We start from the raw sequence: 46131 nt of genomic DNA on the forward strand, positions 1-46131 counted from the left end.
CCTTCAGGATTTGCACACCACTTACAACGTAATGGGCATCCTTTAAAAAACACAATTGTTCTTACACCCGGTCCATCGAACATATTATATTTCTGTATGTTGGAAATAAATGCTTTTCTCTCGATTATTCCTTCTTTTGGATTGCCCATACTGTTCAATCTCCTGTGTGATTCAGCGTAATAATTTTAATAATTCTGCTACTTGTCCTAAAGCACAGCTTACAACAGCTTATTACAAGCAGCAGATAGTTGATTTAAATTGAGACTTATATTTTTGTCAGCATCGTTCTGCTGATAATTTCGTCTTGAACATCTTTACAAAGCTCGACAAAGAATGCACTGTAACCTGCTACCCGAACAATTAAATCACGATGCTGCTCCGGATGTTTCTGTGCTTCGATCAATGTTTTATTATCAAGATAATTGAATTGCATCTCTCCATTGCCTAGTACAGAAGCAGTACGTAAAAGGGTAATAATACCTTCTTCCCCTTCAGGCGTATCGAGCAATCCAGCCATAAGCTTAAAGTTATGAACCATACCAATGTTCATACTATCAACAGCCATCTTTGAAATAGACTTGATAATAGCGGTCGGACCTTTTACATCAGCCCCTTGAGACGGGCTGATACCATCAGACAATGGCAACCAGGCCCGACGACCATTTGCAGATGCTCCTGTTAATTGTCCAAACGGAGTGTTGTTCGAAATGGACAATGTACCATGACTTAAAACAGAGTAAAGTGTCTTGTATTTACGGTGATCCTTCTCTGTAAAATTAATTAAATCTGAAGCAATTAAATCAGCATAATCATCATCGTTACCATACTTAGGAGCATTCAGGCAGTCGGTTCTAATATGTTCATAGCCAACAAAGTCAGCCTTTAATGCTTCATTAAGCTGTTCTAGGGTATACTTCTTCTCGTCAAATACTAATTTCTTGATTGCAGCCATTGAGTCTGTATAGGTAGCTAAACCAGACCAGACAACACCTGGGCCAAAGTTGTACAAAGCCCCGCCTGCAGAAACATCTTTACCTCTTTCCATGCAGCCCTCATACATGATAGACATGAGAGGCTTGGGAGCCTTTTCTCTGTGAATCCGCTGAGAGATAACGGTAGCTACGCTTGACCACTTTGTAATATATTTCATTTGCTCTTTAACGGCGTTTTCAAAATCTTCATAAGTTTTATATTGGCTCAAATCTCCCATGTCCGGGGTGACCTGCTTTCCAAACCAGAGCGGAACACCGTGGTTTAGAACTAATTCAATGCAGATAGGCCATTGGGTATAAGCGGTGGAAGTCCACTGATAGAGACGACCGGACTTTTGAGGTTCAACACAGCCCATTAAGCAATAGTCTCGTGCATCTTCAATCGAAACACCTTTTGCCAGCATCATCTTGATATGTGCATCATCAAAATGACATGCAGGGAATCCCATACCAGAGCGAATAACATCCACAATTTTTTTCAAATATTTCTGAGGTGATTGGTTATGGATCCGAGTGGCCAATGACGGCTGATAAATCTTAACATGACGAACAGTATCCATAAGCAGGTAGGTGAGGTCATTGGTTGCATCGCGGCCGTCCCGTGTCACACCGCCAACACACATATTGACAAATGGCTGATACCCTGCAAAAAACTTAGAACCACCTTCGCTTGTAATCCACATCATTTCAGACATTTTAATCAGCATACAACCAGCCAGTTCAAATGCTTCATAGTCAGTCATTCTGCCTGATTCTCTGTCTGCCTTATAGAATGGATACATATACTGGTCCACACGACCGATTGACATACCTGTCTGATTCTCTTCCACCACTAGCAGTGATTCAATCGTCCAAACGGATTGAATCGCTTCCCAAAAAGTACGGGGCTTATGGGCAGGTACCCAAGCATTCACCTCGGAAATCTTTTCTAATTCTGCCTTACGTTTTGGATTCTTTTCCTTTGCAGCTAATTCTGCAGCGTATTCAGATATACGCTTGGCATAAATCATTACGCCCTCTGTTGTATCAATAATAGATTTGTAGAAATAGATCTTTTCAATGTCTTCTGGATTTTGGTAATCTAGTTTTTCTAAATGATCCCTTGCCTCTTGCTGAATATCCAGCATGCCCTTTTTCATCAGAATGACATCATAGCCCGGATTGGAGTCACCGCCGCCATTTAAAGCATGGTACGAACAATCAGAAACAAAGGATTCGCCAGAAAGTGTCCAGACACCGGCTTCCCGGTATTGATCTTCACAATATTCATCAACGGACTTACCTTCCCAGAATGGGAACAGTTCTTCACGCATAATCCTTTTATCTTCTTCAGAGATGTAAAATGGGTCCTGAGGACGAGTTCCAATTGTATCAATTTCGTCAACCATCCATCGCCAAGCCATATCCGGCGAAAACGCTCCAGCGCGAGGGGCTCCGTTTGGTGCTCCAACAATCAGCTCATCATCCTGAATAACCAATGGTGCTGTCTCACAGCAATAACGGAAACATTTTGCCCGTAACATAATCTTAGGCATGCCGGGATTTTCCTTCGCGATCTTTGTTATCGCTCTAGCACGGTGGGTAGTAATTGAAGGAACATGCTTCATATAGTTTTCTTTTAACCTCTTTAGGCGTTCAGTCATCCCCTCTGGAACCCCGTCATGATGACTAGATTCTTTCGTAAATTCGCTTTCCTCTTCTTTTGCCATATTCGTTGTAACGCCTTCAAATAACTTAATTAACCCTGCTCGTTCTTCAGGAGACATGGTTTTTGTTGCTTCTGCTAATTTTTTTGAAAAATCACGAATATCCAAATTTTTTACCTCTCATTCAGTTTATTTTTAGATACTTATATGAGAATTGATATAACTTACACCGAACCTATATAACTATCAATGTTCTTCGATAGCATTTTTCAAAATAGACTTCAGCAGTTCAATGTCTTCTAACTTATATGCAGTAGACTGGGCAGCGCTGGCAACCGAAAGTGCTTCTTCTGATAACACACCATTTCTAATCTCTTCTGTCTTTCGGACTCCGTATCCAACCTTGCGGATATAGATTAGATTTATTGGTGAAACATTATCGGTAGTAATCCCTACACCTGCAGATCCACTGCCAAGAGTCATTGCAGGGAATAGATTCGTTGTCGCACCCATACTTCCAAAAGTAGCTGGGGTATTAACAAGTACTCTGCCCACAGGTTTTTTTAAGGCAAACTGGCGAATGACTGCTTCATCTGTTGAGTGAATGACAAGAGTATGACCGTTCCGCTCACTAATTAACAATTCAATACACTTTTCACAAGCATCCATCCAATCGTCTTCTATGTAATAGGCCAAAACAGGACAAAGCTTTTCTTTCGAATATGGATTAGTATCGGAAACGTATTTTTGCTCTGATATCAGGACGAGCACACTGTCTGGCACATTAAAACCAGCTTGCTTAGCCAATTGCTGTGCAGATTTACCAACCATTTCTGTATTCGCCCTTCCGTCCGACCGGAAAAAGAGAGACCCTAGTTTTTGTGATTCCTCTTCTGTCATAAAATACGCGCCATTATTCTGAAACTCTCGCTTTACTTCTGAAGCTATACACCGATCTACTACAACAGCTTGTTCCGCTGCAGATACAACTCCGTAATCAAATGTTTTACTAGCAATAATATCCTGTACCGCCTGTTTGATGTCAGCTGTACGTTCAATAAATGCAGGTCCATTGCCATTTCCTCCATAAATAACTGGCTTACCTGACCTTTGTGTTGCTTTTAGCATACTAGGTACACCTGTATTCATAATCAAGGAGGTTGCGGCATGATTCATTAATTGGACTGTTCCACTAGGTGTAACGGTTTGCAAGTAGGAAAGGGCTCCTTCTGGCAACCCATATCCCTCAGCAGCGCGAATCAAAATGTCTAGTGTCTTACCAATTGTATTTTTCGCTCTAGGATGTGGTGAAAAGATGATCGCATTGCCGGACTTTATTGCTATTAATGCCTTATAAATAGTAGTAGAAACTGGGCTGGTCGCAGGACAAAGAGCAATAATGACACCGATCGGGACACCGATATCCATTGTCTTGCTTTGTGCATCATCGTTAATAATCCCTACATAAGTCATTCCTCTTAATCTGTTAATCAGGTATCTATTAATGAACTTGTTTTTTACATATTTATCCTGCCATTTTCCATAATCCGTTTCATCACTGGACATCATGGCAAGTTCACGTGCATGCTTGTCTATCTCTTCTACCATGCGCTCAACAATCTCATCCAGTTTTTTCTGCGGAAAGGCAGCTAGCTTTTTTTGTGCTTCGCGTGCATTTTCCACAAGAATTCGAGCTTCTTGGATGGAGAGCAAATCATTATCAATAATATTCATTTCTAACTCTCCCTTTCGATCCAACCGCACATTAACCAAGCAAGTTTTCGATTGAATAACGCGCAATAATTTTTTCTATATCGGCATGCGGTCTTGCGATTACAACAGAACTGTAAACTTGAGAACCCATATCTTCTACCGCTTTTACGCCAGTGCTTACAGCTACTCTACAAGCCCCAACATCACCGTGAACTAACACAGAAATATATCCGGAAGCTACGTTCTCAAAACCAACTAACTCGACATCTGCTGCTTTGCACATGGCATCTGCTGCCTCTAAGACATAAACTATACCAAATGTTTCTATTAAGCCTAACGCTTCATAATTATTCATAGTAGTTAGTCCTTTAACTTTTTTTAATTATCAATGTCATATAAAGAAACAATGTCACCGACACTTTTAATCGGGCGCGGCATAACATTATGTGCTGTTAATTTACCGATTGCGGCAGCAGCTTCAGCGCCTGCTTCCACTGATGCTCTTACAGCGGCAACATCCCCCTTCACCATAATCGTAACTAAAGTGGATCCCACGTTTTCGTATGATACTAGCTCCACATTTGCTGCCTTTAACATTTTATCTGCTGCCTCTAGCGCCGGGACCATACCTACTGTTTCAATAAGACCTAAAGCCTCATCTCCTCGATACCTCATCTTATTTACCCTCCCTGCTGGTAAAATCAATTATTTTTGAACTCATTGAATTGTTAAAAATACTTAAATTAGTCTTTAATGTATTTATTAATGGTATCTGCGCCTTCTTCGTGTGCATGGTAGTAAATTCTTAATTCACCTGCTTGGTCTAATTCGAATCTTGTTTCTTCAAGAAGTCCGTTCGCTTCTGCTGTCATTAACGCTGAAATGACAGCTTTTTTATTAAGCGCTTTAAATTTGCCATATTCTCCTCTTAAGGAATCTATGACTTCTTCTGCACATGCCTCGTTCACTTTTGTGAAGTGTTTTAGAATTGCGTAGTTAAGCGGTTTCATAAATGACTCTCCTTTATTAGCCTACTTTCTTTTGATCCATTGGGTCTTGATTGCCTTTTTTTCTGAATAAATCCAGTGGATTCATTGCAATAACCAAGATACCAAAAACCATCATTACAGCTGCAATCCAAACGATAGGAGGTAATGCCCAACCCTTCATACCTGCGAAGACTCCAAGTACGATCCAGCAACAGAATGGTCCCCAGAAAGAGTAGGTACCATTACAAGCCATTCCTAGAGCGGCACCGCACATACTGTTACCCCTATACCAGCTCATATATGAAATAAAGGCACAAAAACCAGCTATAGCAATCCAAATCATAGCAGGACCACTGGTAAATGCCTGAACAGCAAGGTCAGTTGAAATTGAAACATCGCCTGAAATCATTCCAAAAATGGGAAGTAGAATAATAAGATTTGAAAGGCCTGAGATGCTTTGACGAATCGTAATCCCGATCTCATAGTCAATCATGGATGTACCATAACCAGCTACACAGCCTTCAAAGCCCCAGCCAAGAGCTGCAATAAAGGCAATACAAATACCTAAAAACATACCTTCTGGTGCATCACCGCTAATACTTGTGCTGCCAATCATAAAACTAGCAAGTACACAAATCGCTATCCCCAGCATCATCCGTTTGGTTAATTGCTGCTTAAATAATATTCTTCCTAAAATTGCACCAATTGCCGGACAAAGGGCTGTAATAGGAATAACAATAGAACCAGCCATCTGGAGACCAACCACATATGCTGTACTTGAAATAGGACCTCCCACAAGCGCTGCTAAAATCATCACACGACCAGGTTTGGTATTAAGCGTTCTAAAGAAATCTCCCAATTTGCTTTTTACACCAATATTCAGTAATGCCCATCCCGCGCTGCATGTATCATTAACAGCGCTTCCAAGCGCACCAAGTAAATAAGTAATAACAAAGGCGGATAAAGCAGCTGTATTGGCACCATACCAGTCAGCCCAGACCCCTTTAGACATACCTAATGTCAGGAATGCTGAGTAGAATCCATACATAAGACCTGAGAATAAAGCGATTATGATACCCTTTTTAAAAAATTGTGATGCTATCTTATTTTTCGCTGAAACTGCAACAGCATTAGCTGCTCCTGTCACTTCTTTCATAGACACAACTCCCTTTCTAGTAAATTTTTTAATATATTTACAATAAATATAAATTTAAAAAGGTAATATCTTGCTGTGCTTTAACCGATCTTAATTACCTTTATAATTTATCTTTACTTGGTAAAACATTATTTTTGATATTTCAATTTTCTAGAACAGCTTAATCATAACTGAACAAGGAATTTTATTATGGCATTACAGGATTAATTTACTGTAGAATATCCTTCAGTTTTTTTCTGTTATTGTACAATCGTTACTTTTTTTCCATTACTACTACCTTACTAATATTTTCAATTGGATTTATAGGGTTTTATAGGAGGATTTAACTGGATATTTTCCATTCCAATACAAAAAAACGCCTTGATTTCTCAAAGCGTTTATCTAGTCATCAAAAAATATTAAATTAGTTATCTAGATTTTTACCATCTCGGCAATTGAACAATCTGATGAAAAAGTGAGTGCCCTGACATTTTTTCGGAAGCGTTCATATCTAAAGACGCAGTAGTCGAGGAAATCGTCACCATTATAGTGTCTGATCAGTGCCCATACCGTCCAAAGCAAATCTTGTGCTAAAATAAAAGATTTTATCTTTAATACTTCTACAGCAGCCGGTACTCGGCCATAGTATTCCAAAAGAAGATAATCAATGGATTCCTCCGTCAGTTTTGATTCAAGAATATACGCAGCCACATCCCAGCTTGGATCGTTCATTCCTGAGTATTCCCAGTCTATCAGAAAGGCTCTGCCATTGTCGTTAACCAAGAAGTTTTCAGGCACTGTATCATTATGACAAGGACAAGAATTTGTAGTAGTAATATTTTTATGAGCAAATTCTAGCAGCTTATTTTTCAAGTCAGCATAGTCAAAGAAAAAATCGCCGTTAAGCTCTCTCACAAGCTCTTCATACTTTTGTAATTCCTTGTGCCAATCAAAGGAATTAGGAAAACGAACTGAGCTTGTGTGAATTTTTTTCATTAAACTTGATACAGCTCTCAAGTTTCCCTGGCTGTACGGGTCAGAAAGAGCCACGTTTTTACTATTTTTAATGTATGCACTAATTTTAATTCCACTAAATTCATCAAAATAAACAATCTCAGAATTCAAGCCAAGGTCTGAGGCCAGCTTGTTGTTAACCTTTTCAATTTTTCGGTCGATGATCTGGTTGGTCATTCCACCTGGTTGCCGAATTACATATTCAGTTCCCTTAATGTTCATAATATAGTTGTAATTGGTGAGCCCGCCTGCAAAACGGGATTTATCGAATATAATGCTGTCATCATTAAATAAGAGACGAAGCTTTTCTTGTACTATTTCTTCCATTTTCATAACTATTCCCACCAATGCACATTAAATTCTATTTATTAACTAAGAGATTACAAGCAACGGTCGACAAAACAGTTTAATTAAACCTTCACAAAGCTGATTTAAACATTCAAATTATAGCAATAATGTTTACCAGAATCAATGCAATGTTTCCATGTCTTTACAGCCCTTGTTACCCGTCAATATAACGATTGTTCAAGAAAAAAGATTATGTGCAATGTCTAATTTCAATCGGATAGATAATGCTATATCCTTATGGCGAATCTTCAAGATAATAATCATTTTGTATGCTATCATATGGGCATTATTAATCATCTTAGTAAAGTTAACCAACAGTTTTAATGCAATAAATCTAAAAAAAAAGTAAGTAGAATGGGAGGGAACTATCATAGAGGATACATTTTTACTTAATACCAAGGTCTATTTTAACAATCATTCCCTAAAGTCTTTAAAGAAGATTAGCGGAAATAGAGCATTTATTGTGTCGGACTCTATTATGGAATCTCTAGGATATCTTCAAGAGGTGGTTGACCATCTAAATGAAGCGGGAATTAGTTCAACTGTTTTTACAGGGGTGCGCCCTGATCCGGATGTAGGTTTAATTGCAGATGGGCTGAAGCTTTACAGAAATAGTGGTGCAGATGTTCTCGTTGCGATTGGCGGAGGCTCTGCCATTGACACGGCTAAAGGCATCCTTTATTTCATGTGGAAGTTTGGAAGCATAGAAGGATTAGAAATAAAAAAACCACTCTTTATTGCAATCCCCTCCACCAGTGGAACAGGTTCAGAGGTAACCGACTTTTCTGTGATTACCTCCAAAGGTGAAAAAGTAGTCATTATTGATGAATTGATTTCACCAGACATTGCGATACTTGACTCTACCTGTATTCAACATGTTCCTCAACGTGTGGCAGCAGATACAGGGATAGATGTTTTGGTTCATGCCATAGAGGCATATGTTTCAACAAAAGCATCCGACTTTACCGATGCTCTAGCAGAAAAAGCAATTAAACTTATATTTGAAAACCTTGAGTTGCTTTACAAGGACACAAAGAATGACCAAGCAAGGGATCGAGTCCTAAATGCTTCCTGCTTAGCAGGAATGGCCTTTACAAATGCGGGTCTTGGCATCAATCATAGCCTTGCACATGCTTTAGGGGGGACATTCCACATTTCACACGGTCGCTCGAATGCGCTTTTGCTTAATACGGTTATTGAATATAATGCTGAGCTAAGTGGAAGTGCCAACGGTTATGCTGCCGAGAGATACGCAAAACTGGCAAAGGTGCTGGAACTTCCAGCTAGGACACGTCGTGAAGGAACCGTTAATTTCATGTCGGCTATTAAGAAACTGATAAAAGCACTAGGAGTCGAAGAGAATATAAAGACCCTTGGTGTGGATCAAATCGAGTTTGAAAAAGCACTAGAGCAAATGAGTGAAACAGCTGTACAAGATCGGTGTACCCCAACCAACCCAAAGCAGCCTTCAAAGGAAGATTTGATACGAATTTATCAAAAGTGTTATTGATTGTGTATTTATAAACAGTAAGTTAACTCATAACCTCCCAATTGTTTTTTCAATAGGGAGGTTTATTTTTGCTCTAAATTAGCAATGGCTAAACTCAAAAATGAGATGGAATCTTCACAATAAGCTTAAAATATGCTATTTTTCTTTTGCTATAATTATGAAAGGATGGTTCTTACTAACCATTATTTACTCTTATTCTCATTATCAACTGTTGGCAGCGAGGTGTACTAGAATGAAGACAACCGATAATTCTCTTAAAAAATTAATAGCCTCTAATATTTATGCCCGCTATAGCGGAATTTTATCCTTATCAGATATTTCCTTGTTTTTGGTAGATACTAATGGGCAGATTTTAATTGAGTTAATCCCATCACCCGATTTTTGCACCCATATATGCCGAGAACGGGGAGACCAGGTATGCCCCGACTACAATTTTCGGTTTAAAACAGGCGATGAGGGCAGCTTTGTCTGCAGATATGGTCTCGAAAACATCCTTTTGCCTATTATGGTACAGGATGAGACTCTAGGATATATAGCCGGTATGCAGGTATATTCACAGGATACCGAATATCAAAAATTTATGATTAATATTCAGTCACTTAAAAATGAGAAAAACACAGAATTAGAGTTTATTGCTAAATCTATCTCCTCACTGAAAACTGTCGAACCTAATAAAATTAAAATACATGAACAATTATGCAGCCACATTGCAAAGAATATTTCGATTGACTTGTCCGAAAGTGTTAGTCATGCTAATTCCGATGTTGCAAGGTTGTCGATTGAAAAGGAAATGCTTGAGAAAAAGATTATCGATTTAGAAGCGAAGAACATGTCGCTGGTCATCAATCCACATTTCTTGTTCAATACCTTGAATTGCATTGCCCGTATTGCATATTTTGAGCATTCCCACTCAACCGAGGAACTGATCTACTGCCTGTCCGATTTGTTGCGATACAATCTTAAGCAGGCAGATAAGCTGCATACCATTGCTTCTGAAATAGACAACATTGAGAAATATCTATACATACAAAAGGCACGATTTAAAAACCGTTTGGAATATAACATTGATGTCCCGGAAAAAATTAAGTCCTATAGAATCCCTAACATGGTGATTCAACCTATTGTTGAAAATGCACTTATTCACGCCATTACTCCAAAGCGTGACGGAGGAAAAATTAATATTTACGCGGAAGAAGCTAATAAGGTAATCATTATTTCGATTGCAGATAATGGGAATGGTTTTCCAAAAGATGTATTAGCTAAGATACAAAAATCTGAAAATAATACGGGTCTAGGGTTTCGGAGTACCAACCAACGTTTAAAAAGATATTATGGGGAATGTTACGGATTGGAAATCGTAAAATCTGACTACAGCGGTAGTACGGTTACCATTAAAATTCCCACTCAACCGATAGGAAGGTGCTAGCGATGAACGTTGTCTTGATTGTCGAAGATGAAATACTTGAACTTGAGTTCCTTACATTACTTGTACGAGATGAGCTTCATCCGGACGATAAGCTGTTAACTTGTGAGAGCGGAGTTCAGGCTATTCAACTTGCAAAACAGTATCGGCCCAATATCATTTTAATGGATTTGATGATTACCGAAATAGATGGACTGACTGCCATTCAGGAAATCAGAAAATTTTTGCCTAACTCATGTATTACGATTTTGTCAGCCTACTCAGAGTTTTCATATGCACAAAAAGCGATTAGTCTTAAAGTTTTCGAATATCTTTTAAAGCCCGTTAAACCTATTGTGTTCAAAGAAATATTAAACAAAATGTTGAAAGCGTCATCAAACGGTACAGTACTGGTTGAGGAAAAGCCTATGGAATTGAGCGTTGAAACAACGGAAGATCGACTTTACTTTATCGAAGAATCCATAAAATATATTAAAGAGCATTTCAGAGAAAAATTGACTTTGGAAATGGTTGCATCCAAGGTGTTTGTGAATCCCAAATACTTTAGCCATGTTTTTAAAAAGGAGAAGGGTGTCGCTTTTACTGATTATATCAATCAACTGAGAATGGAATATGCCTGCAGATTGTTGGAAATAACCAATTATCAAGCTTACCGGATTTCATATGAATGCGGTTTCTCAGACCCTTCATATTTTAACAGGGTATTTTGTGCAAAAATGAACATGACCCCCCAAACGTATAGAAAATATGTTCATGCCTTAAAACAGAGTGATTCAACTGATAAAATTAATGTTGGCTGTTAATATCACTTGTTATAAAAAAACTTGATTCTATAGGTTTTTTGAGCATTTTAATATGACTTTGTTCTTTCTAACTAACTGAAGAAGAAATCATTACTGCCATTCATGTTACTCCTGGAAATGAAGACGATGGAAAACAGCTACAAACTTTGGTTAACAAAACAAAAGAACAACAAATTTAAACAGTGTCCTTTCAAGGAAGGTTGTTATAACAATACAAAGGAAAAACCGTATTCCATTAGTATTAAATCAGAGGAACATATTCATCAGATGGCATATTTGGAACCTGATGATTATCTCCAAAAAAAGGCATTCATTCCAAAATTAAACATAAAAATGCTGAATTAAAGAATGCACATAGAATGACCAGGGCAAAAACCCGTGGTCAATTTGGTATGCGAATACAGGCTTTTCTAACTGCGTTTGTAGTAAACGTTAAGAGAATGATAAAGCTTAAAATGTCCCTTTCAGTGTGATAGTGGGGACCTAAAATTCACTAAATACAAAAAGTAGCCGCCAATTGATGTTTTTCATTAATTGGCGGCTACTTTTATTAAATCAAAATGCGTTTTTTAGCCTTTTTGCAGTGTCCTCCGAAAGAGGTCTTTTTTTTTGAACGGTAAGTATCATCTGCATTCACTTTTATATCTATGGTATTAATAGGACTTTCATTGCTTTTGGGTCGTGAATTGCGGTTTGAAAAGCTTGTTGTGCCTGATCCAGTGGGAACGTATGCGAAATCAAGTAATCCGTTCTTATTAATTTCTTTTCTAAATATTCAATTCCTTTTGGAAGGACAGAACCTAATATTCCTATAAGTCGTATATCTTTATATACTAGTAAACTCGAATCTATTTGGGATGATTTTTCTGGAATTGCTACTACTCCTACTGTCCCTTTACTCTTTACAAATTGTAAGGCCTGATGCAGGGTGTGTGGAGTACCAGCAGCATCAATGACGATATCAGCGTTGCCTCCCTTGCCAAAGTGATATTCACCTATTCCCGTTTCCTCTTGAATAGCAGCTAAGAGATCGACTACTTTCTTAGGATTAATCACTACGTCAGCCCCTGATATTTTAGCAAGTCTTAGACGTTCTTCTTCAATCTCTACCGCGATAACCTTTACGTTTTCAACCGTTTTAAATAACTGAATTAAAAATTGACCTATAGTACCTGCTCCAATGACAACAACCTTATCATTAGGCTTGGGTTTTGTGCGAAATAGTGTGTAGACTGCGGTCCCTAAGGGCTCCGCCATAGTGGCCTGGAGATTCGACAAGCAATCGGGTATTCGAAATACATTTTCGCCAAGAATAGCATTTTCCAAGCGCATATATTCAGCCATTGCCCCATTCTTGCCATACCCTGAATATCCATCAAAAAGTCTAGGGCACATGCGATAGTCTCTTTTACGACAAAACTCACATTTACCACAATACGAAACAGTAAATCCTGTCAGACGATCACCTATTTCAATTCCCTTCACTTTAGCACCTAATTCAACCGCTTCTCCGACAAATTCATGACCCATAATCTGTTCGGGATATGCATTAATCCCGGTTTTATAGGTATGTATATCAGAACCACAAATACCGACTGCAAGAATTTTTAGCAGGACATCTTCAGGACCTATTACTGGCATATTAATAGATTGAATTTTAAGATCACCAGGACCGTTCAAAAGGGCCGCGTTTATTTTATTAAACATGGTCTTTCCCTCTGCTAACTTTATCTTTTTCAATCCCGTATCTTTCATAAAATCGTTTGTCTGCTCCTTCAGGATCTTTATAAAAATACCAGGTACAGTACTTTTCAGGTGTCGAAGGGGGGTCTAAAGGATAGACAGGATTGCCGCTCCAATTAATGGGCATTAATTCATTCATATAGGTACAGTGAGCACAATAGTAAGGGAAGTCTTTTCTATTAAAAGACCAAGAGTAGGCACCTTTTGTTTTACCATAGTTTTCGTGTTCCATGCGCCATAATCGTTGTCCGCTTCCACATGGGCCTAGCTTAAATGTTAATTTATCCTCATCTTCATAAATCTCAAATGAGCCTGGGTCTGGTCCTGCCCCATACGTACTATGAGCTCGCCACGTTGCAGCTAAGGCAGTGGCAATTGTTTTTTGATCGCGTTTTTGAATCTGTAAGAATGGTTCCTTCCATACCTTTGAAGTCATTTCTGCTAATGCGTATCCCACGTCCTGTTCCCCACATTCTTCTGAGATAAAAGTCAGTAACAAAGCAATAGATTCAACAAGAAGGTCATGATAGATTCCCCATTCATGCTTAGCCATTTTTATTGATTCGATTGCTCTTTTTTTATCTCTTTCACTAACATACTCAAAAAGCTTTTGCTCTTCTTTAGGGTATGTCATTTGGTTTAGGTATTCCTTAGAAAGCCAAGAAACAATAAATCGAGATTTTACGTTCACTCCGATCTTGGCCCATTCTTCAATAATCCCTTTTTCTACTAGTTTCCTTTCAGAGTCCATAGTCCCTTTTGCAGGTGTTTTCCACAGTTTATCAAAAACTTTTTTCCCCGCCTTATCTTTATATTCCTTACCCTTTTTTTCCTCAATATAGTCTAAAAGCTCTACTATGGAATCAATCATTAAAATTCTTAAGAATCCCCATTCAGCCTTTAACCCTTTACAAAGTTTAGCTGCTAACTCATAATCAGCTTTCTCTAGCATGGCAGCAACTTTGTTAAGAGTTGGAACAGTCATTTCATGCCTTTCCTGATCCGTAAACCACACTTCATTTTTCATTCTTATCCCTCCTTACTTCATTCGAGCAAGTGTAACAGGGTTTAAATGAGCCCCCCCATCCACAGGTATTTGTGCACCGTTTATAAATGAGGCTTTATCTGATGCCAAAAAGGAAACAAGGCTGGCGATTTCCTCTGGTAAACCTAATCGTTTGGCTGGAGTTAACTGAATGACTCCGTCCTTAATCTGTTCTGGCATCTTTTTTACGTTTTCAGTATTTATTAATCCAGGTAAGATTGCGTTACTTGTAATACCAAATTCTCCATACTCAAGTGCTACATTTTTTGTCAAACCAATGATACCTGCTTTACTTGCCGAATAAGCCGGCTGTCGATCTAAACCTCCTAACGCCGCCGTTGAAGACATATTAATGATCCGTCCCCACCGTTGCTTCATCATTTCAATTAAAGCCAATTTAGTGCAATAAAATGTACCATTTAAATTAACGTTGATTTCCCTCTGCCATTTTTCTACTTCCATTTTCGCGGTAGCGGAGATGTTATTGACAATGCTTGCATTATTAACAAGAATTTCAATTCTTTTATTATTTGAGATAATGCTATAAAAACAAGCCTCTACTGCTTTAGGATTTGAAATATCAACAATTTCATAAGCCCCTCCGCATTCCTCCATAAATTGAATAATAGTTTCTGATTGGTCAAGTCCAATTACGAAATGACCATCCTCTATAAGTCTATTAACGATTGCTTTTCCGATCCCACCAGAAGCACCCGTAACAACTGCGACTCTTTTATTGTTTAACAATTGGCTGCACCACCGTCTATAAACATAGTCTGCCCGGTTACATAGCTTGATGCATCAGAAGCTAAAAATAGGACTGCCCCTTCAAGTTCCTCAACCTTTCCGGTGCGTCCTAACGGTGTATTATCAACAACTCTTTTCATAACCGACTCATTTCCATTCACAAACTCAGCCACACCGACGTCCATAAAACCTGGTGCAATCGCATTCACCTGAATATTATGTCTTCCCCATTCAGCTGCTAAGGTTTTAGTAAGAGAAAGAAGTGCGGCCTTACTAATGGAATAAGCCCCAAGACCTCTTACAGGAGTATTTGCGGCAGAAGAAGAAATATTAATGATTTTTCCTGATTTTTGCGATTTCATATGCTGACTCACTTCCCTAATACAGCGAAGGGCACCCTTTACATTGGTGTCCATAATCTTATCAAAACCTGAGAGCTTTGTTTCATCTAATGGGGCCATAAACGGACTAATCCCAGAATTGTTTACGAGTATATCGACCGAACCAAACTTTTCTAACACAGACTGAACCATTTGTTTTACAGATTCATCCTGTGTCACATCAAGCGAGACTGCCAGACCTCTCTCCTCATTGATCTGTAATTCCTTTAATGCTTTTTGACATGTGTCCAGTGATCTACTTGCCACAACAATATTGGCCCCTGCCTGAGCCAATGATTTCGTTATCGTATATCCAATTCCACGCCCTCCACCTGTAATGATGGCGGTCCTACCAGTCAGATCAAATAGGTTGATCATCAGATTATTATCTCCTTTTTCTTGGATTTCTTACTATGAAATGGCTTCCCTGCTGCCTGTAAAAAAACTTCCTTTAAACCTTCAGACAAGGATGGATGTGGGTGTATCACATGGGACAGTTCATGAATTGTTGCTTCTAATTCTATGGCAAGAGAAACTTCAGAGATTAGTTCATTTACCCCATGTCCAATCATTGTGATGCCGACGATTTCTCCGTACAATCGATTAACCAGTAATTTAATTAACCCTTGATTGTGTCCAGAAATCATGGCTTTCGGGTTAATTGAAAGTGGAAATGTATAAGCATCAATCTGTTCATAAACTCTCCTTGCTTCACTCTCCGTAAGCCCGGCAGCACAAAATTCTGGGGAGGTAAAGATAGTTCGGGGGACCACCGTCGATACAGGAGCAGAAGTCATGCCGGCTATATACTCAGCAACAAAAAAACCTTCCTCATAGGCGGTATGAGCTAACTGCCAGCCAGGAGTTACATCACCAATCGCATATATAGATGTAACATTTGTCCTGTAGTTTCCATCTGTCGAAATCAACCCTTGCTTCACCTGAACTCCTGCTTTTTCGAGCTCTAAGTTTTTGATATTCCCTGTTCTTCCTATTGCTACAATAACAACATCAGCAATTAACAAGGACTTTTCTCCATCTTTTTCTAGGTGTAGTATGTTTTCCTGCTCCAAAATTTCACAAGAGGATACTAAATGTTTCATTTTAAAAGAAATGCCTCTTTCTTTAAGATAAGATTGTAACTGTCTCGACATCTCTTCATCTTCATTTGCTAAAATTGAATCCTGCTTCTCAATGACGTGAACGGACGAACCAAGTGAGGCAAAGATACTGGCAAACTCCAAGCCAATCACTCCACCGCCAATTATTGCAAGCCGTTTCGGAACGTGCTCAAGCTGTAAAACATCATTACTTGACATAATTGATTTGCCATCAAAAGGCATATGTGGGAGGGCGATTGGCTGTGAACCCGTAGCAATAATAATGTTTTTTCCTTTGATTATTTCTTTTTTTCCATTGGAGTCTGTTACTACGATTGTATCCGATGTAAGGAACGATGCCTCTCCAAAACATAGTTTGATATTTGCTGCTTGTAAGATTGATTTGACGCCGGAGCGGAGCTTTCCAATTAGATTGTTTTTATTTTCATGGAATTGATTTAAGTTAATCCCTTTGAACTCCAAATCTATCCCATGATGCCGTGCCTCTTTTATTTCTGCCACTCTTTGAGCAAATTGAACCAACGCTTTTGTTGGGATGCAGCCCTGATTTAAGCATGTTCCTCCTAAATCGGATTTTTCAATTAAAATCGTTTTTAAATTTAGCTGTCCTGCCCGTAAAGCAGCTGAATAGCCTGCTGGTCCACCACCAATTACAATTACGTCCCAATTTTCCTTCACCTAATCCACCCCATCATGACTTAAATACTTGGAACTTACATCACCGTTAGTAAATAGGGATGCTCCATTAAGTATCGAAACTCCTTTTGAAAAGCGGCTGCCGTTGCCCCATCAATGATTCTATGATCAACTGTCATGCTATAACCCATAACATGACCAATCATTATTTCATCTTCTCGGACAACAGGCTTCTTTTTTATTTCACCGATTCCAAGTATGGCCACCTCTGGTGAGTGTAGGATTGGAGTACCGAGAAATCCACCTACTGACCCAAAATTGGTAATCGTAAAAGTTCCCCCTGATATATCAGCCTTTCGTAAAGTCTTAGTCCTTGCTTTTCGAACCAATTCTTCCAATTTTATATGAATAGACGATAACGAAAGCTGGTCGGCATGATGAATAACGGGAACAATTAAGCCATCTTTTAAAGCGACTGCCACTCCAATGTTAATCTCCTTCCAAATCTTAATTTCATCATTTTCTATACTTGCATTAAAAATTGGATACTTTTTCAAAAGAATAGAAATGGCTTTAATAATTAAATCTGTAAAGCTAAAAGTAAAGCCAGTCTGATCCTGCTGACTATTCAATTCATTTCGATAGGTTACTAGTTTACAAACTTCTATTTCATTTAAATCAGTCATTTGAGCAGTTAGCTGCAAGCTCATGTGCATCCGGTTTGCAATATTCTTCCGCATCCCTGCAAAGGGCAGAATCTTGACCGGTGATTTTTTGTATACCTCTTTTTGTAAAGCAGCTTCTTCCTCAGCTTTGTTTTGGTTAATTTCCGGGAGAACCTCAGAAGCTGTTATTTCACACTCAACTGTTTGTAAATCTATTTCATTTTGCTTTATTAGTGGGAGGAGATCACGCTTTCGAATTACCCCTCCTGGGCCAGAACCCTTTTCAACGAGTTGTAGATCTATACCATGTTGCAATGCTATTTTCTTTGCAAGCGGTGAAGCTTTGATTGGTTGTTTGGAGGTAAGTTGGGCATTAGGTGATGGAGTTAATGTAACGATATTATTAGATTCATTGTTATCATTCACTGTAAGTAGGGAAGCAACTTTCATACCGATAGGGTACTCGGTTCCCTCTTCTCCTTCAATTTGAAGTGTCCCTGCTTCTGGTGCTTCGATGTCATATTGTAATTTATCCGTTTCTATCGTCAGAACGACTTCCCCAGCCTCAACAAAGTCTCCATTGTTTTTTTCCCATTGTGTTATAACGGCACTTGTCATTTCAGCTCCCAGTTTTGGGATGGTAATATCCCTACTCATGTATAAAGCCTCCTATAACACTAATTCTTCAGCGGTTTGAATGATTTGCAAAACAGTAGGATAAAGAAAATCTTCTGCATTGCCAACTGGAATAGTAGAAAACAGCCCAGCAAGCCTTTTCACTGGCGCATCCAGATCATAAATGGCTTGTTCGCTTATCAATGCTGAAATCTCTGCCCCGAAGCCGCTATTTTTCGCTGCTTCGTGAACAATGAGGACATGATTCGTTTTCTTAACCGACTGTATAATTGTTTCAACATCTAAGGGGAGTAGCGTACGTAAATCAATGACTTCTGCTTTGATTCCCTTCTTTTCGAGCTCATTTGCTCCTTCTAAGCACACATGAACCATTTTTCCATATGAAAGAATGGTTAAATGCTCTCCCTTACAAACAATCTTGGCCTTTCCAATCGGTATTGTATATTCCTCATCTGGAGCCTCTCCTTTTAAGCTGAGAAGGGATTTATGTTCAATAAATAAAACTGGATGATCATCTCGAATGGCTGACTTCAAAAGCCCTTTTGCATCTTCTGGATTGGAAGGATAAACAACTTTCAGCCCTGGAACATGGGTGAACCACGCCTCAAGAGACTGTGAGTGATGGCTTCCACCCCGAAACCCACCCCCTCCAAGGGTACGAACGACAAGTGGAATAGTAATTTTTCCTCCTGAAACGAAATTTGTTTTAGCTGCTTGATTAACTAGCTGCTCCATTGCAATCGTGATAAAGTCCATAAACATAATTTCTATCACAGGGCGGTATCCAGCAATAGCTAGACCCACTGCCGTCCCCATGAGGCCCTCCTCACTAAGTGGACTATCCTTAACACGCCATTCCCCATATTTTTCATAAAGTCCACGTGTTAATCCGAATGTACCCCCAGCACGACCGATATCTTCTCCAAGTAAAACAACTTTAGCATCTCTTGTCATTTCCTCATCTAGAGCTTGGTTAATCGCCCATCGGAAATTTAATTTCCCCATACCGTTACCTCCATCAGCCATAAATCACCCGATTCACATCTTCTTCTGTTACAAAAGGAGAGGATAAAGCGAACTTTTCTGCATTGCTCAGTTCCTTGTCCACTCTTTCTTCCAGTGCAGCCATTTCTTGTTCAGAAATTATTTGTTCTTCTAGCAAAAATTTCTTGTAGGTAACAAATGGATCTCGTTTGATCCATGCTGCTGTTTCTTCCTTGTCTCTATATGACATTGAGTCACCTTCAAAATGCCCGGAAAAACGGTAAGTTTTGACCTCAATTAAAGTGGGGCCATTCCCTTCCCTTGCCTTATTAATAGCTTTCTCGAATGTTTCGTAGCATTCCTCCATGTTATAACCATCCACGACCATACCTTCTATTCCATAGGAGGACGCTCGATCAGCAATATCTTTAATTTTCATTTGTGATTGTTGAGGCATAAATTCGGCGTATAGATTATTTTCACATACAAATACAACTGGTAAGTTCCAGACCGCGGCCATATTTACGGCTTCGTGAAAGGCACCTCGGTTCGTTGCACCATCTCCAAAGGCACATACCACTACCTGAGATTGTTGATTGAGCAAACTGGCATATCCTAACCCAACTGCGATAGGAATATTACTCCCAATAATTCCACCTGTACCATAGATTTTAGATTCGATATCCATAATATGGGCTTCACCACCCATACCACCACAGCAGCCTGTCTTTTTTCCTAAAATCTCTGCTAACAGCACATCAGGATGCAGACCCTTTCCTAATAGAGAAGAACGGGATCGTGGATAAGGAACAAGGTAATCTTTTTCGTTTAAACAGGCAGTTAGTGCTACTCCAGTCGCCTCCTGCCCTTTTCCCAAATGTACCCACCCTGCTACTTTTCCATTGGCAAACAGGTTTCCTAACAAATCTTCAAATTTCCTTGAGATATATAATAGTTCATACATCCAAATGCGTTTTTCCTTTGTTAAAGACATCCTCATTCCCCCTGCTCTAAGAGATAAGAGCTTTTGCAATTATATGGCGTTGAATTTCTGACGTCCCTCCTCCAATTTGCATTAATTTTGCATCTCTCATATAGCGCTCGACCGGAAAATCCTTTATATACCCATATCCTCCAAAGATTTGGACAGCCTCAATCGTTGCTCGCATAGCAACTTCCGATCCGAACAGCTTGGCAGCAGCTGCCAGGCTATTTACTTCATGGATTCTGCCCTGATCACAAAGAGTAGCTCCCTTATAGGCAAGTAAACTTCCAGCCTCTACCTCTACATACATATCTGCCAGTTTCGCCTGTATTAACTGAAATTGTGAAATCGGCCTGCCAAACTGTTCCCTTTCTTTGGAGTATTGAATCGATGCGTCAAGAGCCCCTCTCGCAAGCCCTATTCCCGAGATCCCCATCGCAATTCGTTCACTATTTAACCCACTCATTAAAATCTTTAGACCTTCGTTTTCTTTTCCAACTAGATTTTTTTCGGGTACATAACAATCTTCAAATATCAGCTCACCAGTTGGGGAACCGCGCCAGCCCATCTTTTCAAACTTTTTCCCTTTTATAAATCCAGGAGTTCCATCCTCAACTAAAAAAGCACTAATCCCTTTTGCCCCTTGTTGAGGTTCTGTTTTCGCAAAGACAAAAGCCAAGTCTGCCACGGGGCCATTGGTAATAAAAGTTTTCGTGCCGTTCAAAACATATCCGTTCCCTCGTTTCTCGGCTCGCATTTGCATCCCCAGCACATCAGACCCTGCATTTGGCTCAGTCATTGAATAAGCACCGATCATTTCTCCAGAGCACAACTTAGGCAGAAAGTAAGCCTTCTGTTCTTCACTCCCATTTCTGACTAAATTATCAATGACCATAATTGCTTGATGTGTAATTGTTGCTGCAGTGGACATACAAACAGCAGACAATTCCTCTGAAAGAATACACAATTCTGTTACACCGAGCTCCGTCCCGCCATATTTTTCCGGAGCTGTAATTCCAAGGAGTCCTAGCTCTGCTGCCTTTTTCCAGCTTTCATATGGGAAGCGCTCTTCCTTATCAATTTCATAAGCAAGAGGAGCTACCACTTCTTTGGCAAAATCTCTAATCAATTTTCTTTGCATGACTTGTTCTTTCGAAAAATCAAAATTCATTTTGTTCCCCCATTCTAGATTCCTGTAAAATGTGGTTTTCTTTTATTTAAAAATGCATCGATTCCTTCTCTGCAATCTGAAGAATTAGCAAGTGAAAGTAGTTGTTCTTCCGTATATTGAATGGCTTTTTCGAGTGGCATTTGTAAACCTACCTCAACGGACTGACAGATTGCTTTGACGGCAAGCGGGGCATTCTCACTTATCTTTTGAGCAAGCTCGAACGTTTTCCTTTCCAATTCATCATGATGTACCACTCGATCAAAAAGGCCAATGCTTTCCGCTTCACTGGCTGAAATAGAGTCGCCAGTCAGAAGATAATAAAGCGCCTTTCCTTTTGAAATGAGTCTGGGCAATCGCTGTGTCCCACCCGCTCCAGGAAGAATACCGAGTTTCACTTCTGGCAAACCTACGACCGCTCTGTCAGATGCAATTCTAATAGAGCAGGCAAGAGCTAGTTCAAGCCCTCCTCCAAATGCAATTCCGTTGATAGAAGCAATGTACGGAATCGAGCTTTGTTCGATTCTATTAAATGTCGCAATTAACTTTCGGTTTAAGTTGATATTTTCTTGAGATGAGCTGTTTTGAAAGTACTTTAAATCAGCTCCAGCTGCGAAGGTATTACCAGTCCCTGTGATCACAGCAGCATGTATTTGCGATTTTTTTGATATGAAAGAAATAACATGTTCAAGTTCTTCAATATATTTGTCATTTATAGTGTTAAGATGCGCCAGTCGATCCATACGGATGATGGCTATTTTATCTATGAAATCAAGTTTCATATAATTTAGTTCGATAAGAAATCACCTCTCTCTATAAACACAACCTTACTCGAGAGAATGGATACGCTAACACTTTTCCACCTCTAATTCATCTGTTTACTGTTCAGTTGATCTCTGATGACTGTTTTTAGAATTTTCCCGCTAGGGGACGTAGGGAGCTGATCCCAAAAGGTCACCTCTTTTGGAACTTTAAATCCTGCTAGATACTCCTTACAATATGCAATGATTTCCTCTTTCGTAGCCGTCTGATCGTTGACTAATACAACATGTGCAGTAACAGCTTCCATCCAATGCGGATGTGGCATACCCAAAACAGCTGCAATGGCAATCTTTGGATGACTTTGTAAAACTGATTCCACCTCTAAGGAGGAAACATTTTCTCCACCTGTTTTAATCATGTCCTTTATTCGATCTACGAAAAAAAACTGTCCTTTTTCATTACGGTATCCTAGATCACCTGTATGCAGCCAACCACCTCGAAGGGTGTGTTTCGTTAATTCTGCATTCTCCCAATATCCTTTCATGACGGCAGCCCCGCGGATGACTAGCTCCCCTACCTCGCCATTTTTTACTTCTTCACCATGTTCGTTTAAAATTTTTACAGTTACGCCTGTATCGGGAACTCCAATTGAACTTGTGTTCTCTCCGAAATCCTCTGGCATAGATGTCGTTCCTACCGGAGTACTCTCTGTTTGACCCCAGTAATTTCTCCAATGGATGTCAGGTTTAATTTTTTTCCACTTTTCAAGTACAGGTTTCGGCATTACAGAACCAAAAATAATACACTTTTGTAAGGAAGATAGATTATAAGTATTAAAGTTAGGCATTGTTGGCAATGCATAGTAGAGCGTCGGTGGATACGTCCACATGGTCACCTTTTCATCCTGGGTTTTTTTCAAAATGTTGATTGGGTCTGGTGCATATTCAATATAAGCCTTCGCACCAGTAGCAAGGGCTCCCATTAGGATTGTGGTACCAGCCACATGAAATAATGGCAGATCAATTAACACGACATCCTCACGATTCATAGTAACGTCACATACAAAGTGAAAAATACTCATGTAGTAGTTTAAATGTGAGGTCATAACACCCTTGGGGTTTCCTTCTGTTCCAGTAGTATAGATAAGAGTGGCAGTGTCATCTGATTCTACGTATACCTCTATTTCTGAATCTGAATAGCTGCCTGAAAAAAAACGGCGAACATCTATCCATCCCTCTGGGACTATGTGTTGATTATTGAAAGAAAACATTCCGTATTCTTTTATGCTGGGGAGCTCATCTTGGATGGGCATCACTTCTTGGACAAGGGAATCTTCTAGGAAGAAAAGCTTAGGCTTTGAGTTATTTATAATATAGTTGATCTCTTTTTCTTTTAAACTAAAGTTAATGGGGACAGGAATTGCGCCGATTTTTGCTAAGCCGAAGCGGCAATATAAATATTCCAGGCAATTATGGGTCATAAACGCAACACGGTCACCACGTTCAATTCCTAGTTGTAAAAAGGCATGGGCAGCTTGACAGCTTTTAGAGTTTAACTCTTGATATGAGACAAGTGTTCCTTGATAAACTAAAGCAGTTCGTGTACCAAATCGTAAGGCAGAACGAGTCAATAAATCTCCTAATGTCGTACGGCGCAATAGATTTTCCTGCAAGTTATTCATCAAAACTCTCCCTTATATTAATTCATATTAGGTTTTAATTCCTTGTTCCCCTGGCTATAATCTTGAAAAGGCTCATCTCTCATTTTAACAGCTGCTTGCACACCTAGGGTGTTTGCTACATTTACAAATTCCTTTCCCTCAGGTGTATTTCGCATGATCCCATCAAGTATTGGGCCAAGATATTGCGTGTTTTGCAGACCCATTTGTTCAAATACCTGGTTTACGATTAACTTCATAGACGCTAACTGAGAAGTAGGGATACTGGCCATTCTATTTGCCCAATACATCACTTTTTCATCCAGTTCTTCTGCTGGATAGGAATAATTAATTAGACCGATATCAACTGCTTCTTTCCCGCTTACCGAATCTCCTGTAAGCGCGAACATTTTTGCTTTTGTTAAACCAAGCCGATAAATCCACATACCCGTTAAATGACATCCCCATACACGTGCATATGGTGTTCCAAATCGGGCATCATCTGACGCAATGACAACATCAGCTAGAAGAGCCATCTCAGATCCCCCGCCAACACACCAGCCATGAATTTTTGCAATGACGGGCTTACTGCTCTTCCAAATCGACATAAATTTGGGGATAATGCCGTAGAACGGATTTGTGGCCACCATAAAGTCCTTTCCAGGATCCCACTCCTCTTGGGCACTCTTTAACCCCCAATCGTTGAAGTGATCTAAATTTTCCGAGAAGTCAAAACCAGCACAAAACGACTTGCCCGCCCCTTGAAGAATGATGACACGGATACTTTCATCGTGATTTGCCTGGATAATGGCTTGCTCAATCTCCTCCGGCATCGGTGGACGAATCGTGTTGAATTTCTCCGGCCGATTGAGTGTAATCGTTGCAATCTTCCCGACCTTTTCATACTTAATTGTTTCAAACATTTTACAGACCTCCAATTTGATCTTCAATTATTCGTAGACTGAACGTTCAGTAGATAAATCGTAACATCTTCATAAAAAGGTTGTCAATGAATTTTTTGAAAAATTAAAAAATAATCACCTGACTGTCAGGTGATTATTTCATGGACTTACGAACTACTTCGATGAGCGTCTGTTTATGTTTATCTTTAATAGATTCAAAATCTTGCTTTCCTGTGAACTGTCTAATGGTTGGAAGGGCAATCAACATATAAGATACCGAGCCAATAATCTGGAATAAAAATAAAGTTGGGTCGATGGACTGCATTTTATTTTTTTCATTTAAACGTTCTAACGGTTTCTTCATCATTTCGATTACTTCGGATAAATACATATGTCGCTCTCCGCTCATTCGTTCCGAATTCTCCATTATCTCTCTAACAATGATTTGGTTATATTCAGGGTTACTATGTGTCCAGTCTATTAATCGTTCAACCAAAATTTCTACTTGTTTTTCATCGTTTCCGATATCTTCTGTTAAGTCTTCTGTAATGGTCTGAATACTTTTAGCAATACGCTTCAGCACTTCTTTGTATAAGGCTTCTTTGGAGGGAAAGTAATAAAGAATAGTTGAGTTTGCAACTCCAACAGCACTACCAATTTCTCTAACAGAAGTCCCTGAGAGTCCTTTTTTTGCAAATAATTCCTCAGCCACTATCAACAAACGCTCTTTAGTTGAATCTGTTTGATCTGTTGCTTTTTGAACCTTGCTATCATGTTTTGACATAGTCCGCTCGCTTTCTTTTTTCTAAATAATAACATACTTAATGCTTAAAATAATCCATTTTTCCAAAATACGGTCCACTTCAATTTAATAGTATTTTAATACAATAATAAACAATCTATGGGGTGATTTCTCACAAAGAAGGCATCAAAAGAAATACAGAAAAATACTCTGGAATCTTTCCAGAGTATTTGATTTTCTCATCTGCTTTCGACCGGAGGATCAATTCTGTTTGGTTAACCCTTATTATTTACCTAATAGCGTACCCCCATCAACAACCAGCGTCGTTCCTGTAACAAATGAAGCTTCGTTAGAAGCTAAAAATAAGATGGCGTTTGCCACTTCCTCAGGTTGACCAATACGGCCCAACACATTCGCAGTTGACAAAACTGGCCATTTATCCGTATTTTTCCATTCGTTTATAATGGTTGTTTCTATAACACCTGGCGCAATGGCATTGACGCGTATATTCTGCTTTCCATATTCCAAAGCTGAACTTTTCGTCATGGCTATTACACCGCCTTTGGCTGCTGAATAAGCTGCAAGCAATTTCTGTCCCTTAATACCGGCAATGCTTGCTATATTAACGATTGAACCTCCGCTATTTTTTTCCATTTCCGGAATCGCATATTTTATTCCATGGAATACCCCTCCTAAGCACACATCAACCACCTTTTTCCAATCTATAATTGGAATGTTAGAAATTTTATTTTCCGGATGAGAAATACCAGCATTATTAACCATAATATCTAGTCCACCAAAAATATCCACCGTTTTTTTGACTAGTTGTTCAACGTCCTCAGATTTAGAAACATCAGTAAATAAAAATTCAGCATGATCACCATTTGCTTTTATCATTTCCACTGTTTTAAGACCTTGTTCTTCATTCATATCAGCAATCATCACTTGAGCACCTTCGCGTGAAAATCGAAGTGCCGTTGCCCTGCCGATACCACTTCCGCCCCCGGTAATAATAGCAATCTTTTCTTTTAAGCGCATATAATCACCTCATCATAACCATGATTTTAAATATTGCTAATCCCTCTTTAAAGCGCTTCCAATTTCTCAATTCATAATTCTTATTCTTTTTTTCTAGCTTTATCTCTCAAAACTCTTCTTAACGTTTTACCCATCATATTTTTAGGGAGTTCCGGTATAAGTTCAACAGATGTCGGGATCTTATACGGGGCCATTTTCTCTCGGCAAAAATCAATGATATCTTGTTCAATAATTTGACCTTTAAATTCATCCGATATAACTACATATGCTTTAACAGTCTCTCCTCTATATTCATGGGGAACACCGATAACTGCTACCTCCCTAACCGAGGAATGCTGTTTAATAATATTTTCAACTTCTATTGGTGCAATGTTATATCCTGAAGCAATGATAAGATCCTTTATTCGATCTACATAATGTAGGAAACCTTCTCTGTCAATATAACCCGCATCTCCTGTCCTAAACCAACCATCATTTTGAAAGGAAACACTTGTTTCTACTGGATTATTAAAATATCCTTTGGAGACTTGAAGACCTCTAAACAAAATTTCTCCGACTTGACCTCTAGGTAATGTAGAACCTTGTTGACTAATAACTTTTACCTCTCCAATATAAGGTAAACCGACAGACAGTGGATTTTTTTTATTCTTTAAGATACTCCAAGTACCCATACAATTTGTTTCAGTTCCACCCCACCCTACCGCTAAGTCAATGCCAATTCTGTCCTTCCATAATTTCATTAAGGACTCTGGAACCTCAGCAGCACCAGCAGTTGTAAAAGATAAACTACTCAAGTCATATTCTTTAAGTTTGGGATGTTGTAACAAGCCAATAAAAAAAGTAGGTGGTCCGAAAACTGTATTTACCTTGTAGGTTTGGATTGTATGAAATGCATCCTCAATATCAAAGATGGGTCTTGGAATAACAGTCCCCCCAAGATAAAAAGTAGGGAGTTGAAAAACTAAGTATCCTCCAGTGTGGTTCATAGGTAAAAAAGTGAAATTTATTGGCCTTTTACTTGGTATAAGATGAGCGTGAGTAACAGTATTGTGGACTAAATTTAGGTGGGTTTCCATAGCGCCTTTCGGATTACCAGTAGTTCCAGAAGTGTAAATAATTTTTACAACATCCTGCTTTGGATCGCAAACCTCCTCGAAGCCCATCACATTAGCACTCTTTATTAATTCAAAGAATTCCAACGTATTATCCAATTTCTTCTTTGGAAAATCCCAATAAGGCTTCAAACTATCGTATACATTGAAATTAGGGGAAGCAAAATCTTTAATATTCGTAACAATAATGTTCGTTATATTAAGATCATCTCTTAGTTTGTGAAAATAAGGGTAGAACACGTCTAATACTACAACTGTAGTAGCACCACAATCCTTAATTTGAAATGAAATTTCTTGTTCCTTAAACATAACATTAATTGGTGCTGAAATTGCCCCCAGTTTTGCTATAGCCAAAAAAGTTATCCAGTGTTGAAGTGATGGAGGGAGCATTGGACAGATAGTATCTCCTTTTTTAATCCCTAGATCTCTTAAAACAAAAGCAAACTTATCAATTAATAAATCAAATTCCCTATAAGTAATTTGATTATCTAAATATACCATAGCTATTCGATCAGGATATTTCTCCACACTTCTTTTAAATAAGCTATATATGGATATCTGAGGGATTTCTGGAATAGGCTCATCCCACGATGGATCATATATTACATAGGATTCATTTTTATTATACTTTTTTGCATCTGTTAACCATTCTTCAGGATATCCAATCCTATCATAAAAATCTTTTGCTATTAGCATCCAATCAATTCTCCTTCCATTGTTATATTGCAAGTTTTAATAGTCGAACAATGTGTGGTCTGACCAACATTGTTCGACTATAATAAATCCAAAAAAAAATAATTTCAATTTCCTGGAACAAAAAAAGTTATCACTATCGTTGCGAAATATAGCGGGTATCATTAATCTTGAATAAATTTCAAATGCTAAAAAAAATTAATATTTTTCTATTTTCATATTTGGTTGAAATAAGCTTCATTGAACTCTCATTATCTTTATTTATATAAAAACTTAAATTCCGTGATTTTCCCAGATTGGCTTACGTTTTTGAACAAAAGATCCCGCCCCTTCATAATGCTTATCTTCTCGCAAGAACATTGTCATAATACCTTCTGTTTCAATATAAGTCTGCTCTTCTACAGTTCGACCAATACAGCGTATAACTGTTTCCTTATCCGTTCGAATAGCCCCTTGAGGTAATTCACATATTGACTTTGCAAGTTCCTTTGCCCTCAGCATCACTTCATTTTTTGGAACTACTTCATTTACTAAACCTATATTCAAAGCTTCCTGGGCATCAATTGCTCTCCCAGTAATAATTAGTTCCATGGCCCTTGCATAACCAATCATTAAAGGTAATCGTACACATAAACCGTCACCAGCCACAATATTCCATCGCCTTTCCAATGCACCAAATTTCGCATCATCTGAGCATATACGAATGTCACCTAACAACATATTTTCTAATCCAGCTGCAACAGCATAACCATTTATTGCAACTATAATAGGTTTAAAGATATCGAACTTTTTTGTATAACCACAATATCCTTCTGAATTTCTTACATCCTTCCGAAATTGATCTAGCTGAGGTTGACGAGTTAACGCGGCAGCATCATTTAAATCCCATCCTGCCGAAAAAGCTTTATCTCCAGCACCAGTGTAAATGGCCACAAAAGCATCGTCATCATCTCTAAATTTTTTAAAAGCATGATGCAGTTCTAAATTTGTTTCGTTGTTTATACAATTATGAACTTCTGGTCGGTTAATTGTAATAGTAACTATATGATTTTCCTTTTCATATTTAATATTCTGGTAATTCATTTTGATCCTCCTAATAAAATTTGTTATTTTTTGATATTAAATCTTATTCCACTACAAAAATGCCCAGTTCTTTATTTGCTTGTTTATCATTGAACTAACATTATTCCACCCTAGCAAACTGATTTATCATATTTGAAAATCAGAAATTTTCTAACATCTTTTTTCTTAACGAATCACCCCTTTGACGTATAGCGAATCGCATGATTCATAGGTAAATCGGCACAAATGGTTGGAGCATCTTTAATTGCACGCAATGCCAGCGGAACATTTTCTGCAATTTTTTATGCAAGGCTCATAGCGCGTTCTTCTAATTTTCCCCTGGGCATTACTTCCATTAATCAAAAGCTTTTATGCTTCACCTGCACGAATACTTTGTCCAGTCAGTAATAATTTCTCTGCCTGTCCTGTTGAGGTAATTTCAAATTAGAAACTGAAGACCATCTGCACCTAGAAAATACCTTTCTACTGACCATTCAGTAGATAAAAGATATCATTGTTCGAAAAGTCTGTCAATTAATAATTACTCGAATTTCAACAAAATTTTGTGGACGAATGAAAAACAAATGTGGATTAATGAATACCCTGCTCTTCCTCAAAAAAAATCTTGTTTCCTTTTCATATGACGTTCCTAGCTTTTAGCAAACACTTAAGCATTGGATACGATTTTGGAGTTGACCCTGTAATGGATAATGCCCCAAAGGAGTCCTTTGACATTTAAAAAATGAGGTAGACTATCGATCCTGTAAAACATTCAAAGCACTAAAAGCGAAAATAAATCATTATATGGTTTACTATAACAATTACCGTTATCAATGGAATTTAAAAAAGATGACCCCTATTCAATATAGGAATCACCTTTTAGCTGCTTAACTCTTTTTTTCATATGTCCTTGACATGGGTACCAGATTACCAGATGTTTTGTTAACTGAAATGTTTATATTCTCCTAATAATTTTTTAACATATTCTCTATTTTCTTTAACTCTGTTTCGATATAAGATCTCCTATGGTCAAACCCAATAATGGCCAAAACTTTTCCGTTATGGTCCATTAAGGGAGCAAAGCTTGTTTTCCATTCTCCATAAATATCTTCATAAAAAGGAGTTACTCCTGCTTTCCCATTCATAGCCTCATATGCCATTTCCATCATTTCAGGAGGACCTTCATATAAATTTCCAGGTGGAATCACGAAATCTTCATCGGCTACAATAGTCAGCATTTTGTTATTATCTAAAGCTTTAAAAATGTAGACCCACTCAATGATCCCTTCTTGTTCTCGTATTTTCGTTAATTTTTTCTCAACCATTTTAAAAGTTGGATTGGATTGTGAAACAGGATGATTCACTAATTCAGAGATTTCTTCTGGAAGAATGACAGAGGATGTAACAATAGCCATTGATCGTAATTGTTTATTTAGATGTTGCTCCAGTATGTTTCTTTTATTTGAAGGAGAGAGAGTGTTGTGTTGAATTTTCTCACGAATTTTTTTATATTTTCTACTCATTGTAGGTTGACTAATATCCAGTACTTTTGCTGCAAGTTTAACCGATTTATATTTATCCATGGCCATTTTAATTAACTGTTCTTCAATCATATCAACTGCTTCTTGCAGCGGCATAATGTGATCAATAATTGGAGGTTCCTTGATAACAGCCTTTTTCCATGGAATGTAATTGTAAACTAAACTTGAGTCCACGTTCAATTCTCTACTAGTTACAACTACTCGTTCAATAGTATTCTCTAATTGCCGAACATTTCCCGGCCAATCGAAAATACACAATAAATCAATAGCATCTGGTAAAATATTGATGTTTCTATTATATAACGTATTATACTTTGCTATGAAGTGATAGATTAAGTACGGGATCTCTTCTACTCTTTCCCGTAACGAAGGGATTTCAATTGGTACTACATTTAAACGATAATATAAGTCTTCTCTGAATCGTCCATCTCTGACCATTTTTTCTAATGATTGATTCGTTGCAGCTATAATTTGGACGTAAATATGAATTGGTTTTGAACTTCCTAGTGGGGTGACTTCTTTTTCCTGTAAAATTCGAAGTAACTTTACTTGCAAGTTCAGTGGCATTTCTGCAATTTCATCAAGGAAAATAATTCCTTCATTTGCTAGTTCAAATTTTCCTGGAGCACCATTTTTGTTTGCACCACTAAATGCTCCGCCCACATAACCGAATAATTCACTTTCTAATAAATTTTCCGGAATTGCACCACAGTTAACTGCAACAAAAGGTTTAGACCTTCTATTTCCTAATTGATGAATGGTTTTAGCAATCATTTCTTTTCCTACACCAGATTCCCCTAATAATAGAACTGTTGTTGATACTTTTGAAACCATCTCTATTGTGTTAAGTACATCTTGCATTTTTTGGCTATGCACGACCATTGAAGAAGTGTGTCTTGTCTCCCTGCCATCGGTTATTTCTGTTGAATCTATTACATTATCGGAAATACTTTTTAATCCCCATATCTTTAATTCTTCACTATAACCATTTGATGTAAACACGGTTATTAGAATATTACTACCATCCCAAGCCTTTAATTGAAGAGAATGTACCTCTCTATTTAATAATTGTAATATGGGATCACCAAAGAATGAAATTTCCTCTAGTTCAGTAAACGTTCTTCCTTGAAGCGAGGCAGATTTGGTTAACCAAAAGTTTTTCAGTTCTCCACTTCGATGTAAAATAGTTCCCTTAAAATTTGTTACGATAATTTCATCGTAAATAGATAGGATACTCGATTGATAAGTTTGAAGAAGTTGTTCATTTGATAAATGGATAGACCCCACCTATATAGCACTCCCTTATATAGAGTATAAGTAATCAGACTATTTAGTAAATTATTTCATATTTGAATAGGAATTTCAAATTTGAAAGATAAAGAATATAAATAAAATAAGGATTTTTAATATTTTGTTAACATTTTGAATTTGGTGTAAAAATTCCTATTATTTTATAGCAAAGGTTTAGAAAGGTGGATAAAATTTTTGCTTAATCCCTACTGAACCATATGAAATTTTTCCCGAACATTTATGACAGTGCTGGCAAAAAATAGTGGATTATGATTTTCATGGCTGCCATATTTAGGCCAATGAAATATGAAGAAAATAAATGTTTCCAAAACTTGGCACAATTATTGCATTAACATTTAAATAAAATAACATCATTTCCCAAATATTTATATAGAAAATGATGTTATTAATTCAAATTAAAGGAGGAATTATCATGTACGAATCTACAAATCTAGAACTATTTCCATATCCTTTTTATAACATTAAAGAAGGTTCCAACTATCGGTATTCAAATGACTTACAGAAACTTGAAAAGGATGAAATGAATTGTGTTCAAATAACACCAGAATATAAAAAACAAATACAAAGAAAAAGAGAATTACTAAATGAACAACCTGAAGTAAGGTTTCAATCCTATCCACATACAATGGAAATGCAATGGGAAGTAGCAGAAATGTTAATGAATATGGCGGTTGAAGCTCACCCAGAGTACTTTCAATTAGATAAGAACGGTAATCATTGGACATTTCATAATTTCATTTTAAATGAAACTGAATCTTTCATATTTGGTGATGCATCAAGCATCAAGCTTGAGCCGCTCGATTTAATTGGCCGTCATTTCACCAATGACTATGTATTAATGGTTCATAGAGATAACAATCTATATTTGGAAGTTGCTCAAGAATCTTATGCAGCTTTATTCTCACCTCACTGGAATAAAGGGATGACATTTGACGAAATTCACGCACCTGTACCATTTGTGTCACGCACAGGGGTACCTCTGGCTGAAAGAGTCCGTAATTTCTTACTACGTAATGTTTTACCAGGTCAACCATGGACGAGAATTAATTGGAATTTGATGGCAAATCGTTGGGATGTTAACTATGAAACATTTGATACTTGGGGACCAACACGCTTTTTAGTCACTCCTGAAAATGCTGGTGAACTAGTAAGACTTCGTATAGAAGAACAAAAATTCTATCGTATGCCAAGGAGTAATGCTGTTTTGTTCGTATTAAATACTCAATTCCTGGCAATGCAAGATCTAGCATTAAGACCAGAATGGCTTACGCAAACGTACTCTATTCTATCAGATATTCCTAAGCCAATGGCAGATTATAAAGGATTTACCCCTTTTATTGAACCTACAGTAGAATATTTGAAAAACTTAGTTGAAAAAGTAAGTTTACAAACTAAATAGGACCACAAAGATAGGAGGGATTGAAAAATGGTATACAACAGCCCGGTATTATTCGATAAATCAGAAACCATTGTGGAAAAAATCACAGTAAGACAGGATCGAAGAAAATTACTTATTATTTCTGCTGTACCAAAAAAAGCAGAAACAATCGAACAATTTATTCATGAAATAAATGACCAAAAAGAATATGAACTAATGGAAATCAATGAAGAATTACAATTAAAGAATGTTAGCGAAGTATTAGATCGTCAAAAAATGGGAACCCAGCTTTATATTTCTGCTAAATGGGATGATGCAGTTACGATTTTCACAGCGGCGATTGAGGCTGGTTTTTCAGAAGATGAAATTCAAACGCTTATTTCTGGCAAGAAAAAACGTTATATATATTGTTTAAAATGCTATCATCTACAAGAAGCAGTGGCAGAAGACACGGATACAATCTGTCATCATTGCCAAATCAGCTTAGAAATTGGCCCTTTCTTCTCAAGAGAGCGAAAAGGATATATTGGATATCCTTACAATCCTGCTTTTGTAACATCCAATTAAATGTTACTTGAAAGCTAATAAATGAAAATGCCAGACAAAACGATGGGAGTGGTTTTTATGAGAGGATTCGGAAATATTGAAGTATACGTAGAAAAAATAGTACAGGAAACAAAATTAGTAAAGCGCTTCCAATTGTACCCCGTTGATCAAGATCTGTTTCCTGCATTTACGGGTGGTTCCCATATCGCAACTTATGTAAAAAATGGCGGCGAGATGATTGAAAGAAATTACTCACTTGTTAGTCATCCAACTGACCGTACTCATTATGCGATTGCCATTCGCAAGGATGACCATTCAAGAGGAGGATCTGTTTATTGGCATGATGAGATCAAAGTGGGACATCGTTTAGAAATTAGTTGGCCTAAAAATCATTTCCCACTGGCATTCAAAGCTGCGAAACATCATGTATTTTATGCAGCAGGAATTGGTATTACCCCATTTATGACCATGATGGAAGATTTAACAGTTGAAGGTAAATCATTTGAATTACATTATGCTGCAAGAACGAAAGAAGATTGTGCTTTTTATGATTATTTGAATACAAGATACCCCAGAAAATGTCATTTTTATTTCTCAAGAACGGAAAATCCTAATAAAATGACACCTATAACAATGGCTGAACATCAGATTGGCTCACATGTGTATTTCTGTGGACCAGTTTCAATGGTCAAAGAATTTAGGAAAGCAGCTGAATCATACGGTTACCCAAGCCATTCCATTCATTTTGAATTATTTGCTGCGACGGATGGAGGCCCAAAAAATCCTTTTGTTGTAAATTTAGTGAAAACTGGTAAGAAGGTGGAAATTTCTGAAGAAGAAACGTTATTAGAGGCACTATTAAAAGCTGGGGTAGAAACTCCATACTCTTGTAAAGTAGGCGGATGCGGAAGCTGCGAAGTAGAGGTGGTTGAAGGAGAAGTAGATCACCGGGATCACTACTACAAAGATGAAGAAAAACGTACAAAGAAAGTGATTTTAACTTGTTCCTCAAGAGCAAAAGAACATGAAAAAGAGCTCGTTTTATACCTATAATTGAGCCTTTATTCTGTAATAGATTCATAAATTAGTGCTCTTTGTTCTGTAACTACGCTTCAAGCGCGCAATATTAAAAACCATTAAAATAGGAGGCAATGCTAATGACAAAAACCACTCTAGTATTAGAATTAAAGATGTATATTAAAGCTACAATAGAAACCTTTAAATGTGCTGTCTGATCTAGAAGTTAAACAAACAACAGGCTGGTTTTCAAACTATAAGTAGGATGTTTAATTAGAAAATATATTTCTATCTAAGTGGAATTTACTGAATATTAACAATATTTTATATTGTCTCAGCAATTGCACATAAGAATATAACTACTATTTTAAGGAGGCTCAAAAACATGCAAGAAAATCCGAACAAAATAATTGGCGGATCTGCGTCAGAACATCATGATAGTGATGCTGCACACCTGGCATCGCTTGGATATGAATCTGAATTTCGCCGCGACATGAGTCCGTGGGCAAACTTTTCCCTTGGGTTCACTTATCTTTCTCCTGTAGTAGGTGTGTACTCACTATTTGCATACGCACTTGCGCAAGCTGGCCCACCAATGATTTGGAGTTTTGTCATCGTTGGACTCGGACAATTACTAGTCGCACTTGTCTTCAGTGAAATTGTTGCGCAATACCCTGTTGCAGGTGGAGTTTATCCTTGGGCACGAAGATTATGGGGACGCAAGTATGCGTGGATGACTGGCTGGGTTTACTTAATAGCTTTGCTTGTGACGATTGCCAGTGTTGTGTACGGAGCTGGACCTTATCTAGCACAAGTTTTGGGTTTTGAAGTATCGGTTAACTCCACGATTATTTGTTCAGTAGTCATTCTTGCACTATCGACTATCATCAATTTTCTTGGCACAAAGGTTCTCGCAACTGCAGCAGTTATTGGTTTTGCTGCTGAGATTATCGGTGCGCTTGTAGTTGGTTTTTGGTTGCTAATCACACACAGGTATCACGGTCTTGGTGTGCTCTTTGATTCTTTTGGTGCTCAAGGTAGTCATAGCTACTTGTATGCATTTGCAGCAGCTGGATTAATTGGAATTTATCAATATTATGGGTTTGAAGCTTGTGGTGATGTTGCTGAAGAAGTACCGAATCCAGGTGTTCTTATCCCAAAGGCAATGCGTCGGACGATTTACATTGGCGGTGCTGCAGCAACTTTTGTTTGCCTTGCTTTAGTACTTTCAGTTGCTGATATCCCAGCAGTTATCGCTGGTAAGGACATAACTCCTGTTGATACACTACTAAACGATGCATTTGGCACTGTTGGCGCGAAGATTGTACTGGGTATTGTGTTGATATCTTTCCTTTCATGTGCAATGAGTTTACAGGCGGCAGCAAGCAGACTTGCCTATGCGTATGGACGTGATGACATGATTGTAGGAAGCCGATTGTTAAAGAAGTTTTCGGCTGCTCGTCACATTCCACCTTATGCGTTGCTTCTTGCAGCTATTGCTCCAGCCATTATTGTCCTTGGTTCAAAAGTGTCTACAGATGCACTCACAAAGGTAATCAGTTTTGCGGCATTTGGCATTTATCTTGCATTCCAAATGGTTGTCCTTGCTGCACTTCGAGCTAGACTAAAAGGATGGAAGCCAAGTGGTAAGTATCAATTGGGCAAGTGGGGACTGCCTGTAAATATTTGTGCGCTTATTTACGGAATAATCGCAATGATCAACATGTGTTGGCCAAGAACGCCAGATGCAGCATGGTATGATAACTATATCGTGCTTGTTTCAGGTGTCATAGTTGTTGTTACTGGCTTACTGTATATGATGATTCATCGTAGCTACGGACATAGCGATATGCCGTATAATGATGCGATACCGGAAAAATATAGGAGTGTACCTGCCTTGAATAATCTTGATTTACAGGCAGATTCAACGAAACAGTAACTTAATAGACTATACTAAACAAAGCCGAGGGACGTCCCTTGGTTTTTTTGTACCAATTAACTTCAAGTCTCGACATTTTTTATAATGAATATGGTTGTGATCCTGAGTCTGTATGGGAAACGTAATCACCAAAACCAAAAAAAGCTGCCCAAAGTTTTAATTTGGAACAGCTTCTTTAAGATAGTCGTAAAATAGGTCATTATTGGAAAGGTACTTTAATTTTTAGAGATTTAAAAATTCAGTATTCTAGGGTGTAAGCCCCAAGTTATATAACTTAATGAGTCTTGGAGTTTATTTATTTCTTTTTGTTAGCCTTCATAATTACATCGTAATTATACTCAGCACTTCCACCCTTGCCAGGAGCAGGTGCATAAGTAACCATCATTAATATTTTAGAATATTGAGAGCTTTGTAGCATATCACGAAGATCTACCTTATCACTTTCACTCATATTTAGGAGATTAGGGAATTTAATAACTTTGACATGATTGTCTTGCCCTTTTGCAACACCTTTCTTATATCCAATAAACTGAACTTGGTAATCCACATATTCCTTTGTTGCTTCTTCTAAACTCATAAAGCCCTTAGTCGTTTTCATGGCATCAATTAGCTCGCCATTTAGCTTAAGGTTTGATACGTACCATCCTGCTTCATTATAGCCCCAGTCTGTCATATAGCGGAAGGCCACAAGGACCTTTTGACCCTTGTATTGAGAAAGGTCAAAACTTTCTGTTGTCCAACCATTTGAGCTACCGGTAAATCCTGGTAAATTTTGTTTTATTGTTGGATATCCATTGGCGACCAAATCATCTCTTGTGTGTTCATTCGCTAAAGAAGCCCACGTTTTTCCATTATCTGTTGAAACTTGAACAGCACCAAAATCCCATTGCTCTTCAATATTATATTTTGTATCAAAAGATAGGATTGGATTTGTTTTTCCTGTTAAATCAAGCTCTTTTATCAGGAAATTATTTGCTTGATCCCCTTGATTCCCCCAAAGTACTTCACCTTTTACTGGATCAGTTACTGTTTTCCAGTTCGTACCGAGGAAATCAAGACCTTTGAAATTTAGATGGTCAATCTTCTTGTCAGGAGTAATCATTTTTACATCAGTTCCCCAAGCTGGTGCAAAAGAGTCTAATTTTGATGCTGCTTCGATATTAGGGTTAAGGTCAATGGAATTAAAATTATATGTCTTATTATCTCCTTGATATTTTCCATCTAGCATTAATGCAATCATGAAATCTTGATATACTGCATTAAAGTCTTTTTTGCTACCCATTTCTTTTAGAACGGCATTAATACTATTAATACCTTGTAATTGGTTTTTGAATTCTTTCTGAATAAATTCCTTGCCAAATTGTTCGTATAAATAAAGCTGGAATAGATAAGCAGCCCCATAGTCTCCTAGTATTTGAAGATCTGACTGATCTCCCCATTGCGTTAAGGAGTTCTTAAGGTTATTCATAAAGAAGTCGACGTGTGATTTTGAATGACCATATCCCACCTGATATTGAGCAAAATCAGATAATCCCTCATTTATAAAGTTTTCTTCTGCACCATCACTGTCGTGGTGAAGTAAATGTTGAAACTCATGAGCAAAAGTCCCCTCGTATAAGAAAGGTTTTGCAGCAGTTGGACCTGTCCGGTTTAACCAATCAAAACTGTCAATTGTCATGACATTTCTATCCGTTAAATCACTTATAGTTGATGAAAAATATCCTGCAATATAACTAGGATAATTCGCATCATAATAACTAGCATCTTTAATGTTATCAATTAGGATAACGACACGCCCAGATTCGTCCCTATATAAATCACCAAGAGATTTAGCAGCATGGTCTCCCTTTCTTTCAGCAGGGGCGCCAAAAAAGGCAACCTCTTGTTCATACATTTTTGTATCAAATTGATTTAAAAGATAGTTTACTTGTTGATTGGTAACGACAGATACTCCAGCAGCATTCCTTGGGTCTCCTGTAGGATACGCAAGATTATTTGCTACCCATACCTCACCATATGTACCAACTCCTTTGAGAGTAAAATTCGTTAGGCCATATTGTCCAGTTACATCATTATGTGTAACCCACGGTTTAACAGTCCCTACATCGCCCGGAGTTACGGATGAAGCCGCTCCAACTTGTCCACTGTCTGATGTAGCTTCTCCGTTTACATCATACCCACTTAAATTAAGTTTGTTATATTTTAATACCTCTTCTACGGTTTCAGAGCGAAAGTCTGAACCTATCTCCTGCACTGCCGGATTTGGGTTATACCCTTTTATCTGTGCACTTCCCACGGAAGGAAGTAACAAACTACCTACTAGAGCGGTAGTAGATAAAACGGATAAAAGCTTTTTGGATTTTTTCATTTTCGTCCTCCTCGCACCTTTATAATATGTATTACCAAATAATAGTATCAATAATATTATGAATATTTTGTCGTACCTAGAAAGTTAACACTGTTTTTTATCGTTAAAATATTATTTTTTTCGACAGGGTATAATCTTTCAGTAAATTTTAGTATTTAATCGTTCTTTTTCGACACAATTTAGAAAGTTGACAGGGGTAAACTTGGAAGGTATAAAATAGCACCCGAGCTTTGGAGGGAATCGAGTAGGAGGGAGTAATTTACTCCCGACTTCTCACACCGCAGTACATACGGAAAGTAGGACTAATATTTAAAAACTTTAAATCCTGTAAAAGTGGATCCGTAACAATTACATAAACCCTAATCCAAGAATTATTAATAGTTTATTAGCAACACATAGACATAAATTGTTGTTAGGATCTGAATGTAACGATTTAGATTTACTATTTGATCCAAACAATAGTAAACCAATTCAACCAACAGAACTGGCGAGGAACTTTCGTAAGCTTGTTGAAATTAGTGGCTTTCATTATGTTAGATTTCACGATTTAAGACATACACATGCAACGTTAATGTATCAACAAGGTGTTCATCCATAAGTTGTGTCAGAACGATTAGGACATTCGACACTCAGAATCAAGATGGACACTTAAACTCATGTGTTACCAAATATGCAAAAATAAGCTGCCCTTCAGTTCGAGCAGCTCATAAAATAACGTATGTAATTTTTTATATCTGATGTTACCAATATGTGACCAAAGATAATATTTTCAGTTGTTGGCCAACAACTTTTGCCTCAATTTAACTTCTCAAAAAAACTCATAAAACCTTATTTGTCAAGGTTGGCGGGACTGCTTGGGAATCGAACCCACCAGACCTGGCACGCAGGTCTCAAGCAGTTTTGGAGACTGTGGAGGACACCAGAGGTCAAATCTGCTTCAATTTTCCCGGTAATATCAAGGGGTCTCGGCAGTCTCTTGATAGTTTTTTAGACCGTTTTCCCTCAACCTCTACAGTCTCCATTCTAGATAAATATTTACTTCTTCCAATTAAAAATATTATCCAATCCCATTTTTAAGATTTATTCTACAAAATCCCCCTTTACTTTAAGTGTAATTACTCCTTCCCAGCGGATATACTTTATTGCTTCTCCTTTGCTTTCCAAATCAATTCTGGAATTAAGGGAAGATTATGAAGCGAAACACCAGCTGCTATGGACAATGCATTCCCGAGTGCCCCAGGCATTCCCATTAAACCTAGTTCTCCTATTCCACGAGCTCCGAATGGTCCATCAATCTGTGGATTTTCAACAAAATCAACCAAGTAATTAGGATTCTCTCCATAGCGAAGTGGACGATACGTCCGAAGCTGCGGATTCAAAACCCTCCCTAAATCATCAAAATAAAAAGTTTCTCTCCCAGCGAATGCTAGCCCCATGCTCATTGCCCCCATAACCTGACCTAATGCTGTTTTTTCATTCATCACCCTGCCAGCATCCACCACCGCAGCAGCATTAACCAGTCGATAAGTATAATCTTTTCGATCGAATTCTACCTCTACTCCATAAGCCGCAACAGACCACTCCGGACCAGGCTTCCCAGCTCCAGTTTCGGGATCCAACTTCGTTATATGGCGTAAAATATATTTCCCTCTGCCAATGATTTGACCACCAATAGCGTTACCATTTGGATACTTATACCCATAACCAATATCTTTAAAATGGAGACCAATGGATGGATCATCCCTCAAAAACACCCGACTATTTGCCACTTCCAAATCTTCTTTCGGTGCTCTTAGCACACATGAGGCCACTTCTTTTAATTGGTTAATCACATCTTCTGCGGCATTTAAGGTGGCCCTACCTGCCATAAATGTTCCCCTGCTGGCAACGGTCTTCCAATGTTCTGGCATGGTCTGGGTATCAACTTCCATTCTGACATGAATTTTATCGACATCCATTTTAAGTCTCTCAGCGAGAATTTGAGCAAGCACAGTCTTAGTTCCAGTTCCAATTTCGATAAGGCCTGACATTAAATTGATACTACCATCTCGATTAAAAGTTAAAGTAACACCGGAGGGAGCGTTGGCATCAATCGTTGACGTTTTCCAACTGCAGCTTACGCCTTTTACTCTAACAAAACGTTCATTTATCTCTTTAATCGACCCTTCGTCCCATTTAATTAAATGTTTTACTTTCTCAATACAATGTGGTAAGTCCCCTAAATTGCTTTTATTTAAAGAAACCCTTGTAGGTGTTGTATTTCCTGGCCTAATGGCATTTAAAAACCTAAGTTCTAGCGGATCCATCTGCAGTTTTTGTGAGAGTAAGTCCAGTGTTCTTTCAATCACGAAGGAAAGTTCGGAATGAGAAAATCCTCTGTATGGGGAGGCATACGGATGATTGGTATACATACAGTATGAATCACACCATAAATTCTCCACATTATAGGGTCCTGTGCAATCGACTGCCCCAGATCTCGTTACATCAATTGCTTTATCCGAATAAGCACCTCCATCCCACAAATAAAGGATTTCCATAACTTTAATTTTCCCGTTACGGTCAGCCCCAATTTTAACTGTTCCATCCAAACCAATGTGACATGGAGATGTAATGATATCCTCTTCACGCATATTAAAAACCTTTACGGGTTGGCCACCAACAGCCTTCGATGCTAAGTATGCAAGTATTTCAACCTGAACGGGTGCTTTTCCACCGTAGCCTCCTCCAACAAACGGCGTGTGAACAACAATTTTCCCTATATCTTCACCAAAGTATTCAGATATCAGTGTTTTGACCATATAAGGTGCCTGAGATGAGGTCATTATATTGATTGTTCCATCTCGTGAAATCTCACAAGTTGAACATCTTGTTTCCATTGCGGCATGATCTGAAGGCGCAAAGGAATAGCTTGCTTCTACTGTTACCTCACTCTCAGACCATCCTTTTTCCATATTGCCCTTGCGAATTTTAGTAAGTGATGCAATGTTTGTTCCCGGAACCGGGTGTGAATCTTCCTCCTTTTTATATTCGCCTAACCTCTCATGGACGAGGGGAGCATTCTTTTGGAACGCCTGTGTAGGTGAATTTACTACAGGTAATAATTCATAATAGACCTTTACCAAGTTAGCTGCTTTCTTAGCTTGTGAAGGAGTATCAGCAACAACTAATGCAACTGGTTCTCCATGGTAACGGACCTTATCAACAGCAATTGGCGGGCGGTCGCGAATGGCCTCCCCTGTAAGTGGAAAATGTTCTCCTGTGATAATCGCCCTAACTCCTGGTATTTTTAGTGCTTCTGTCTTGTCAATCGCAGTGATCCTAGCGTGTCCATATGGACTGATTACCTTTGTACAAGAAAGCATCCCAACTGATTGGTAATCATCTGTGTATTTCGCGTCTCCTGTCACTTTATCCCAAGAGTCTTTACGAATGACACCTTTTCCAATTACATCCAAGCAAATCCCTCCTAACCGTCAGTTTTCATGAAACCTTTCCTAGTAAATTAATATTCGTGTAAATAAAGATAAATACAGCTACGTAGAAATAAACCATTTGATTAATGATACCCACAACGAAAAAATTCTGCTTATTCATTCTCCCAAGCTTCGGCTTAACTTTCTTTTTCGTGATAACTTCCGTTTGCATAAAAATAACCTCCAATAAATAATTATTTGGAGGTTGAAGGAAACGTTCTCTACAGTCTTGTTAGTAGATAGGAGTGAGACAGCAAGGAAAATGTAAAAACATTATTCAAAAGAAATCTGCGATAACCCTTGATACAATTGATTTTTTGGCGGGACTGCGTGGGAATCGAACCAACCAGACCTGGCACGCAGGTCTCAAACAGTTTTGAAGTTTGCTGGCATCTGTTTTTCTAGTATCTTGATGTACTCTTAAGTCTTGATAAATCAAGCTTTCTTACTTTCTAGTGTTTTCTTGTGATTTGAAATTTTAAAAATTCGGGCACCAAGCATGGCACCAAAGCAAGTTGTTAAGCAATTCATCATATAGTTTTAGTAAAAAAGGAACCTGGTCTATGACTCAAGTTCCTTCTACTATATTTTCCGCCGCTTTTCTAGCTCTCAAAAATCGGACTAAGTTCAGTACAATTACTTTTGAAACAGCATAGGTCGGAACTGCCAAGACCATTCCAAGTACGCCTGCCAGGTTTCCTGCAGCCAATAGAATAATGATGATGGTTGCTGGGTGCGTATCCAATGATTTACCTAATATCATCGGTGACAGGAAGTTCCCTTCTATTTGCTGGGCAACCAGGATGACGACTATTACCAGCAAAGCTTTCGTTGGTGAATCAAAGAAAGCGACAAGCACAGCGGGTGTACCGCCTATGATTGGTCCAACATAAGGGATAATGTTGGTGAAGGCTACAATGAGCGCCAAAATTAACGCATAGGGTAGATCAACAATTAAATATCCAATAAAAGACAGGGTTCCGACAGCCAGGGCGACCATAACCTGCCCCTGAATGTAGGCAGATAATGTCTCCCCTGTTTCTTTCAAAATTTTTAGACCCTCATCTCTGTAACCGGTTGGAATAAAATTTGAAACGGATTTTGGAAATTTATGACCATCCTTAAGCATGTAAAATAATAAAAATGGTACAGTGACAAGAATAACTGCTATATTAGTGACCATTCCAAAAAAAGCCATAAATGCGTTCGTCAGTTTGTTTGGCAGTGTATTTGCAAACTCCATTAACCTTTGTTGCACCGTACCAATTATTTCACTCTGCTCATTTATAAAGCTTTTAAACTCTGATGACTTAACCATATTATTTAAATAATCAGTAGTCTCATGGGCAAAGATCGGCAAATTATTGGCAAGATCAATTGCCTGTTTTGACACAGCTGGAACGATGCTGCTCATTGCCAACACAAGAAGACCAGCAAACCCAATATATATGACAAGTATGGCTGCTATCCTAGGAAGCTTTTTTCGTTCGAGAAAATTCACTAACGGATTTAAAAGGAAATAGAGGAACCCTGTTATCAGGATTGGAAAGAAAAGCGTTGAGAAAAAGACTCCTATCGGCCTAAACATAAATGAGATTTTTGTTGAAACGAAAATAATCGTTAAAATAAGCAAAATTTGAATCAGCCAGAATTGTATTTTAGATTTCGACACGATCTGTACCTCTTAACTCAGATATTTTGATAAAAGTATATCAAAGTCTTGGAATAATATACAGTATTATCAAGGAATTTTAACAAATATTAATTTTGATTCTCTTAAAATGATTGTTACTTACTGAAAGGGAGTACCATTGTTTCAATATATGGCCTCCCAACAAAATGTATATTAGAATAATCCAATTTATTTTCCTTCTAAATTAACGACAAAACGATAAGAAGCCTATAACGAAGCATAGGAAAAGTAACTTATTACGAAAAAAAACGCACAGGTTTAATCACTGTGCGATCGCTATTAATATAGTAGGTTTTGGCGGGACTGCGTGGGAATCGAACCCACCAGACCTGGCACGCAGGTCTCAAGCAGTTTTGAAGACTGTGGAGGACACCAGTACCCCAGTCAGCCCCATGGTTGTTATTTTATTCAAGGTGTTTGGACGAAAGTTAACAGCTATTTTATGAAAAAAAAGTTTCGTTAACCTTTCATTTGTAACCATATTACAATGGAATATAGTAATAATCAATAGAATTGGCCATTTTGTCACTTTTTCGACAACCATTTCCGTACCGCTCATGATTGAATATTTTAGACCCATATAATATGCCACCCTCTACCTCTCTGGAGTCCCTAATTAAATGATGACCTTTTCTTGTCATTTCCCCTGAAATCAGACTATAATAGGTAGATAAATTGTTTTTTTGTAGGTGAAAAATATGCTCAATGGTTGGTTTTTATGGTTTATCCTCTTTTGGGTTGTTTTTTTAGTTGGTTCAATGGCCATAGGCGGATTTTTTATGTTCCGAAAGTTTTTGAAAAAGATGCCTAAAGAAGATGGAAAGTCGGTAATGGATTGGGAAGAGCACTTTGTAAATGAGTCACGTCATCTGTGGAAGGATGATGAAAAAAATCTTCTTGAGGATTTAGTCAGCCCTGTTCCAGAGCTATTTCGCGATGTAGCTAGACATAAGATTGCCGGGAAAATCGGCGAGCTTGCTCTGACTGAAAAGGCTCCTAAAATTACTGAAGACCTGGTGATTCGAGGCTACATCCAAGCAACACCAAAAAGAGATCATAAATTTTTGCGCAAAAAGCTTTTTGAAAATCGAATTGATGTTGCACCATACGAACATTTATTCTAAACCGTCCATTCAAGACGGTTTTTTATTTTTCACACAAGAAAAGCGCAAGGCGCCCGCCTATCGGCGTATGGACTGGAGCGCTTCGACTGA

The 46131-nt window shown here is 38.1% G+C and carries 38 protein-coding genes, 1 tRNA gene and 1 pseudogene (1 of these 40 cut by a window edge); 10 read left to right on the forward strand and 30 right to left on the reverse strand.

The genetic code is table 11. The features are described from left to right. The 8 genes from cutD to RTR43_RS05310 form a co-directional block, all read right to left on the reverse strand. On the reverse strand, positions 1-149 hold the 5' portion of the coding sequence (gene cutD / locus RTR43_RS05275; protein WP_312470199.1) for a choline TMA-lyase-activating enzyme. It extends 805 nt beyond the left edge of the window; 149 of the gene's 954 nt are visible here — the first part of the coding sequence; it begins with the start codon at positions 147-149; the stop codon falls past the left edge of the window. A gap of 116 nt (positions 150-265) precedes the next feature. Continuing rightward, positions 266-2806, reverse strand: a complete 2541-nt coding sequence (gene cutC / locus RTR43_RS05280) for a choline trimethylamine-lyase (protein WP_312470200.1) — start codon at positions 2804-2806, stop codon at positions 266-268. Positions 2807-2884: 78 nt separating this feature from the next. Beyond that, complete coding sequence (locus tag RTR43_RS05285) at positions 2885-4372, reverse strand: aldehyde dehydrogenase family protein (protein ID WP_312470202.1); 1488 nt, start codon at positions 4370-4372, stop codon at positions 2885-2887. A gap of 31 nt (positions 4373-4403) precedes the next feature. Next, on the reverse strand, positions 4404-4706 hold the full coding sequence (locus RTR43_RS05290; protein WP_312470204.1) for a BMC domain-containing protein: 303 nt from the start codon (positions 4704-4706) through the stop codon (positions 4404-4406). Between the two features lie 23 nt (positions 4707-4729). Then, positions 4730-5026, reverse strand: a complete 297-nt coding sequence (locus RTR43_RS05295; protein ID WP_312470206.1) for a BMC domain-containing protein — start codon at positions 5024-5026, stop codon at positions 4730-4732. Positions 5027-5094: 68 nt separating this feature from the next. Next, the gene (locus tag RTR43_RS05300; protein ID WP_312470208.1) at positions 5095-5361 is read right to left on the reverse strand and encodes a hypothetical protein; all 267 of its coding nucleotides are present in this window, start codon (positions 5359-5361) and stop codon (positions 5095-5097) included. 16 nt (positions 5362-5377) lie between these two features. Beyond that, positions 5378-6496 (reverse strand): EamA family transporter, encoded by a 1119-nt coding sequence (locus RTR43_RS05305; RefSeq protein WP_312470209.1) that lies wholly within the window; start codon positions 6494-6496, stop codon positions 5378-5380. 411 nt (positions 6497-6907) lie between these two features. Next, positions 6908-7822 carry a phosphotransferase gene (locus tag RTR43_RS05310; RefSeq protein ID WP_312470210.1) on the reverse strand — a complete coding sequence of 305 codons (915 nt, stop codon included), beginning with the start codon at positions 7820-7822 and terminating at the stop codon, positions 6908-6910. A 385-nt stretch (positions 7823-8207) separates the two neighbouring features. On the opposite strand from RTR43_RS05310, the gene RTR43_RS05315 reads away from it, so the two are divergent. The 3 genes from RTR43_RS05315 (at position 8208) to RTR43_RS05325 (ending at position 11573) form a co-directional block, all read left to right on the forward strand. Next, on the forward strand, positions 8208-9347 hold the full coding sequence (locus tag RTR43_RS05315) for a 1-propanol dehydrogenase PduQ (RefSeq protein ID WP_312470264.1): 1140 nt from the start codon (positions 8208-8210) through the stop codon (positions 9345-9347). A 232-nt stretch (positions 9348-9579) separates the two neighbouring features. After that, positions 9580-10773 carry a histidine kinase gene (locus RTR43_RS05320; protein WP_312470211.1) on the forward strand — a complete coding sequence of 398 codons (1194 nt, stop codon included), beginning with the start codon at positions 9580-9582 and terminating at the stop codon, positions 10771-10773. 2 nt (positions 10774-10775) lie between these two features. Beyond that, a complete protein-coding gene (locus tag RTR43_RS05325; protein ID WP_312470212.1) occupies positions 10776-11573 on the forward strand; it encodes a response regulator transcription factor in 798 nt (265 codons plus the stop codon). A 645-nt stretch (positions 11574-12218) separates the two neighbouring features. On the opposite strand, the gene RTR43_RS05330 is transcribed toward RTR43_RS05325, so the two are convergent. From RTR43_RS05330 to RTR43_RS05405, 16 genes are all read right to left on the reverse strand, one after another. After that, positions 12219-13280 carry a zinc-dependent alcohol dehydrogenase gene (locus RTR43_RS05330; protein WP_312470213.1) on the reverse strand — a complete coding sequence of 354 codons (1062 nt, stop codon included), beginning with the start codon at positions 13278-13280 and terminating at the stop codon, positions 12219-12221. Next, positions 13273-14343: a hypothetical protein gene (locus RTR43_RS05335; protein ID WP_312470215.1), complete on the reverse strand. Its 1071-nt coding sequence runs from the start codon at positions 14341-14343 to the stop codon at positions 13273-13275. Before RTR43_RS05335 ends, RTR43_RS05330 begins: the two co-directional genes overlap by 8 nt. Positions 14344-14355: 12 nt before the next feature. Further along, complete coding sequence (locus RTR43_RS05340; protein WP_312470216.1) at positions 14356-15108, reverse strand: SDR family oxidoreductase; 753 nt, start codon at positions 15106-15108, stop codon at positions 14356-14358. Continuing rightward, positions 15102-15866 carry an SDR family NAD(P)-dependent oxidoreductase gene (locus RTR43_RS05345; protein ID WP_312470217.1) on the reverse strand — a complete coding sequence of 255 codons (765 nt, stop codon included), beginning with the start codon at positions 15864-15866 and terminating at the stop codon, positions 15102-15104. Before RTR43_RS05345 ends, RTR43_RS05340 begins: the two co-directional genes overlap by 7 nt. Beyond that, entirely contained in the window at positions 15866-17287 is a 1422-nt protein-coding gene (lpdA, locus tag RTR43_RS05350; RefSeq protein WP_312470218.1) for a dihydrolipoyl dehydrogenase, read from the reverse strand. Before lpdA ends, RTR43_RS05345 begins: the two co-directional genes overlap by 1 nt. A gap of 35 nt (positions 17288-17322) precedes the next feature. Beyond that, entirely contained in the window at positions 17323-18567 is a 1245-nt protein-coding gene (locus RTR43_RS05355; RefSeq protein WP_312470219.1) for a dihydrolipoamide acetyltransferase family protein, read from the reverse strand. 12 nt (positions 18568-18579) lie between these two features. Further along, positions 18580-19551, reverse strand: a complete 972-nt coding sequence (locus tag RTR43_RS05360) for an alpha-ketoacid dehydrogenase subunit beta (RefSeq protein ID WP_312470220.1) — start codon at positions 19549-19551, stop codon at positions 18580-18582. Positions 19552-19564: 13 nt separating this feature from the next. Continuing rightward, on the reverse strand, positions 19565-20524 hold the full coding sequence (locus RTR43_RS05365) for a thiamine pyrophosphate-dependent dehydrogenase E1 component subunit alpha (RefSeq protein WP_312470221.1): 960 nt from the start codon (positions 20522-20524) through the stop codon (positions 19565-19567). 16 nt (positions 20525-20540) lie between these two features. Further along, the gene (locus RTR43_RS05370) at positions 20541-21686 is read right to left on the reverse strand and encodes an acyl-CoA dehydrogenase family protein (protein ID WP_312470223.1); all 1146 of its coding nucleotides are present in this window, start codon (positions 21684-21686) and stop codon (positions 20541-20543) included. Positions 21687-21700: 14 nt separating this feature from the next. Beyond that, positions 21701-22465 carry an enoyl-CoA hydratase/isomerase family protein gene (locus RTR43_RS05375; RefSeq protein ID WP_312470224.1) on the reverse strand — a complete coding sequence of 255 codons (765 nt, stop codon included), beginning with the start codon at positions 22463-22465 and terminating at the stop codon, positions 21701-21703. 83 nt (positions 22466-22548) lie between these two features. Next, positions 22549-24126 (reverse strand): class I adenylate-forming enzyme family protein, encoded by a 1578-nt coding sequence (locus RTR43_RS05380; RefSeq protein ID WP_312470226.1) that lies wholly within the window; start codon positions 24124-24126, stop codon positions 22549-22551. Between the two features lie 17 nt (positions 24127-24143). Continuing rightward, positions 24144-25025 carry a crotonase/enoyl-CoA hydratase family protein gene (locus tag RTR43_RS05385; RefSeq protein ID WP_312470227.1) on the reverse strand — a complete coding sequence of 294 codons (882 nt, stop codon included), beginning with the start codon at positions 25023-25025 and terminating at the stop codon, positions 24144-24146. Positions 25026-25158: 133 nt separating this feature from the next. After that, a complete protein-coding gene (locus tag RTR43_RS05390; protein WP_312470229.1) occupies positions 25159-25788 on the reverse strand; it encodes a TetR/AcrR family transcriptional regulator in 630 nt (209 codons plus the stop codon). A gap of 243 nt (positions 25789-26031) precedes the next feature. After that, on the reverse strand, positions 26032-26784 hold the full coding sequence (locus RTR43_RS05395; protein WP_312470231.1) for an SDR family NAD(P)-dependent oxidoreductase: 753 nt from the start codon (positions 26782-26784) through the stop codon (positions 26032-26034). An 80-nt stretch (positions 26785-26864) separates the two neighbouring features. Continuing rightward, the gene (locus RTR43_RS05400; protein WP_312470233.1) at positions 26865-28592 is read right to left on the reverse strand and encodes a class I adenylate-forming enzyme family protein; all 1728 of its coding nucleotides are present in this window, start codon (positions 28590-28592) and stop codon (positions 26865-26867) included. A 270-nt stretch (positions 28593-28862) separates the two neighbouring features. Then, entirely contained in the window at positions 28863-29672 is an 810-nt protein-coding gene (locus tag RTR43_RS05405) for an enoyl-CoA hydratase/isomerase family protein (RefSeq protein ID WP_312470235.1), read from the reverse strand. A 685-nt stretch (positions 29673-30357) separates the two neighbouring features. On the opposite strand from RTR43_RS05405, the pseudogene RTR43_RS05410 reads away from it, so the two are divergent. Beyond that, positions 30358-30542: pseudogene (locus tag RTR43_RS05410) on the forward strand (IS3 family transposase); the annotation flags it as partial. A 74-nt stretch (positions 30543-30616) separates the two neighbouring features. Here RTR43_RS05410 and RTR43_RS05415 read toward each other — a convergent pair. Beyond that, positions 30617-32479: a sigma-54 interaction domain-containing protein gene (locus RTR43_RS05415; protein WP_312470238.1), complete on the reverse strand. Its 1863-nt coding sequence runs from the start codon at positions 32477-32479 to the stop codon at positions 30617-30619. Positions 32480-32915: 436 nt separating this feature from the next. On the opposite strand from RTR43_RS05415, the gene RTR43_RS05420 reads away from it, so the two are divergent. From RTR43_RS05420 to RTR43_RS05435, 4 genes are all read left to right on the forward strand, one after another. Then, positions 32916-33902 (forward strand): heme-dependent oxidative N-demethylase family protein, encoded by a 987-nt coding sequence (locus RTR43_RS05420; RefSeq protein WP_312470240.1) that lies wholly within the window; start codon positions 32916-32918, stop codon positions 33900-33902. 27 nt (positions 33903-33929) lie between these two features. After that, complete coding sequence (locus RTR43_RS05425) at positions 33930-34448, forward strand: dimethylamine monooxygenase subunit DmmA family protein (protein ID WP_312470242.1); 519 nt, start codon at positions 33930-33932, stop codon at positions 34446-34448. Between the two features lie 57 nt (positions 34449-34505). Beyond that, positions 34506-35480: a PDR/VanB family oxidoreductase gene (locus tag RTR43_RS05430; protein ID WP_312470243.1), complete on the forward strand. Its 975-nt coding sequence runs from the start codon at positions 34506-34508 to the stop codon at positions 35478-35480. Positions 35481-35829: 349 nt separating this feature from the next. Continuing rightward, entirely contained in the window at positions 35830-37383 is a 1554-nt protein-coding gene (locus RTR43_RS05435; protein ID WP_312470245.1) for an APC family permease, read from the forward strand. Positions 37384-37678: 295 nt separating this feature from the next. On the opposite strand, the gene RTR43_RS05440 is transcribed toward RTR43_RS05435, so the two are convergent. Then, the gene (locus RTR43_RS05440; RefSeq protein WP_312470247.1) at positions 37679-39751 is read right to left on the reverse strand and encodes a choice-of-anchor J domain-containing protein; all 2073 of its coding nucleotides are present in this window, start codon (positions 39749-39751) and stop codon (positions 37679-37681) included. 409 nt (positions 39752-40160) lie between these two features. Between RTR43_RS05440 and RTR43_RS25615 the strand changes: the two genes are divergently transcribed. Then, positions 40161-40349, forward strand: coding sequence for a tyrosine-type recombinase/integrase (locus RTR43_RS25615; protein WP_396954538.1), 189 nt, complete (start codon positions 40161-40163; stop codon positions 40347-40349). Between the two features lie 541 nt (positions 40350-40890). On the opposite strand, the gene RTR43_RS05445 is transcribed toward RTR43_RS25615, so the two are convergent. From RTR43_RS05445 to RTR43_RS05460, 4 genes are all read right to left on the reverse strand, one after another. Then, positions 40891-43206, reverse strand: a complete 2316-nt coding sequence (locus RTR43_RS05445) for a xanthine dehydrogenase family protein molybdopterin-binding subunit (protein WP_312470249.1) — start codon at positions 43204-43206, stop codon at positions 40891-40893. A gap of 25 nt (positions 43207-43231) precedes the next feature. Continuing rightward, complete coding sequence (locus tag RTR43_RS05450) at positions 43232-43396, reverse strand: hypothetical protein (protein ID WP_312470250.1); 165 nt, start codon at positions 43394-43396, stop codon at positions 43232-43234. 396 nt (positions 43397-43792) lie between these two features. Continuing rightward, a complete protein-coding gene (locus RTR43_RS05455; protein WP_312470251.1) occupies positions 43793-44896 on the reverse strand; it encodes an AI-2E family transporter in 1104 nt (367 codons plus the stop codon). A gap of 316 nt (positions 44897-45212) precedes the next feature. After that, positions 45213-45309 (reverse strand) — tRNA-Sec (locus tag RTR43_RS05460). A 306-nt stretch (positions 45310-45615) separates the two neighbouring features. Between RTR43_RS05460 and RTR43_RS05465 the strand changes: the two genes are divergently transcribed. Continuing rightward, on the forward strand, positions 45616-46041 hold the full coding sequence (locus tag RTR43_RS05465; protein WP_312470252.1) for a DUF2621 domain-containing protein: 426 nt from the start codon (positions 45616-45618) through the stop codon (positions 46039-46041). The last annotated feature ends 90 nt before the right edge of the window (positions 46042-46131 follow it).

Origin of the sequence: Neobacillus sp. (assembly GCF_031988165.1) — a bacterium.
Lineage (GTDB): Bacteria > Bacillota > Bacilli > Bacillales > Cytobacillaceae > Neobacillus > Neobacillus rhizosphaerae.

What these genes read in the sequence shown, in the direction of transcription:
- RTR43_RS05285 (WP_312470202.1), bottom strand. Translation starts at nt 4,372, where the DNA reads ATGAATATTATTGATAATGATTTGCTCTCCATCCAAGAAGCTCGAATT.
- RTR43_RS05290 (WP_312470204.1), bottom strand. Translation starts at nt 4,706, where the DNA reads ATGAATAATTATGAAGCGTTAGGCTTAATAGAAACATTTGGTATAGTT.
- RTR43_RS05295 (WP_312470206.1), bottom strand. Translation starts at nt 5,026, where the DNA reads ATGAGGTATCGAGGAGATGAGGCTTTAGGTCTTATTGAAACAGTAGGT.
- RTR43_RS05300 (WP_312470208.1), bottom strand. Translation starts at nt 5,361, where the DNA reads ATGAAACCGCTTAACTACGCAATTCTAAAACACTTCACAAAAGTGAAC.
- RTR43_RS05305 (WP_312470209.1), bottom strand. Translation starts at nt 6,496, where the DNA reads ATGAAAGAAGTGACAGGAGCAGCTAATGCTGTTGCAGTTTCAGCGAAA.
- RTR43_RS05310 (WP_312470210.1), bottom strand. Translation starts at nt 7,822, where the DNA reads ATGAAAATGGAAGAAATAGTACAAGAAAAGCTTCGTCTCTTATTTAAT.
- RTR43_RS05320 (WP_312470211.1), top strand. Translation starts at nt 9,580, where the DNA reads ATGAAGACAACCGATAATTCTCTTAAAAAATTAATAGCCTCTAATATT.
- RTR43_RS05325 (WP_312470212.1), top strand. Translation starts at nt 10,776, where the DNA reads ATGAACGTTGTCTTGATTGTCGAAGATGAAATACTTGAACTTGAGTTC.
- RTR43_RS05330 (WP_312470213.1), bottom strand. Translation starts at nt 13,280, where the DNA reads ATGTTTAATAAAATAAACGCGGCCCTTTTGAACGGTCCTGGTGATCTT.
- RTR43_RS05335 (WP_312470215.1), bottom strand. Translation starts at nt 14,343, where the DNA reads ATGAAAAATGAAGTGTGGTTTACGGATCAGGAAAGGCATGAAATGACT.
- RTR43_RS05345 (WP_312470217.1), bottom strand. Translation starts at nt 15,866, where the DNA reads ATGATCAACCTATTTGATCTGACTGGTAGGACCGCCATCATTACAGGT.
- RTR43_RS05355 (WP_312470219.1), bottom strand. Translation starts at nt 18,567, where the DNA reads ATGAGTAGGGATATTACCATCCCAAAACTGGGAGCTGAAATGACAAGT.
- RTR43_RS05360 (WP_312470220.1), bottom strand. Translation starts at nt 19,551, where the DNA reads ATGGGGAAATTAAATTTCCGATGGGCGATTAACCAAGCTCTAGATGAG.
- RTR43_RS05365 (WP_312470221.1), bottom strand. Translation starts at nt 20,524, where the DNA reads ATGTCTTTAACAAAGGAAAAACGCATTTGGATGTATGAACTATTATAT.
- RTR43_RS05370 (WP_312470223.1), bottom strand. Translation starts at nt 21,686, where the DNA reads ATGAATTTTGATTTTTCGAAAGAACAAGTCATGCAAAGAAAATTGATT.
- RTR43_RS05375 (WP_312470224.1), bottom strand. Translation starts at nt 22,465, where the DNA reads ATGAAACTTGATTTCATAGATAAAATAGCCATCATCCGTATGGATCGA.
- RTR43_RS05380 (WP_312470226.1), bottom strand. Translation starts at nt 24,126, where the DNA reads ATGAATAACTTGCAGGAAAATCTATTGCGCCGTACGACATTAGGAGAT.
- RTR43_RS05385 (WP_312470227.1), bottom strand. Translation starts at nt 25,025, where the DNA reads ATGTTTGAAACAATTAAGTATGAAAAGGTCGGGAAGATTGCAACGATT.
- RTR43_RS05390 (WP_312470229.1), bottom strand. Translation starts at nt 25,788, where the DNA reads ATGTCAAAACATGATAGCAAGGTTCAAAAAGCAACAGATCAAACAGAT.
- RTR43_RS05395 (WP_312470231.1), bottom strand. Translation starts at nt 26,784, where the DNA reads ATGCGCTTAAAAGAAAAGATTGCTATTATTACCGGGGGCGGAAGTGGT.
- RTR43_RS05400 (WP_312470233.1), bottom strand. Translation starts at nt 28,592, where the DNA reads ATGCTAATAGCAAAAGATTTTTATGATAGGATTGGATATCCTGAAGAA.
- RTR43_RS05405 (WP_312470235.1), bottom strand. Translation starts at nt 29,672, where the DNA reads ATGAATTACCAGAATATTAAATATGAAAAGGAAAATCATATAGTTACT.
- RTR43_RS05420 (WP_312470240.1), top strand. Translation starts at nt 32,916, where the DNA reads ATGTACGAATCTACAAATCTAGAACTATTTCCATATCCTTTTTATAAC.
- RTR43_RS05425 (WP_312470242.1), top strand. Translation starts at nt 33,930, where the DNA reads ATGGTATACAACAGCCCGGTATTATTCGATAAATCAGAAACCATTGTG.
- RTR43_RS05430 (WP_312470243.1), top strand. Translation starts at nt 34,506, where the DNA reads ATGAGAGGATTCGGAAATATTGAAGTATACGTAGAAAAAATAGTACAG.
- RTR43_RS05435 (WP_312470245.1), top strand. Translation starts at nt 35,830, where the DNA reads ATGCAAGAAAATCCGAACAAAATAATTGGCGGATCTGCGTCAGAACAT.
- RTR43_RS05440 (WP_312470247.1), bottom strand. Translation starts at nt 39,751, where the DNA reads ATGAAAAAATCCAAAAAGCTTTTATCCGTTTTATCTACTACCGCTCTA.
- RTR43_RS05450 (WP_312470250.1), bottom strand. Translation starts at nt 43,396, where the DNA reads ATGCAAACGGAAGTTATCACGAAAAAGAAAGTTAAGCCGAAGCTTGGG.
- RTR43_RS05465 (WP_312470252.1), top strand. Translation starts at nt 45,616, where the DNA reads ATGCTCAATGGTTGGTTTTTATGGTTTATCCTCTTTTGGGTTGTTTTT.